Source organism: Enterobacter sp. LM3, assembly GCF_046622475.1.
Classification (GTDB): Bacteria; Pseudomonadota; Gammaproteobacteria; order Enterobacterales; family Enterobacteriaceae; genus Enterobacter; species Enterobacter cloacae_P.
Genome location: NZ_JBJURN010000005.1, coordinates 159,534 through 217,204, shown reverse-complemented (window position 1 = coordinate 217,204; position 57,671 = coordinate 159,534). Strand labels below are relative to the sequence as shown.

At 55.0% G+C, this 57,671-nt stretch carries 49 protein-coding genes and 1 pseudogene (1 of these 50 only partly in view); 28 read left to right on the top strand and 22 right to left on the bottom strand.

Features of this window, described 5'->3' with window-relative positions:
* The 4 genes from thrA to ACJ9N4_RS08675 form a co-directional block, all read left to right on the top strand.
* On the top strand, positions 1-918 hold the final stretch of the coding sequence (gene thrA / locus ACJ9N4_RS08690; protein WP_182919380.1) for a bifunctional aspartate kinase/homoserine dehydrogenase I. 1,545 nt of this gene lie to the left of the window's left edge; only the last 918 of its 2,463 coding nucleotides appear in the window; the start codon falls outside the window, past its left edge; it ends in the stop codon at positions 916-918.
* A gap of 1 nt (position 919) precedes the next feature.
* Positions 920-1,849, top strand: coding sequence for a homoserine kinase (thrB, locus tag ACJ9N4_RS08685; RefSeq protein ID WP_182919381.1), 930 nt, complete (start codon positions 920-922; stop codon positions 1,847-1,849).
* Positions 1,850-1,852: 3 nt separating this feature from the next.
* The gene (thrC, locus tag ACJ9N4_RS08680; RefSeq protein WP_182273680.1) at positions 1,853-3,139 is read left to right on the top strand and encodes a threonine synthase; all 1,287 of its coding nucleotides are present in this window, start codon (positions 1,853-1,855) and stop codon (positions 3,137-3,139) included.
* 210 nt (positions 3,140-3,349) lie between these two features.
* Positions 3,350-3,643, top strand: a complete 294-nt coding sequence (locus tag ACJ9N4_RS08675) for a DUF2502 domain-containing protein (RefSeq protein WP_269475512.1) — start codon at positions 3,350-3,352, stop codon at positions 3,641-3,643.
* Between the two features lie 31 nt (positions 3,644-3,674).
* Here ACJ9N4_RS08675 and yaaA read toward each other — a convergent pair whose 3' ends face one another.
* Entirely contained in the window at positions 3,675-4,448 is a 774-nt protein-coding gene (gene yaaA, locus ACJ9N4_RS08670) for a peroxide stress protein YaaA (protein ID WP_182273682.1), read from the bottom strand.
* A 66-nt stretch (positions 4,449-4,514) separates the two neighbouring features.
* Positions 4,515-5,945 (bottom strand): alanine/glycine:cation symporter family protein, encoded by a 1,431-nt coding sequence (locus ACJ9N4_RS08665; protein WP_196390795.1) that lies wholly within the window; start codon positions 5,943-5,945, stop codon positions 4,515-4,517.
* A 262-nt stretch (positions 5,946-6,207) separates the two neighbouring features.
* Between ACJ9N4_RS08665 and tal the strand changes: the two genes are divergently transcribed.
* From tal to ACJ9N4_RS08650, 3 genes are all read left to right on the top strand, one after another.
* A complete protein-coding gene (gene tal, locus ACJ9N4_RS08660) occupies positions 6,208-7,161 on the top strand; it encodes a transaldolase (protein ID WP_182273684.1) in 954 nt (317 codons plus the stop codon).
* 109 nt (positions 7,162-7,270) lie between these two features.
* Positions 7,271-7,858 carry a molybdopterin adenylyltransferase gene (gene mog, locus ACJ9N4_RS08655; RefSeq protein ID WP_182273685.1) on the top strand — a complete coding sequence of 196 codons (588 nt, stop codon included), beginning with the start codon at positions 7,271-7,273 and terminating at the stop codon, positions 7,856-7,858.
* Between the two features lie 116 nt (positions 7,859-7,974).
* Entirely contained in the window at positions 7,975-9,276 is a 1,302-nt protein-coding gene (locus ACJ9N4_RS08650) for an MFS transporter (RefSeq protein ID WP_182273686.1), read from the top strand.
* A gap of 38 nt (positions 9,277-9,314) precedes the next feature.
* On the opposite strand, the gene satP is transcribed toward ACJ9N4_RS08650, so the two are convergent.
* Positions 9,315-9,881: an acetate uptake transporter gene (gene satP / locus ACJ9N4_RS08645; RefSeq protein ID WP_182273687.1), complete on the bottom strand. Its 567-nt coding sequence runs from the start codon at positions 9,879-9,881 to the stop codon at positions 9,315-9,317.
* A 296-nt stretch (positions 9,882-10,177) separates the two neighbouring features.
* On the opposite strand from satP, the gene dnaK reads away from it, so the two are divergent.
* The 4 genes from dnaK (at position 10,178) to nhaR (ending at position 15,630) form a co-directional block, all read left to right on the top strand.
* Positions 10,178-12,091 carry a molecular chaperone DnaK gene (dnaK, locus tag ACJ9N4_RS08640; protein ID WP_182919383.1) on the top strand — a complete coding sequence of 638 codons (1,914 nt, stop codon included), beginning with the start codon at positions 10,178-10,180 and terminating at the stop codon, positions 12,089-12,091.
* Between the two features lie 85 nt (positions 12,092-12,176).
* Positions 12,177-13,322, top strand: coding sequence for a molecular chaperone DnaJ (dnaJ, locus tag ACJ9N4_RS08635; RefSeq protein WP_182273689.1), 1,146 nt, complete (start codon positions 12,177-12,179; stop codon positions 13,320-13,322).
* Positions 13,323-13,496: 174 nt separating this feature from the next.
* A complete protein-coding gene (nhaA, locus tag ACJ9N4_RS08630; protein ID WP_182919384.1) occupies positions 13,497-14,672 on the top strand; it encodes a Na+/H+ antiporter NhaA in 1,176 nt (391 codons plus the stop codon).
* A gap of 58 nt (positions 14,673-14,730) precedes the next feature.
* A complete protein-coding gene (nhaR, locus tag ACJ9N4_RS08625) occupies positions 14,731-15,630 on the top strand; it encodes a transcriptional activator NhaR (protein WP_182273691.1) in 900 nt (299 codons plus the stop codon).
* Positions 15,631-15,689: 59 nt separating this feature from the next.
* Here the strand turns inward: nhaR and rpsT are convergent, their stop codons facing one another.
* A complete protein-coding gene (rpsT, locus tag ACJ9N4_RS08620) occupies positions 15,690-15,953 on the bottom strand; it encodes a 30S ribosomal protein S20 (RefSeq protein ID WP_008502037.1) in 264 nt (87 codons plus the stop codon).
* Between the two features lie 115 nt (positions 15,954-16,068).
* Between rpsT and ACJ9N4_RS08615 the strand changes: the two are divergent.
* The 6 genes and pseudogenes from ACJ9N4_RS08615 to ispH all read left to right on the top strand — a co-directional run.
* A pseudogene (locus ACJ9N4_RS08615) lies at positions 16,069-16,275 on the top strand (DUF2575 domain-containing protein); the annotation flags it as partial.
* A 7-nt stretch (positions 16,276-16,282) separates the two neighbouring features.
* Positions 16,283-17,221 (top strand): bifunctional riboflavin kinase/FAD synthetase, encoded by a 939-nt coding sequence (ribF, locus tag ACJ9N4_RS08610; protein ID WP_182919385.1) that lies wholly within the window; start codon positions 16,283-16,285, stop codon positions 17,219-17,221.
* 34 nt (positions 17,222-17,255) lie between these two features.
* Positions 17,256-20,072, top strand: a complete 2,817-nt coding sequence (ileS, locus tag ACJ9N4_RS08605) for an isoleucine--tRNA ligase (protein WP_182273693.1) — start codon at positions 17,256-17,258, stop codon at positions 20,070-20,072.
* Positions 20,072-20,572, top strand: coding sequence for a signal peptidase II (lspA, locus tag ACJ9N4_RS08600; protein ID WP_182059533.1), 501 nt, complete (start codon positions 20,072-20,074; stop codon positions 20,570-20,572). The genes ileS and lspA overlap by 1 nt, the downstream gene beginning before the upstream one ends.
* Positions 20,573-20,665: 93 nt before the next feature.
* A complete protein-coding gene (gene fkpB / locus ACJ9N4_RS08595) occupies positions 20,666-21,115 on the top strand; it encodes an FKBP-type peptidyl-prolyl cis-trans isomerase (RefSeq protein ID WP_182273694.1) in 450 nt (149 codons plus the stop codon).
* Between the two features lies 1 nt (position 21,116).
* Positions 21,117-22,067 carry a 4-hydroxy-3-methylbut-2-enyl diphosphate reductase gene (gene ispH / locus ACJ9N4_RS08590; protein WP_182273695.1) on the top strand — a complete coding sequence of 317 codons (951 nt, stop codon included), beginning with the start codon at positions 21,117-21,119 and terminating at the stop codon, positions 22,065-22,067.
* Positions 22,068-22,083: 16 nt separating this feature from the next.
* On the opposite strand, the gene ACJ9N4_RS08585 is transcribed toward ispH, so the two are convergent.
* Complete coding sequence (locus ACJ9N4_RS08585; RefSeq protein ID WP_182919386.1) at positions 22,084-22,989, bottom strand: LysR family transcriptional regulator; 906 nt, start codon at positions 22,987-22,989, stop codon at positions 22,084-22,086.
* Between the two features lie 92 nt (positions 22,990-23,081).
* Here ACJ9N4_RS08585 and ACJ9N4_RS08580 point away from each other — a divergent pair, with 92 nt between their 5' ends.
* The 3 genes from ACJ9N4_RS08580 to ACJ9N4_RS08570 all read left to right on the top strand — a co-directional run bounded on the left by ACJ9N4_RS08580 (position 23,082) and on the right by ACJ9N4_RS08570 (position 25,150).
* The gene (locus ACJ9N4_RS08580) at positions 23,082-23,723 is read left to right on the top strand and encodes an alanyl-tRNA editing protein (RefSeq protein ID WP_182273697.1); all 642 of its coding nucleotides are present in this window, start codon (positions 23,082-23,084) and stop codon (positions 23,721-23,723) included.
* Between the two features lie 100 nt (positions 23,724-23,823).
* Positions 23,824-24,387, top strand: a complete 564-nt coding sequence (locus ACJ9N4_RS08575; protein WP_196390802.1) for a glucose-6-phosphate isomerase family protein — start codon at positions 23,824-23,826, stop codon at positions 24,385-24,387.
* Entirely contained in the window at positions 24,380-25,150 is a 771-nt protein-coding gene (locus tag ACJ9N4_RS08570; protein ID WP_182919387.1) for a glucose-6-phosphate isomerase family protein, read from the top strand. Before ACJ9N4_RS08575 ends, ACJ9N4_RS08570 begins: the two co-directional genes overlap by 8 nt.
* A 27-nt stretch (positions 25,151-25,177) precedes the next feature.
* On the opposite strand, the gene ACJ9N4_RS08565 is transcribed toward ACJ9N4_RS08570, so the two are convergent.
* The 5 genes from ACJ9N4_RS08565 to ACJ9N4_RS08545 are packed head-to-tail and all read right to left on the bottom strand — an operon-like array spanning position 25,178 to position 29,482.
* Positions 25,178-25,996 carry a PTS system mannose/fructose/sorbose family transporter subunit IID gene (locus ACJ9N4_RS08565; RefSeq protein ID WP_182273700.1) on the bottom strand — a complete coding sequence of 273 codons (819 nt, stop codon included), beginning with the start codon at positions 25,994-25,996 and terminating at the stop codon, positions 25,178-25,180.
* On the bottom strand, positions 25,996-26,793 hold the full coding sequence (locus ACJ9N4_RS08560; RefSeq protein ID WP_182273701.1) for a PTS mannose/fructose/sorbose/N-acetylgalactosamine transporter subunit IIC: 798 nt from the start codon (positions 26,791-26,793) through the stop codon (positions 25,996-25,998). Before ACJ9N4_RS08560 ends, ACJ9N4_RS08565 begins: the two co-directional genes overlap by 1 nt.
* Before the next feature lie 10 nt (positions 26,794-26,803).
* Positions 26,804-27,298, bottom strand: a complete 495-nt coding sequence (locus ACJ9N4_RS08555) for a PTS system mannose/fructose/N-acetylgalactosamine-transporter subunit IIB (RefSeq protein WP_411500400.1) — start codon at positions 27,296-27,298, stop codon at positions 26,804-26,806.
* 10 nt (positions 27,299-27,308) lie between these two features.
* Complete coding sequence (locus tag ACJ9N4_RS08550) at positions 27,309-27,737, bottom strand: PTS sugar transporter subunit IIA (protein WP_182919388.1); 429 nt, start codon at positions 27,735-27,737, stop codon at positions 27,309-27,311.
* Between the two features lie 2 nt (positions 27,738-27,739).
* On the bottom strand, positions 27,740-29,482 hold the full coding sequence (locus ACJ9N4_RS08545; protein WP_411500399.1) for a class I mannose-6-phosphate isomerase: 1,743 nt from the start codon (positions 29,480-29,482) through the stop codon (positions 27,740-27,742).
* 187 nt (positions 29,483-29,669) lie between these two features.
* On the opposite strand from ACJ9N4_RS08545, the gene ACJ9N4_RS08540 reads away from it, so the two are divergent.
* The 7 genes from ACJ9N4_RS08540 (at position 29,670) to folA (ending at position 39,704) form a co-directional block, all read left to right on the top strand.
* Positions 29,670-30,677 (top strand): LacI family DNA-binding transcriptional regulator, encoded by a 1,008-nt coding sequence (locus ACJ9N4_RS08540; protein ID WP_196390806.1) that lies wholly within the window; start codon positions 29,670-29,672, stop codon positions 30,675-30,677.
* A 133-nt stretch (positions 30,678-30,810) separates the two neighbouring features.
* Positions 30,811-31,632 (top strand): 4-hydroxy-tetrahydrodipicolinate reductase, encoded by an 822-nt coding sequence (gene dapB, locus ACJ9N4_RS08535; protein ID WP_411500398.1) that lies wholly within the window; start codon positions 30,811-30,813, stop codon positions 31,630-31,632.
* A 454-nt stretch (positions 31,633-32,086) separates the two neighbouring features.
* On the top strand, positions 32,087-33,235 hold the full coding sequence (carA, locus tag ACJ9N4_RS08530) for a glutamine-hydrolyzing carbamoyl-phosphate synthase small subunit (RefSeq protein WP_411500397.1): 1,149 nt from the start codon (positions 32,087-32,089) through the stop codon (positions 33,233-33,235).
* Between the two features lie 18 nt (positions 33,236-33,253).
* A complete protein-coding gene (carB, locus tag ACJ9N4_RS08525) occupies positions 33,254-36,478 on the top strand; it encodes a carbamoyl-phosphate synthase large subunit (protein WP_182273708.1) in 3,225 nt (1,074 codons plus the stop codon).
* Positions 36,479-36,721: 243 nt separating this feature from the next.
* Positions 36,722-37,252 (top strand): glutathione-regulated potassium-efflux system oxidoreductase KefF, encoded by a 531-nt coding sequence (gene kefF, locus ACJ9N4_RS08520; protein WP_182273709.1) that lies wholly within the window; start codon positions 36,722-36,724, stop codon positions 37,250-37,252.
* Positions 37,245-39,110, top strand: coding sequence for a glutathione-regulated potassium-efflux system protein KefC (gene kefC / locus ACJ9N4_RS08515; RefSeq protein ID WP_182273710.1), 1,866 nt, complete (start codon positions 37,245-37,247; stop codon positions 39,108-39,110). Before kefF ends, kefC begins: the two co-directional genes overlap by 8 nt.
* A 114-nt stretch (positions 39,111-39,224) precedes the next feature.
* Positions 39,225-39,704 (top strand): type 3 dihydrofolate reductase, encoded by a 480-nt coding sequence (folA, locus tag ACJ9N4_RS08510; RefSeq protein ID WP_008502023.1) that lies wholly within the window; start codon positions 39,225-39,227, stop codon positions 39,702-39,704.
* A gap of 39 nt (positions 39,705-39,743) precedes the next feature.
* Here folA and apaH read toward each other — a convergent pair whose 3' ends face one another.
* The 6 genes from apaH to lptD are packed head-to-tail and all read right to left on the bottom strand — an operon-like array spanning position 39,744 to position 46,473.
* The gene (gene apaH / locus ACJ9N4_RS08505; protein WP_182273711.1) at positions 39,744-40,592 is read right to left on the bottom strand and encodes a bis(5'-nucleosyl)-tetraphosphatase (symmetrical) ApaH; all 849 of its coding nucleotides are present in this window, start codon (positions 40,590-40,592) and stop codon (positions 39,744-39,746) included.
* A gap of 4 nt (positions 40,593-40,596) precedes the next feature.
* Positions 40,597-40,974, bottom strand: coding sequence for a Co2+/Mg2+ efflux protein ApaG (apaG, locus tag ACJ9N4_RS08500; protein ID WP_182273712.1), 378 nt, complete (start codon positions 40,972-40,974; stop codon positions 40,597-40,599).
* Positions 40,975-40,977: 3 nt separating this feature from the next.
* Entirely contained in the window at positions 40,978-41,799 is an 822-nt protein-coding gene (gene rsmA / locus ACJ9N4_RS08495; protein WP_182273713.1) for a 16S rRNA (adenine(1518)-N(6)/adenine(1519)-N(6))-dimethyltransferase RsmA, read from the bottom strand.
* Positions 41,796-42,782, bottom strand: coding sequence for a 4-hydroxythreonine-4-phosphate dehydrogenase PdxA (gene pdxA / locus ACJ9N4_RS08490; protein WP_411500396.1), 987 nt, complete (start codon positions 42,780-42,782; stop codon positions 41,796-41,798). Before pdxA ends, rsmA begins: the two co-directional genes overlap by 4 nt.
* A complete protein-coding gene (gene surA, locus ACJ9N4_RS08485) occupies positions 42,782-44,068 on the bottom strand; it encodes a peptidylprolyl isomerase SurA (protein WP_182273715.1) in 1,287 nt (428 codons plus the stop codon). Before surA ends, pdxA begins: the two co-directional genes overlap by 1 nt.
* Before the next feature lie 53 nt (positions 44,069-44,121).
* The gene (gene lptD / locus ACJ9N4_RS08480; RefSeq protein ID WP_411500395.1) at positions 44,122-46,473 is read right to left on the bottom strand and encodes an LPS assembly protein LptD; all 2,352 of its coding nucleotides are present in this window, start codon (positions 46,471-46,473) and stop codon (positions 44,122-44,124) included.
* Between the two features lie 239 nt (positions 46,474-46,712).
* Here lptD and djlA point away from each other — a divergent pair, with 239 nt between their 5' ends.
* Positions 46,713-47,531 (top strand): co-chaperone DjlA, encoded by an 819-nt coding sequence (gene djlA, locus ACJ9N4_RS08475; RefSeq protein WP_182273717.1) that lies wholly within the window; start codon positions 46,713-46,715, stop codon positions 47,529-47,531.
* Between the two features lie 30 nt (positions 47,532-47,561).
* Here djlA and rluA read toward each other — a convergent pair whose 3' ends face one another.
* The 6 genes from rluA to araB all read right to left on the bottom strand — a co-directional run bounded on the left by rluA (position 47,562) and on the right by araB (position 57,664).
* The gene (gene rluA / locus ACJ9N4_RS08470) at positions 47,562-48,221 is read right to left on the bottom strand and encodes a bifunctional tRNA pseudouridine(32) synthase/23S rRNA pseudouridine(746) synthase RluA (protein ID WP_182273718.1); all 660 of its coding nucleotides are present in this window, start codon (positions 48,219-48,221) and stop codon (positions 47,562-47,564) included.
* Positions 48,222-48,233: 12 nt separating this feature from the next.
* Positions 48,234-51,140, bottom strand: a complete 2,907-nt coding sequence (rapA, locus tag ACJ9N4_RS08465; protein WP_182273719.1) for an RNA polymerase-associated protein RapA — start codon at positions 51,138-51,140, stop codon at positions 48,234-48,236.
* A gap of 128 nt (positions 51,141-51,268) precedes the next feature.
* Entirely contained in the window at positions 51,269-53,620 is a 2,352-nt protein-coding gene (gene polB, locus ACJ9N4_RS08460; protein ID WP_411500407.1) for a DNA polymerase II, read from the bottom strand.
* Between the two features lie 74 nt (positions 53,621-53,694).
* Complete coding sequence (araD, locus tag ACJ9N4_RS08455) at positions 53,695-54,390, bottom strand: L-ribulose-5-phosphate 4-epimerase (RefSeq protein ID WP_182919391.1); 696 nt, start codon at positions 54,388-54,390, stop codon at positions 53,695-53,697.
* Between the two features lie 51 nt (positions 54,391-54,441).
* Positions 54,442-55,944: an L-arabinose isomerase gene (gene araA, locus ACJ9N4_RS08450; protein ID WP_182273721.1), complete on the bottom strand. Its 1,503-nt coding sequence runs from the start codon at positions 55,942-55,944 to the stop codon at positions 54,442-54,444.
* 10 nt (positions 55,945-55,954) lie between these two features.
* Complete coding sequence (gene araB / locus ACJ9N4_RS08445) at positions 55,955-57,664, bottom strand: ribulokinase (protein ID WP_182919393.1); 1,710 nt, start codon at positions 57,662-57,664, stop codon at positions 55,955-55,957.
* Between the last annotated feature and the right edge of the window lie 7 nt (positions 57,665-57,671).

The following is a 57,671-nucleotide window of genomic DNA, read 5'->3' as shown; positions in this document are numbered from 1 at the left end:
CTGAATCTGGAAAACTGGCAGGCGGAGCTGGACGATGCGAAAGAGCCGTTCAATCTGGGTCGACTGATCCGTCTGGTGAAAGAGTATCACCTGCTTAACCCAGTGATTGTTGACTGTACTTCGAACCAGGCGGTTGCCGATCAGTACGCAGACTTCCTGCGTGAAGGGTTCCACGTGGTCACGCCAAACAAGAAGGCCAACACCTCGTCAATGGCGTACTATCACCAGCTGCGCCTGGCGGCGAGTAAGTCGCGCCGTAAGTTCCTGTATGACACCAACGTGGGGGCGGGCCTGCCGGTTATCGAAAACCTGCAAAACCTGCTGAACGCGGGGGATGAGTTGCAACGTTTCTCCGGTATCCTTTCTGGCTCGCTGTCGTTTATCTTTGGCAAGCTGGATGAGGGAATGAGCCTGTCAGAAGCGACCCGTGCCGCGCGTGAACTGGGCTACACCGAGCCAGACCCGCGTGACGATCTCTCCGGTATGGACGTGGCGCGTAAGCTGTTGATTCTGGCGCGTGAAACCGGTCGTGAGCTGGAGCTCTCGGATATTGTGATTGAGCCGGTACTGCCGGCAGAATTTGATGACAGCGGTGATGTCAGCACCTTTATGGCGAATTTAGGAAAGCTTGACGACCTCTTTGCCGCTCGCGTTGCGAAAGCCCGTGATGAAGGTAAGGTATTGCGCTATGTTGGCAATATTGAAGAAGATGGCGTGTGCCGCGTGAAGATTGCCGAAGTGGATGGCAACGATCCGCTGTTCAAAGTCAAAAACGGCGAAAACGCCCTCGCGTTTTACAGCCACTATTATCAGCCATTGCCGCTGGTGCTTCGCGGTTATGGTGCAGGGAACGATGTTACGGCGGCGGGTGTCTTTGCCGATCTGCTGCGTACCCTGTCATGGAAGTTAGGAGTTTAACATGGTCAAAGTTTATGCCCCGGCTTCCAGCGCCAATATGAGCGTCGGATTCGATGTGCTGGGTGCGGCGGTTACGCCGGTTGATGGTTCACTGCTGGGCGATACGGTAACGGTTGAGGCGGCGGAGAGCTTCAGCCTGAATAATGTGGGCCGTTTTGCCAGCAAACTGCCATCCGACCCACGCGAGAATATCGTATATCAGTGCTGGGAACGCTTCTGTCAGGAGATTGGCAAAAAGGTGCCGGTCACCATGACGCTGGAAAAAAGTATGCCGATTGGCTCTGGTCTGGGTTCCAGCGCCTGCTCCGTGGTCGCCGCACTGGTGGCGATGAACGAACACTGCGGCAAACCACTGAATAATAACCGCCTGCTGGGCTTAATGGGTGAGCTGGAAGGCCGTATCTCCGGCAGCATTCATTACGACAACGTGGCACCGTGCTTCCTCGGCGGCATGCAGTTGATGATTGAAGAAAATGGCATCATTAGCCAGCAGGTGCCAGGGTTTGATGAGTGGCTGTGGGTGCTGGCCTATCCGGGCATTAAAGTGTCCACTGCTGAAGCGCGCGCGATCCTGCCTGCGCAGTATCGTCGTCAGGACTGTATTGCCCACGGGCGTCATCTGGCGGGCTTTATTCATGCCTGCTACACCCGTCAGCCGCAGCTGGCAGCTAAATTGATGAAGGATGTGATTGCCGAACCGTATCGCACTAAGCTGCTGCCAGGCTTTAATGAGGCGCGACAGGCATCAATGGATATCGGTGCGCAGGCGTGCGGCATCTCCGGCTCCGGCCCGACGCTGTTCGCCCTGTGCGACAAACCAGACACTGCGCAGCGCGTGGCGGACTGGCTCTCTAAACACTACCTGCAAAATCAGGAAGGCTTTGTTCATATTTGCCGTCTGGACACGGCAGGCGCACGAGTACTGGGATAACGCATGAAACTCTATAACCTTAAAGATCATAACGAGCAGGTCAGCTTCGCGCAGGCGGTGACTCAGGGGCTGGGCAAAAATCAGGGGCTGTTTTTCCCCCATGACCTGCCGGAATTTCAACTGACGGATATTGATGAACTGCTGAAGCAGGATTTTGTTACCCGCAGCACCAAAATTTTGTCCGCGTTTATCGGCGACGAAATCCCGCAGGAACTGCTGGAAGAGCGCGTACGTGCGGCGTTTGCCTTCCCGGCTCCCGTCAGCCAGGTTGAGCAGGACGTCGGTTGCCTGGAGCTGTTCCACGGCCCAACGCTGGCGTTTAAAGACTTCGGTGGTCGCTTTATGGCGCAGATGCTGACTCACATCAGTGGCGACAAACCGGTAACCATTCTGACGGCTACCTCTGGCGACACCGGTGCAGCCGTTGCCCATGCGTTCTACGGCCTGAAAAATGTCCGCGTGGTGATCCTCTACCCGAAAGGCAAAATCAGCCCGCTGCAGGAAAAACTGTTCTGTACCCTCGGTGGTAACATTGAAACCGTGGCGATCGACGGCGATTTCGACGCCTGCCAGGCGCTGGTCAAGCAGGCCTTCGATGATGAAGAGTTGAAAGTCGCGCTGGGTCTGAATTCTGCGAACTCCATTAACATCAGCCGTCTGCTGGCGCAGATCTGTTACTACTTCGAAGCAGTTGCGCAGTTGCCGCAGGAAGCCCGTAATCAGCTGGTTGTCTCTGTGCCAAGCGGTAACTTTGGTGACCTGACGGCTGGCCTGCTGGCGAAATCTCTGGGTCTGCCGGTGAAACGCTTTATCGCCGCCACCAACGCCAACGACACCGTGCCGCGCTTCCTGAAAGACGGTAAATGGGCACCGAATGCGACGCAGGCGACGCTCTCCAATGCAATGGATGTGAGCCAGCCAAACAACTGGCCGCGTGTGGAAGAGCTGTTCCGCCGTAAGGTCTGGCGTCTGGGCGATCTGGGTTATGCGGCAGTCTCGGATGAAACCACCAAAGACACCATGCGTGAACTGAAAGCGGTGGGGTATACCTCTGAGCCGCATGCGGCAATTGCCTATCGTGCGCTGCGCGATCAGCTCAATCCGGGAGAGTATGGCCTGTTCCTGGGGACTGCCCATCCGGCTAAGTTTAAAGAGAGCGTAGAGGCGATCCTCGGTGAAACGCTGCCGCTGCCAAAAGAACTGGCAGACCGTGCTGATCTGCCGCTGCTGTCTCACGAACTGCCAGCGGATTTTGCTGCATTACGTAAGTTGATGATGACCCGCGGGTAATGTCGACGAATACTGTAAGCCGGGTCAGGCGCAGCCGCCACCCGGCTTTTTTTATGGAGAAATTAAGGAGAAAAAAAGCAGGGAAAATGCAGAAATTCCCAATAAATGCGGTCACTTAGAGATTAGGATTGCAGAGAATAACATCCCCCGTTCCCCTCACGTAATCTCCTGACATCGGCCCACGTTGGGCAAGATTAAAAGGAGTCACCTGTGTCTAAACTGAAACCTGCTCTGCTGGCTCTTTCGCTGATGCTGCTCGCTCCCCTGGCGGTACAGGCTGCTGAGATTACCCTCGTTCCTGCGGTAAAACTGCAGATTGGCGATCAGGATAATCGTGGCCACTACTGGGATGGCGACCACTGGCGCGACCATGACTGGTGGAGGGCGCATTATGAATGGCGCGATAACCGCTGGCATCCACATGATGAATATCGCGATCATGACGAACGTCATGACGACCACCGCGACGACCACCGTCCGGGGCCTGAATGGAAGCATCACTAATGCAAACCCCGCCAGTGGGCGGGGTTTTGTTTTACTGCTCGTGGCGCTTAAACACCAGCTCACCTTTCCCCGACGCTTCTTCGTCAAAGAAATAACCTTCACTGTTAAATCCGGTGAGTTGCTCCGGCTTCGTCAGGCGGTTCTGAATAATGAAGCGGCTCATCAGGCCACGCGCTTTTTTGGCATAGAAGCTGATGACCTTAAACTTACCGTTTTTCTCATCGAGGAAGACGGGCTTGATGATTTCCGCATCCAGCTTTTTCGGCTTCACGGATTTGTAGTATTCGTCGGACGCCAGGTTGATCACCACGTTATCGCCCTGCGCGTGCAGCGCTGCATTTAACGTGTCGGTGATGATATCGCCCCAGAAATGGTACAGATCTTTGCCTTTGGCGTTTTCCAGGCGGATACCCATTTCCAGACGGTAGGGCTGCATCAGATCCAGCGGACGCAGGACACCATACAAACCCGACAGCATACGCAGATGCTGCTGGGCAAAATCAAAGTCGGCTTCGCTGAACTCTTCTGCCTGCAGGCCGGTATAGACATCGCCTTTAAAGGCCAGAATGGCCTGGCGTGCGTTGGTCGGCGTGAAGTCCGGGTGCCACTCATGGAAGCGGGTCGCGTTAAGATCGGCGAGTTTATCGCTGATGCTCATCAGTGAAGCAATTTGTGGTGCGGAGAGTTTGCGCGCTTCATGGATCAGCTGTTGCGAATAGTCCAGCAATTCGGGCTGGGTATAGCGCCCGGTGGCGAGCGGGCTCTGGTAGTCGAGCGTTTTTGCAGGTGAAATAAGAATCAGCATATCCAGTCCTTGCAGGAAATTTAGAGCGACTTTAGCAAAAAATCGCCCTGAATTGATCGATAGCTGTTATTGCCGCGGCAAATCATCCCATGCGTCGGGCGCGATTTGCGATGCAATATCCGGATAACGTGAGACGTTAAACACCGGTTTAACGCCAAGCTTGCGCTGGCGAAGATAATCCCGGGCAATAAGGGTCACAACCGGAGAAAGCAGCAAAATCGCCGTCAGGTTAGTGATCGCCATCAGCGCCATAATGACATCCGCCAGTTGCCAGACCAGCGGCATGCTGAGCAGGGAACCGGCCATCACCATCAGTATCACCCCCAGGCGCAGTAGCCTGAGCATATTCCGGGAGTCTAGCTTCAGGAAGATGAGGTTGTTTTCGGCATAAACGTAGTTCACCACAATCGAGCTAAAGGCGAACAGACTGACGATAAGCGAGACAAAACCGGCTCCCCAGCTACCGGTAAGATTGACCAGCGCCTCCTGAACCAGCTGTATTCCGGCCGTTCCGGATGAATGAGAAAGAGGGCCAGCCAGCAGCACAATCATGGCGCTGGCGGAACAGATCATCATGGTATCCGTAAACACGCCAATCATCTGCACAATACCTTGTGCGGCAGGGTGGGGAGGCCACGATGCGGCGGTGGCTGCGGCATTGGGTGTTGAGCCCATTCCCGCTTCGTTCGAGAACATTCCCCGCTGAAAACCAGCCGTAAGCGCCTGGCTGACGGTGTAACCCAGCGCACCAGAGGCTGCTTCTCGCCAGCCAAAGGCGCTCCTGAAGATGGTGGCGATGACATCCGGCAACAGGTTGATGTTCATGAAGGTGACGAAGAGACTGGTGCTCACCCACAGTAACGCCATGACGGGTACCAGCCACTGCATCAGGCGCGCAATGCCTTTAAGCCCCGTGGAGATAGCCAGCAGGGCGAAAGCGGCTAACGTGGCACCGGTTATCCACTCCGGGCACTGAAACGCATAGCGCATCGCATGGGCAACGGAGTTTGCCTGAACGGTATTGAAAATAAGGCCGTAAGCGATGAGTAAAAAGAGTGAGAACAGGACGCCCATCCAGCGCATCCCCAGTCCCCTGGCCATATACCAGGCTGGGCCACCGCGGAACTGACCGTTCTTGTCCTTTTCTTTGTAGAGCTGTGCGAGTGAACATTCGGCAAACGATGTGGCCATGCCGATGATTGCCGAAATCCACATCCAGAAGATGGCTCCCGGGCCACCGGCGCTGATGGCAAGCGCAACGCCCGCCAGGTTACCGCTGCCGACGCGCGCCGCAAGGCTGGTACAGAGTGCCTGAAATGACGTTAATCCGCCGGGTTGCGGAGAGAGGCTGTTTTTCAGACTTTTGCCAAACTTGCGAATATAACGAAACTGGATAAAACCACTGCGTAGCGTGAACCATATACCTGCCCCAAGCAGCAGATATATCATTATCGAACCCCAGAGGATTTCATTGATAAACGAGAAAAAATCAGGCATTAACGTCCCTCTTGTTGATGCCAGGGTGAATATGTAAGCGTTACCACTGATTGCGCATGCTGTTACTTAGCGGCCTGTTAATATTGTGAGTTTATCATACTATGGCTAAGCGCACTGTCTGCGGTTGCGCTACCCCTCCGTCGTGTTATCATCAGGGCAGACCGGTTACACCCCCCTAACAAGTAAACCTGTCATTTTTCCGCTGCAGGCTTACTGTCGGTAGCGTGAATTATCCAGGGCACGTTAAAAGAGAAATACTATCATGACGGATAAATTGACCTCCCTTCGTCAGTTCACCACTGTCGTAGCTGACACCGGAGATATCGCGGCAATGAAGTTGTACCAGCCGCAGGATGCCACAACTAACCCTTCTCTGATCCTTAACGCCGCACAGATCCCTGAGTATCGCAAACTGATCGACGACGCTGTGACCTGGGCGAAAGCGCAGAGTAACGATCGTGCGCAGCAGGTTGTGGATGCAACTGACAAACTGGCAGTGAATATCGGTCTGGAAATCCTGAAACTGGTTCCTGGCCGTATCTCTACCGAAGTTGATGCGCGTCTGTCCTACGACACCGAAGCGTCTATTGCTAAAGCAAAACGTCTGATCAAAATGTACAACGATGCGGGTATCAGCAATGACCGTATCCTGATCAAACTGGCTTCTACCTGGCAGGGCATCCGCGCTGCAGAACAGCTGGAAAAAGACGGTATCAACTGTAACCTGACCCTGCTGTTCTCCTTCGCGCAGGCGCGTGCATGCGCAGAAGCAGGCGTATACCTGATTTCTCCGTTCGTGGGCCGTATTCTGGACTGGTACAAAGCCAACACCGACAAGAAAGAGTACGCACCTGCAGAAGATCCAGGCGTGGTTTCTGTTACTGAAATCTACGAATACTACAAACAGCACGGCTATGAGACTGTTGTTATGGGCGCAAGCTTCCGTAACGTTGGTGAAATCATCGAGCTGGCTGGCTGTGACCGCCTGACCATCGCACCTGCACTGCTGAAAGAGCTGTCTGAAAGCGCAGGCGCAATCGAGCGTAAACTGTCCTACACCGGTGAAGTGAAAGCACGCCCAGAGCGCATCACTGAATCTGAGTTCCTGTGGCAGCACAACCAGGATCCAATGGCGGTAGACAAACTGGCGGACGGTATCCGTAAGTTTGCTGTTGACCAGGGCAAACTGGAAAAAATGATCGGCGACCTGCTGTAATCATTCTGCGTGACCGGGTTCCCGGTCACGCTACTTCTTTCGTACTCTGTCTGTCTTTCCCCTCTGCGTGTATCATTCCCTTTAACTGCATTATTTGAATGGAATGGATATGAATACCTTACGCATCGGCTTAGTGTCGATTTCTGACCGCGCCTCCAGCGGTGTTTATCAGGATAAAGGCCTCCCTGCTCTGGAAGAGTGGCTGGGCAGTGCGCTGACCACCCCGTTTGAAATTCAGACCCGCTTGATCCCGGACGAGCAGCCGATCATCGAGCAGACGCTGTGTGAGCTGGTGGACGAAATGAGCTGCCACCTGGTGCTGACCACCGGGGGAACCGGGCCTGCACGCCGCGACGTGACGCCGGATGCCACGCTGGCGATTGCCGATCGCGAAATGCCGGGCTTTGGCGAGCAGATGCGCCAGATCAGTCTACACTTTGTTCCGACCGCCATCCTCTCCCGCCAGGTCGGTGTGATCCGCAAACAGGCGTTGATCCTGAACCTGCCAGGTCAGCCGAAGTCGATCAAAGAGACGCTGGAAGGGCTTAAAGCCGCCGATGGCAGCGTGATCGTGCACGGGATTTTCGCAAGTGTACCGTATTGTATACAGTTGCTGGATGGCCCGTATGTGGAAACCGACGACAAAGTGGTAGCAGCATTTCGCCCTAAAAGCGCACGGCGCGAGACAATATCCTGAAATTAATTGATATGTGACATTCGTCGTATCAGCCATAGCGTGCGTAACATTTTACGGTATAGTAATTTTTTCTTTACGATTGCTGTAAAAATATAAAAACGCCTGAAAGGTACGCTATGTCACATTCTCCCCGCCCTCTGAATCGACAGGACTACAAAACGCTTACGCTCGCGGCCTTAGGCGGCGCGCTGGAGTTTTACGATTTCATCATTTTCGTCTTCTTCGCCGCCGTGGTGGGCGCGCTTTTCTTCCCGGCGGATATCCCGGAGTGGCTGCGCCAGGTGCAGACCTTCGGCATTTTTGCTGCCGGGTATCTGGCTCGTCCACTGGGTGGCATTGTAATGGCGCATTTTGGCGACATGGTCGGGCGTAAGAAGATGTTTACCCTCAGTATTCTGCTGATGGCCGTGCCGACGCTGGCTATTGGTCTGCTGCCAACCTATGCCACGGCAGGCATCTTTGCCCCGTTACTGCTGTTGCTGATGCGCATTCTTCAGGGGGCGGCAATTGGCGGTGAAGTGCCGGGGGCCTGGGTGTTTGTGTCTGAACATGTTCCGGTGCGCCGCATGGGTATTGCCTGTGGAACCTTAACCGCGGGGCTGACCGTCGGGATCTTGCTGGGTTCAGTGGTGGCAACCATCGTGAATACCAGCATGACGCAACAGGCCGTGCATGAGTGGGGCTGGCGTATTCCGTTCCTGCTGGGCGGGGCGTTTGGCCTGGTGGCGATGTATTTGCGCCGCTGGTTGCAGGAGACGCCCGTTTTCCTCGAAATGCAGCAACGCAAGGCGCTGGCGCAGGAACTACCGGTAAAAGCGGTTGTGCTGCGCCACAAGAAAGCGGTGGTGGTGTCGATGCTCCTCACCTGGCTGCTGTCGGCAGGCATCGTGGTTGTTATTTTGATGTCCCCTGTCTGGCTGCAAAAACAGTATGGCTTCGCGCCAGCGGTGACGTTACAGGCAAACAGCATTGCGACCATTATGCTCTGTTTCGGTTGTCTGGCCGCCGGGCTGGCAATTGACCGTATTGGAGCCAGCCTGACCTTTATTATTGGAAGCCTGCTGCTGGCAGCATCAAGCTGGGCGTTCTACCACCTTGCGGGCAGCCATCCTGAACAGCTATTCCTGCTGTACGGTGTGGTGGGGTTGTGCGTGGGGGTTGTCGGCGCAGTACCGTACGTGATGGTACGCGCATTCCCGCCGGAGGTCCGTTTCACCGGTATTTCTTTCTCGTATAACGTCTCGTATGCCATTTTTGGTGGACTGACGCCGATTGTCGTCACCGTGTTGATGGGGGTCTCACCGATGGCTCCTGCCTGGTATGTGCTGGCGCTTTCGCTGATGGGGCTGGCATTAGGAATATGGTTCTATCGCCCTTCGGCGCAACAGTTGCATGGGGCAGAAAAGCAGGGGATATGACAGAAATGACGTGCCTGCGCAGGCAGGCACGTTAAAGATTAGTGTTTTTCACCAATCGGCAGAATGGTGCAGCCGAACTGTTCGTTCAGCACTTCGCCCATTGCCAGGTAGATCGCGCTTGCGCCACACACCAGACCAATCCAGCCTGCCACGTGAACAATGCCTTCGTTATCCACCAGATGGCCAACAGCCAGCAGGGCGAACAGCACGGTCAGGCTCAGGAAGACGAACTGCAGTGCTCGGTTCGCTTTCAGAGTACCGAAGAACATGAACAGGGTGAAGACACCCCACAGGCCCAGGTAGACGCCCAGGAAGTGCGCGTTTGCGGCTTCTGCCAGACCCATTTTAGGCATCAGCAGAATGGCAACCAGGGTCAGCCAGAAAGAACCGTAAGAGGTAAAGGCAGTTAAACCGAAGGTGTTGCCTTTCTTATATTCCAGCAGGCCCGCGAAGATTTGTGCGATACCGCCGTAAAAAATGCCCATCGCCAGGATAATGCCGTCCATCGGGAACATCCCGATGTTGTGCAGGTTCAGCAGGATAGTGGTCATGCCAAAACCCATCAGGCCCAGCGGAGCCGGATTAGCCAACTTAGTGTTGCCCATAAGTCCTCAGAAAAATCATCATTAATATGGTGAAATGGTGAATCCCGCGTCAATTCTCCCTGACGGGGCGCGGCATCATAATGGGCGCAATCGATGCCGTCTATGATCTCATCGGGGTGAAATTAAAAAATTTTTTATCCCTCCCCCTTGATGGATGCCGTTGCGACCCCATCTTGTAAGCAACCGCAGTGTGTGGACCTGAAAAAAATCAAATCTGGGCAGTTGAAAAAGCACGTTCTGCCCTTATTACAGGTACACAACCACATGTTGACTGAATTTTTAGTGGAGACGTTTAGATGGGTAAAATTATTGGTATCGACCTGGGTACTACCAACTCTTGTGTAGCGATTATGGATGGCACTACTGCACGCGTGCTGGAGAACGCCGAGGGCGATCGCACCACGCCTTCTATCATTGCTTATACCCAGGATGGTGAAACTCTGGTTGGTCAGCCGGCTAAACGTCAGGCAGTGACAAACCCGCAAAATACCCTGTTTGCGATTAAACGCCTGATTGGCCGCCGCTTCCAGGACGAAGAAGTTCAGCGTGACGTTTCTATCATGCCTTACAAAATCATTGCTGCAGATAACGGCGATGCATGGCTTGATGTGAAAGGCACCAAAACTGCACCACCGCAGATCTCTGCAGAAGTGCTGAAAAAAATGAAGAAAACGGCTGAAGATTATCTGGGTGAGCCAGTAACTGAAGCGGTTATCACCGTTCCTGCATACTTCAACGATGCTCAGCGTCAGGCAACTAAAGATGCCGGCCGTATCGCAGGTCTGGAAGTAAAACGTATCATCAACGAACCAACCGCTGCTGCACTGGCTTACGGTCTGGATAAAGAAGTTGGTAACCGTACTATCGCGGTTTACGACCTGGGTGGTGGTACCTTCGATATCTCTGTTATCGAAATCGACGAAGTTGACGGTGAAAAAACCTTCGAAGTTCTGGCAACCAACGGTGATACCCACCTGGGCGGTGAAGACTTCGATACCCGTCTGATCAACTACCTCGTTGACGAGTTCAAGAAAGATCAGGGCATTGACCTGCGTAACGACCCGCTGGCCATGCAGCGCCTGAAAGAAGCCGCTGAGAAAGCGAAGATCGAACTGTCTTCTGCTCAGCAGACCGACGTGAATCTGCCGTACATCACTGCAGACGCGACCGGTCCAAAACACATGAACATCAAAGTGACCCGTGCAAAACTGGAAAGCCTGGTAGAAGACCTGGTGAACCGTTCTATCGAGCCACTGAAAGTTGCACTGCAGGACGCTGGTCTGTCCGTATCTGACATCCAGGACGTTATCCTGGTAGGTGGTCAGACCCGTATGCCAATGGTTCAGAAGAAAGTGGCTGAGTTCTTTGGTAAAGAGCCACGTAAAGACGTTAACCCGGACGAAGCGGTAGCAATTGGTGCTGCGGTTCAGGGTGGCGTGCTGACCGGTGAAGTGAAAGACGTATTGCTGCTGGACGTTACCCCGCTGTCTCTGGGTATCGAAACCATGGGCGGTGTGATGACTGCGCTCATCAACAAAAACACCACCATCCCAACGAAACACAGCCAGGTGTTCTCTACCGCTGAAGACAACCAGTCTGCGGTAACCATCCATGTGATTCAGGGTGAGCGTAAACGTGCGTCTGATAACAAGTCTCTGGGTCAGTTCAACCTGGACGGTATCAACCCGGCACCACGCGGCATGCCGCAGATCGAAGTGACCTTCGATATCGATGCTGACGGTATCCTGCACGTGTCTGCAAAAGACAAAAACAGCGGTAAAGAGCAGAAGATCACCATCAAGGCATCTTCTGGCCTGAACGAAGCTGAAATCGAAAAAATGGTTCGTGATGCCGAAGCTAACGCGGAATCCGACCGTAAGTTCGAAGAGCTGGTTCAGACCCGTAACCAGGGTGACCATCTGCTGCACAGCACCCGTAAGCAGGTTGAAGAAGCAGGCGATAAACTGCCGGCGGAAGACAAAACGGCTATCGAAGCTGCACTGAGCGCGCTGGAAACGTCTCTGAAAGGCGAAGACAAAGCGGACATCGAAGCGAAGATGCAGGCGCTGGCACAGGCTTCCCAGAAGCTGATGGAAATCGCTCAGCAGCAGCATGCTCAACAGCAGGCAGGCGCTGACGCATCTGCGAACAACGCGAAAGACGACGATGTTGTCGACGCTGAGTTCGAAGAAGTGAAAGACAAAAAATAATCGCCCTTTGAACGGGTAATTACTGGCACGGGCGAAGAGGTTTCCTCTCCGCCCGTGCACGCATGTTAGGGGCAGATAAAATAAGATGGCGAAGCTTGATTATTACGAGATTTTAGGCGTTTCCAAAACAGCGGAAGAGCGTGAAATCAAAAAGGCGTATAAGCGCCTGGCCATGAAATATCACCCGGATCGCAATCAGGGTGATAAAGAGGCTGAAGCTAAATTCAAAGAGATCAAAGAAGCCTACGAAATCCTGACCGATGCACAAAAACGTGCGGCTTATGATCAGTACGGTCACGCAGCCTTTGAACAGGGCGGCATGGGCGGCGGTGGATTCGGTGGCGGCGGCTTTGGCGGCGGTGCTGATTTCAGCGATATCTTTGGCGATGTGTTCGGCGACATCTTCGGCGGTGGCCGTGGTCGTCAACGCGCCGCGCGCGGTGCAGACCTGCGCTACAACATGGATCTGACTCTGGAAGAGGCCGTTCGCGGCGTCACCAAAGAGATCCGTATCCCGACGCTGGAAGAGTGTGACGTTTGCCACGGCAGCGGCGCGAAAGCAGGGACGCAGCCACAAACCTGTCCAACCTGTCACGGTTCCGGCCAGGTGCAGATGCGTCAGGGTTTCTTTGCGGTACAGCAGGCCTGTCCACACTGTCATGGTCGCGGTACGCTGATTAAAGATCCGTGCACCAAATGCCACGGTCACGGTCGCGTTGAGAAAACCAAAACCCTGTCCGTTAAAATTCCGGCGGGTGTTGATACGGGCGACCGTATTCGTCTGGCTGGCGAAGGCGAAGCGGGTGAGCACGGCGCACCGGCGGGCGATCTGTACGTCCAGGTTCAGGTGAAACAGCACGCGATCTTTGAGCGTGAAGGTAACAACCTGTACTGCGAAGTGCCAATCAACTTCGCCATGGCGGCTCTCGGCGGCGAAATCGAAGTGCCAACGCTGGATGGTCGCGTAAACCTGAAAGTGCCTGGTGAAACCCAGACGGGCAAGCTGTTCCGCATGCGCGGTAAAGGCGTGAAATCCGTTCGCGGTGGTGCGCAGGGCGACCTGTTGTGCCGCGTCGTGGTGGAAACCCCGGTTGGCCTGAACGACAAGCAGAAGCAACTGCTGAAAGAGCTGCAGGAGAGCTTCGGCGGTCCGACGGGTGAGAAAAATAGCCCGCGTTCCAAAAGCTTCTTCGATGGTGTTAAAAAATTCTTCGATGATTTGACTCGCTAATCCGTTAGCCGGTTTTCATCCCCAAAAAGCCCGGAAGCGATTCCGGGCTTTTTCTGTTTATGGGTATTGCTCGGTAAAACTGATTATATACTCAATATTAATCTGTTTTTGCCGAGCTATCTGGCTTGGTACTATGGTTTTATCGAGGTATTGTTGTAAAAAGAGAGAACTAAAGTGAAATTACTACACCGTTTCTTTAGCAGTGAAGCGTCCGGCGGGGTCATCCTGATTATCGCCGCTGCGGCCGCGATGGTGCTGGCTAACTTAGGCGTCACGCGCGATTTCTATCATGCGTTTCTGGAAACCCCCGTCGAGCTGAAAGTTGGCGCGCTGGAAATTCACAAGAACATGCTGCTGTGGATCAATGATGCACTGATGGCAGTGTTCTTCCTGCTGGTAGGGCTTGAGGTTAAACGTGAGCTGGTGCTGGGGTCGCTTGCCAGCCGTCAGCGTGCGGCGTTTCCGGTCATTGCCGCCATTGGCGGGATGGTGGTTCCGGCGTTGCTCTTCCTGGCGTTTACCTGGCAGGATCCGGTGGCTCGCGACGGCTGGGCGATCCCGGCAGCAACGGATATCGCGTTTGCACTCGGGGTGCTGGCCTTACTGGGAAGCCGCGTGCCGGTAGCCCTGAAAATCTTCCTGATGGCGCTGGCGATCATTGATGACCTGGGCGCTATTGTGATTATTGCGCTGTTCTATACCAGTGAGCTGTCAATTCTGTCGCTGAGCGTGGCGGCAGGTGCCATTGCAGTGCTGGCACTGCTGAATATTTTCAACGTCCGCCGTATTGGTATCTACGTACTGGTGGGTATGGTGCTGTGGACGGCGGTGCTGAAATCCGGTGTGCATGCCACGCTGGCAGGCGTGATCGTCGGTTTCTTCGTGCCGCTTAAGCCGCAGGATGGCAAATCACCCGCCAAACAGCTGGAGCATGTGCTTCACCCGTGGGTGGCCTTTATGATCCTGCCGCTGTTTGCTTTTGCCAACGCGGGTGTATCTCTGGAAGGGGTGACGCTGGAAGGGCTGACGTCGATGCTGCCACTGGGCATCATTGCCGGGCTGTTTATCGGTAAACCACTGGGGATTAGCCTGTTCTGCTGGCTGGCGCTGAAACTGAAGATGGCGTCATTGCCGCACGGCACCACGTTTAAGCAGATTATGGCGGTGGGTGTGCTATGCGGAATTGGATTTACCATGTCGATCTTTATCTCGACGCTGGCGTTTGGTGCGCATGCCCCTGAACTGATTGTCTGGGCGAAACTGGGCATCTTAATCGGGTCATTACTGGCCGCGGTAATAGGGTATACGTTATTGAAGGTAAAATTGTCCGGACAGGTTGTCCAGGCATAACAGGATACCGGGAGAAGGGGAGCCTTCTCCCGATACACTCTCAGGGAGCGAAGACGCAATGTCTCATTTGAACTACAACCATCTTTACTACTTCTGGCACGTCTACAGACAAGGCTCGGTCGTGGGGGCTGCAGAGGCGCTCTATCTGACGCCGCAAACCATCACCGGGCAAATCAAAGCGCTGGAAGAACGTCTGCAGGGAAAGCTGTTCAAACGCAAGGGCCGTGGGATCGAGCCAAGCGAACTGGGCGAGCTGGTTTTTCGCTACGCGGACAAGATGTTCACCCTGAGCCAGGAGATGCTGGATATCGTCAACTATCGCAAAGAATCGAACCTGCTCTTTGATGTAGGCGTGGCAGATGCGCTGTCAAAACGGCTGGTGAGCGGCGTTCTGGATGCCGCTGTGGTTGAAGATGAGCAAATCCACCTGCGCTGTTTTGAGTCCACTCATGAGATGCTGCTGGAGCAACTGAGCCAGCACAAGCTGGATATGATTATCTCGGATTGTCCAATCGACTCCACGCAGCAGGAAGGGTTGTTCTCGGTGAAAATTGGCGAGTGTGGTGTGAGTTTCTGGTGCATTAACCCACCGCCAGAAAAACCCTTCCCGGCCTGTCTGGAAGAGCGCCGTTTGCTGGTACCAGGAAGACGCTCCATGCTTGGGCGTAAGCTGCAGAACTGGTTTAACTCTCAGGGGCTGAAGGTGGAGATCCTCGGGGAATTCGATGATGCCGCGCTGATGAAAGCCTTTGGTGAAGCGCATAACGCCATCTTCGTTGCGCCGACGCTTTACGCGCACGATCTCTATTCAGATGACAAAGTTACGGAGATTGGCAGGGTAGATAACGTGATGGAAGAGTATCACGCGATATTCGCAGAAAGGATGATTCAGCACCCTGCGGTACAGCGTATCTGTAACCGCGACTACTCGGCGCTGTTTACGTCACCGGCAATCTGAAGATATAAAAAAACCCGCATTAAGCGGGTTCTTTTAAAACAAGCAACAACAAGTGACGATTAAGCCAGTTTGTTGATCTGCGCGGTCAGGTTAGCCTTATGACGCGCTGCTTTGTTTTTGTGGATCAGACCTTTAGCAGCCTGACGATCCACGATTGGTTGCATTTCGTTAAATGCGTTCTGCGCAGCAGCTTTGTCGCCAGCTTCGATAGCTGCGTATACTTTCTTGATGAAAGTACGCATCATAGAGCGACGGCTTGCATTGTGCTTACGAGCCTTTTCAGACTGGATAGCACGTTTCTTAGCTGATTTGATATTAGCCAAGGTCCAACTCCCAAATATGATCTATGTGGACAATTCAAAGGCCGAGGAATATGCCCTCTATACCTTCTTTTGTCAATGGATTTGTGCAAATAAGCGCCGTTAATGTGGCGACGCTACGTTACGTAGTGATGGCGCAGGATTCTACCAGCTTGTCTCCCGCGAATACAGCTTTTCGGCATAAAAATCGCAGTTCGCGGGCAGATTTTTTCGCTGTGAAAGGTCAGCATGATGAAATCATTACGGCTTTCTGTTTTGTGTGAACAATCGCCGGTTAACCTTAATCGCTGTACAAGGTATACTTTGGCGATTTTCACTGTTTTGAGCCAGTCATGAAGCTGATACGCGGCATACATAATCTCAGTAAAGCCCCGCACGGGTGCGTGCTGACCATTGGTAATTTCGACGGCGTGCATCGTGGTCATCAGGCGCTGTTGCAGGGATTGCGTAAAGAAGGGAAGGCCCGTGGCCTGCCCGTGGTAGTGATGATTTTTGAGCCACAGCCGCTGGAACTGTTTGCAGGCGATAAATCACCCGCCCGCCTTACGCGTTTGCGTGAGAAATTACGCTATCTGGCGGAGTCTGACGTGGATTACGTGCTGTGTGTACGTTTCGATCGTCGCTTTGCCGCGCTGACAGCACAAAGTTTTGTCAGCGACCTGTTGGTCAAGCGTCTTGGCGTGCAGTTTCTCGCAGTGGGTGATGATTTCCGCTTTGGCGCTGGTCGTCAGGGCGATTTCTTGTTATTACAGAAGGCTGGCCTGGAGTACGGTTTTGACGTCACCAGTGCAATGACCTTCTGCGAAGGCGGTGCACGCGTCAGCAGTACCGCAGTGCGCCAGGCGCTGGCCAATGATGAACTGGACACGGCAGAAACCCTGCTGGGGCATCCGTTCACGATTTCAGGCCGCGTGGTGCATGGTGATGCCCTGGGGCGCACCATCGGTTTCCCGACGGCGAATATACCGCTGCGTCGTCAGGTCTCCCCGGTTAAAGGGGTGTATGCGGTAGAAGTAACCGGACTGGGTGATAAGCCCTATTTCGGGGTGGCAAACATTGGCACGCGTCCAACCGTCGCGGGTGTGCGGCAGCAGCTTGAAGTGCATCTGCTGGACGTTGTAATGGACCTCTATGGTCGCCATATAGATGTAATACTGCGTAAAAAAATACGCAACGAGCAGCGATTTGCTTCGCTGGACGAACTAAAGGCGCAAATTGCGCGAGATGAATTGACGGCCCGCGAGTTTTTTGGGCTACAGAACCCGGCTTAAATGCCTACGTGATAAATACGGAACCGAGAATCTGATGAGTGACTATAAATCAACCCTGAATTTGCCGGAAACAGGGTTCCCGATGCGCGGCGATCTCGCCAAGCGCGAACCGGGAATGCTGGCGCGTTGGACTGATGATGACCTGTACGGCATCATTCGTGCAGCCAAAAAAGGCAAAAAAACCTTCATTCTGCATGATGGCCCTCCATATGCGAATGGCAGCATTCATATTGGTCACTCTGTAAACAAGATTCTGAAAGACATTATCGTGAAGTCTAAAGGACTCACGGGATATGACTCGCCTTACGTTCCGGGCTGGGACTGCCACGGTCTGCCAATCGAGCTGAAAGTGGAGCAAGAGTTTGGCAAGCCAGGTGAGAAATTCACCGCTGCAGAGTTCCGTGCAAAATGCCGCGAATATGCTGCCACCCAGGTTGACGGTCAGCGTGCTGACTTTATCCGTCTGGGCGTGCTGGGCGACTGGTCGCACCCGTACCTGACGATGGACTTCAAAACTGAAGCCAACATCATCCGTGCGCTGGGTAAAATCATCGGTAACGGCCACCTGCATAAAGGCGCGAAGCCGGTGCACTGGTGCGTGGACTGCCGTTCTGCGCTGGCAGAAGCGGAAGTTGAGTATTATGACAAAACCTCTCCGTCTATCGACGTGGCGTTCCACGCGGTGGATCAGGATGCGGTGAAAGCCAAATTTGGCGTGTCGTCTGTCAACGGCCCGATCTCTCTGGTTATCTGGACGACCACCCCGTGGACGCTGCCAGCAAACCGCGCGATCTCCCTGTCTGGCGAATTCGAATACGCTCTGGTGCAGGTTGACGGTCAGGCGGTTATCCTGGCGAAAGATCTCCTTGAAAGCGTGCTGAAACGCGCGAACATCACTGACTACACCGTGCTGGGCACCGTGAAAGGTGACGCGCTGGAACTGATGCGCTTCAAACACCCGTTCCTGGACTTCGACGTTCCGGCCATTCTGGGCGAGCACGTTACGCTGGAAGCAGGTACCGGTGCGGTGCATACCGCCGGCGGCCACGGCCCAGACGACTACAACATCAGCCTGAAATACGGTCTGGAAATCGCTAACCCGGTTGGCCCGGACGGTTCTTACCTGCCAGGCACGTATCCGGCGCTGGACGGTATCAACGTCTTTAAAGCGAATGACATCATCGTTGACATGCTGCGCACCAGCGGCGCGCTGCTGCATGTCGAAAAAATGCAGCACAGCTACCCATGCTGCTGGCGTCACAAGTCGCCGATCATCTTCCGTGCGACCCCGCAGTGGTTCGTCAGCATGGATCAGAAAGGCCTGCGCGAGCAGTCCCTGAAAGAGATCAAAGGCGTGCAGTGGATCCCGGACTGGGGCCAGGCGCGTATCGAGTCTATGGTGGCTAACCGTCCTGACTGGTGTATCTCCCGTCAGCGTACCTGGGGCGTGCCGATGTCTCTGTTCGTCCATAAAGAGACGCAGGAACTGCATCCAGATACCCTGAAACTGATGGAAGAAGTGGCTAAACGTGTAGAAGTGGACGGTATTCAGGCATGGTGGGATCTCGACTCCCGTGACATCCTGGGCGCTGACGCAGACAACTACGAGAAAGTGCCAGATACCCTGGACGTGTGGTTCGACTCCGGTTCTACGCACTCTTCCGTGGTTGACGTACGTCCTGAGTTTACCGGTCACGCTGCCGATATGTATCTGGAAGGGTCTGACCAACACCGTGGCTGGTTCATGTCATCGCTGATGATCTCCACCGCCATGAAAGGTAAAGCACCTTACCGTCAGGTACTGACCCACGGTTTTACCGTAGATGGTCAGGGCCGTAAGATGTCCAAGTCTATCGGTAACACCGTGTCTCCACAGGATGTGATGAACAAACTGGGCGCGGACATTCTGCGTCTGTGGGTGGCATCTACCGACTACACTGGCGAAATGGCCGTATCTGACGAGATCCTGAAACGTGCTGCTGACAGCTATCGTCGTATCCGTAACACCGCGCGCTTCCTGCTGGCGAACCTGAACGGTTTCGATCCGGTTAAAGACATGGTGAAACCGGAAGAGATGGTGGTACTGGATCGCTGGGCAGTAGGCTGCGCGAAAGCGGCACAGGAAGATATCCTGAAAGCCTATGAATCTTACGACTTCCACGAAGTGGTGCAGCGCCTGATGCGCTTCTGCTCCATCGAGATGGGCTCGTTCTACCTCGATATCATCAAAGACCGCCAGTACACCGCGAAAGCGGACAGCGTGGCGCGTCGCAGCTGCCAGACTGCGCTGTTCCACATTGCAGAAGCACTGGTTCGCTGGATGGCTCCGATCATGTCCTTCACCGCAGATGAAATCTGGGGTTACCTGCCAGGCGACCGCGAGAAGTATGTCTTCACCGGCGAGTGGTACGAAGGTCTGTTCGATCTCTCCAGCACTGAAGCGATGAACGATGCCTTCTGGGACGAACTGCTGAAAGTACGTGGTGAAGTGAACAAGGTTATTGAACAGGCGCGTGCTGACAAGAAAGTCGGTGGCTCTCTGGAAGCGGCTGTAACCCTGTACGCAGAACCTGAGCTGGCGGCGAAGCTGACCGCGCTCGGCGACGAATTACGATTTGTCCTGTTGACCTCCGGTGCAAAAGTTGCGGATTATGCCGACGCTTCTGCTGATGCCCAGCAGAGCGAACTGCTCAAAGGACTGAAAGTCGCGCTGAGCAAAGCCGAAGGTGATAAGTGCCCGCGTTGCTGGCATTACACCACCGATGTCGGCCAGGTGGCGGAACACGCAGATATCTGCGGACGCTGTGTAAGCAACGTCGCCGGTGACGGCGAACAACGTAAGTTTGCCTGATGAGTAAATCTCTCTGTTCAACAGGACTGCGCTGGCTGTGGCTGGTTGTGGTGGTGCTGATTATTGATCTGGGCAGCAAATTCCTGATCCTCCAGAACTTCGCTCTGGGGGATACGGTGTCGCTGTTCCCGTCGCTTAACCTGCACTATGCGCGCAACTACGGTGCGGCGTTCAGTTTCCTCGCTGACAGCGGTGGCTGGCAGCGCTGGTTCTTTGCGGGTATCGCTATCGGTATCTGTGTGATTCTGGCGGTGCTGATGTACCGTTCGAAGGCAACGCAAAAGCTGAATAACATCGCCTACGCGCTGATCATTGGCGGCGCATTAGGCAACCTGTTTGATCGACTGTGGCACGGCTTTGTGGTCGATATGATCGACTTCTACGTCGGCGACTGGCACTTTGCGACCTTTAACCTGGCCGATAGCGCAATCTGCATCGGTGCGGCGTTAATTGTGCTGGAAGGCTTCTTGCCGAACGCTGCCGCGAAGAAACAGGCGTAAACCCACCGGGCGGCGCTTCGCGTATACGGGCCTACAGTTAATGTAGGCCCGGTAAGCGCAGCGTCACCGGGCAAAAACAAGCGAGCAATTTGCATGTCTAAATCCGTACAGAGCAACAGCGCGATCCTCGTTCACTTCACGCTGAAACTGGATGATGGCTCCACCGCTGAATCCACCCGCAACAATGGCAAGCCTGCCCTGTTTCGTCTTGGCGACACCTCCCTCTCTGAAGGTCTTGAGCAGCAGCTTCTGGGTCTGAAAGAGGGTGAGAAGAAGGCGTTTGCGCTGGAGCCGGATGCGGCATTTGGCGTGCCAAGCCCGGATCTGATCCAGTACTTCTCGCGCCGTGAGTTTATGGATGCGGGCGAGCCTGAAATCGGGGCGATCATGCTCTTTACCGCTATGGATGGCAGCGAAATGCCTGGCGTGATCCGCGAGATCAACGGTGACTCTATCACTGTCGACTTCAACCATCCGCTTGCCGGGCATACCGTCCATTTTGATATTGAAGTGCTGGAGATCGATCCGGCACTGGAGGCCTGAAATGCAGATCCTGTTGGCTAACCCGCGCGGCTTCTGCGCCGGTGTAGACCGCGCTATCAGCATTGTTGAAAATGCGCTGGAGCTTTACGGCGCACCGATCTACGTGCGCCACGAAGTGGTGCATAACCGTTACGTCGTTGACAGCCTGCGTGAGCGCGGCGCGATCTTCATTGAGCAAATCAGCGAAGTGCCGGATGGCGCAATCCTGATCTTCTCCGCACACGGTGTTTCCCAGGCCGTACGTAACGAAGCGAAAAGCCGTGATCTGACCGTTTTCGATGCGACCTGTCCGCTGGTGACCAAAGTGCATATGGAAGTGGCGCGCGCCAGCCGTCGTGGTGAAGAGTCTATTCTGATTGGCCACGCCGGTCACCCGGAAGTGGAAGGAACCATGGGGCAGTACAGCAACCCGGAAGGGGGCATGTACCTGGTGGAATCGCCGGAAGATGTGTTTACGCTGAACGTGAAAAACGAAGATCGTCTGTCGTTTATGACCCAGACAACGCTCTCCGTGGATGATACCTCTGATGTTATCGACGCGTTGCGCCAGCGCTTCCCGAAAATTGTCGGGCCGCGTAAAGATGACATTTGCTATGCTACCACCAACCGTCAGGAAGCGGTGCGTGCGCTGGCTGAACAGGCGGATGTGGTGCTGGTGGTCGGCTCCAAAAACTCGTCTAACTCCAACCGTCTGGCTGAACTGGCGCAGCGAATGGGGAAAGCGGCGTTTCTGATTGATGATGCGACGGATATCCAGGAAGCCTGGGTTAAAACAGCATCCTGTGTCGGTGTCACCGCCGGGGCATCCGCGCCGGATATTCTGGTTCAGAACGTGATTACCCGTCTGCAGGAACTGGGCGGTGGCGAAGCGGTTCCGCTGGAAGGACGCGAAGAAAACATTGTTTTCGAAGTGCCAAAAGAACTGCGTATCGACGCTCGCGAAGTAGAATAATGCGTATCAATGCCAGTCACTTGTTGACTGGCATTTTTTCAGTCAGATAGTTGATCATTGCCCGCATTCTGGCGGGCATATGTTTGTTACGCGTCCAAAGCAGCCAGAGTTCACCCGTATAGCTGCTGATAAACTCCCACTGTGGCAGCACCTGCACAATTTCCCCCTTTTCCAGAGCCTCACGTGCCGTAAACAGCGGTAAACTCCCAATGCCGACATGACGTTTGACCGCATCCAGCCGCACGCCCGTGTGGTTAGCCGCGTAACGTCCGTGCGTCTGTACGATCTCCGTTTTTCCCTGCAACGTAAATTTCCAGCGTGAATCGGCCGGGGTTTCACCGAGCGAAATACAGCTATATGACCGGAGGTCGTGCGGATGTTGTGGCGTGCCTGCGCGACGAAGATATTCTGGCGTGGCGCAAATAACATGGGTTACTGGCATCAGCGGTTTTCCGTACAGGCCAGGAGAGGGAGTATTGGTGATCCGTAATGCCAGATCGACACCATCATCGATCAGATCCATGTAACGATCTTCCAGACGCAGGCAGACGTCAATTTGTGGATAGCGCTCCAGGAACGCCGGGATCAGCGGATGGATCACAAACCGTCCCACGGCTTTCGGTACGCTCACCGTGAGCTTTCCCTGTGCAACGGTTTGCAGACTGCTACCGGAATCCATTGCCTGTTGTGCTGCTTCCAGCATATCCAAAGCATGTTCATAAACCGATTTTCCGGTTTCGGTAAGTGCCAGCTTGCGCGTGGTGCGGTGCAGTAACTTAGATCCCATCTCCTTCTCGAGGCGTGAAACACAACGACTGATCGCTGAGGGCGTTGCTCCCGTCATACGGGCTGCAGTTGAAAAATTGCCGTGTTCTACGATGGTCACGAAGGTGGCAAGATCGGGAAGCAGTGCAGGTTTCATTTGTGCATACCAGGCAATAGTGCATTGTTTGAAAGGCGGATTATCGATGCTTAAGTGATGAATATACTGTCAGGGTACAGAGGAGAACAACCATGACAGAACGACTTTATTACACAAGTGAAGCGACAGAAGGCCGCGCGAAGGTGATCCGTTGCACTGAAGAGCCTGATGGTCGCTATGCCGTTGAGCTGGATCAGACCCTTTTCCATCCGCAGGGTGGCGGACAGCCAGCGGACCGGGGGTTGATCGCGGGGATCGCGGTGGAGGGGGTGAGCCTGCGCGGGGAGCAAGTCATTCATATTCTGGCTCGACCGCTTGTGCCAGGCGAGGTGGAAATGCAGGTCGATAAAAGCGCGCGAGTGCGTCATTCCCGCTGGCACAGCGCAGGCCATTTGATTGGTTGTGCCGGTGAGCAATTTGGCTGGGAGCCGGTGAAAGCTCATCACTGGCCAGGTGAAGGACGGATTACCTTTGTGCCACGAGAGCCGCAGGCGTCACTGCCTGATGCAAACAGGCTGAGCGCGATGATTGACGGCTGGAAAGCGGACAACCTGCTTCGTCAGACCGAAATTGAAGCGGGCAGACGCAGGGTTCGCTTTGGCGATCTCCCGGCCTATCCGTGTGGCGGAACGCATGTAAGACAGCTGGCGGAAATAGGGGAGATGCAGCTCATCGGGCTGAAAATGAAAAAAGGACAGCTGGTGGTCACTTATACCCTCCACGAGCAGGAGTAACAGGAGTGTGATTAACCCGACAGAGCGGGGGGCTGAGCAGGAGGTTAACCGGTTAATCTGGTAAGCTTGTCATGTTGTTCTCCTCGGGCCGGAGATAAACATGAACTCTGACGTTATCCTGCCACCCCAGGTGGCGTGGGCCAGCGGTGTATTCGCTAACGGTCCACTTATCCGCAAGACGACACACATCGCCGATCTGCCTGGCGTTTTCATTGATGACGATGCCTGGCGTGGCTGCGAACCGCAGCAGCGCGTCTATGACGTTGAAATGCTCGACTCCCCGTCGGACGAAGGGTCGCTGTACGTTGGCGTGACCCATCTTTACGCGGGCAAAATCGGTGATGAGTTCTTTATGACGCGCGGTCATTTTCACCAGCGCCGCGAACAGGGCGAGGTCTATTTTGGCCTGCGTGGATGCGGCTTGCTGCTGCTTCAGACGCCATCCGGTGAGGCACGCCTTGAACGCGTGAAGGCCGGTTCCGTGCACATCATTCCCTCTTTCAGCGCGCACCGTCTGATTAACACGGGTGAAGACACCCTTTCTGCGCTGGCGGTCTGGCCCAGCGTGGCCGGACACGACTATGCGGCATTGGCCGGTGGTTTTTCGCTTCGTGTATTTGCCTCTGAACATCACCCGCAGGGATGGGAGGTCGGAAATGGTTAACGTTGGGCTGGATATAGCCATCACACACTGTCCATTGGGTTTTAGCTATGGAGAGGATGTGACCGGACCGATGCCGGAGATCCGCACGCTGGATCAGATCCGCCCATCGCTGCGCAACCCGGATTGCGAAGGACCAGAGCAGGTGTACGCTATCGCGATGGACGTGGCACGCCTGGCGGACAGGCAAGAACTCGAAAAACGGATGCTGCTTTTTGGCGTGGTCACCTACGCCGCAGGTACGCTCGGCGATGAACCGGTCCGCAGTCAGGGGCATATCCATCGCATTAGCCAACACAGCGGATGGTCGCCGCCTGAGCTGTATGAAATCTGGCAGGGTAAAGCGATTATCTACATGCAGGAGTATGTTGACGACGATCCGGGCCGCTGTTTTGCGGTGCTCGCGGGGCCTGGTGAAAAAGTGCTGGTCCCTCCCGGATGGGGACATGCAACCATTTCGGCCTCTCCCGAAGAGCCGCTGACGTTTGGTGCGTGGTGTGACCGGGAATATGGTTTTGAGTATGATGCCGTTCGCGCGCGAAAAGGTCTGGCCTGGTATCCCTTAGTTCAGGGAAATCATATTGTCTGGCAGCACAATAGCCACTACAGACCGGGGCGATTACAGGTGATTACGCCGCGTAGTTATTCTGAGTTCGGTATTACTGATGCGCCTGTTTATCAGCAGTTTATTGACGATCCGGCGCGGTTCCAGTTTATTTCGCGCCCGGATAAAACGGCAGCACTGTGGGATAACTTCCATCCATAGAAGGACCGGGGCATTGCCCCGGTTCTCTTATCCTGCAAACAAACCGGACGCCACCCCCAGCGCCGCGAGTATAAGCAGCAATATCATGGCTTTTACCGGTGACACGCCGCGTTTGGCCATCAGATACCAGGTTCCCAGCACCACGGCCAGCGGAAGCAACTGCGGGAAAATACCGTCCAGCATCTGCTGCACGTGAATGTTAACCCCGTCCCGCGTGATGAACTCCAGCCCGGTGCCGAGCTTCACATAGCTGGCCGCCACACCGCCCATGACGAATACGCCCAGCAATGAGAGCGCTTCCCGTAGTCGGGTGGATTTGCTGCTGACCAGCATCTCTACGGAGCCTGAACCCATCTGGTAGCCTTTAAGAAACAGGAACCAGGAGCCCGGGATAATAATGGCCAGCCAGGCGACGGTATAAAACAGCGGGCCAAGGATATTTCCACCTGCCGCCAGCGCCATCCCGATGCTGAGAAGGATCGGAATAAGCATCCCGGGGATCATTGAATCACCGATCCCGGCGATCGGCCCCATCAGGCCCACCTTCAGGGTGTTAATGGTTTCGCCGTCAATTGGCTCACCGTTGGCTTTCTTCTCTTCCAGCCCCAGCGCCATACCGTTAACAATTGCGCCAATTTGTGGCTCAGTGTTGTAGAACGACGCGTGACGGCGCAGCATCTCGGTGCGTTGAGCCGCATCGGGATAGAGTTTTTTTGCCACCGGCAGCATGCTCAGGCAGAAGCCGAAGGATTCCAGGCGTTCAAAGCTCATTGAGGAGAGGTTGTGCATCATCCACGCCCGCCAGCAGCGGCGCAGATCCTTGCGGGTGAGTTTACGTTCTTCCATCAGAATTCATCCTCGTCGTCAGGGACCGGTGCTGAAGTCACGGTCTGCGGTGTTTCGGGTTTGTAGTTGTAATGGATCAATGCCAGCAGGGCACCCACGATCACCAGCGCGACCATATTGAGTTTCAGGAAAACGATGCAGACGAAGCCCACCAGGAAGTAGATGAGCATGGTGTAGCTTTTGATGATCTGCTTAAGCAGGATGGCAATACCGACAGCGGGTAAAATGCCGCCCAGCACGTTCATGGTGGAGAGGACGATGTGCGGCAGGCTGTCCATAAAACCGCTAATGTACTGCGCGCCAAAAAAGACGGCGATAAAGGTGGGCACAAAGCGCAGCACAAAATTCATCGCCTGCGGCCAGATGGCGCTGTTGAGGTAGATGCCGCGTTCATCGCCGTGTTCCAGCGCTACATCCGCCCGATGATTCCAGAACGAGTTCAGCACCATCATCGCATTAAAGAGAATGGTTCCGGCGATACCGATAGTCGCTGCCAGCGCGACGGCAACCTCGGGTCCTTTGCCGGAAAGTATCCCCAGCGCAATGGCCGGATAAGCCACAAAGTTTAAATCTGCTGGCATCGAGCCGCCGGGGGTCACCATCGCGATATACACCGCCTGCACCGCTACGCCAATCATAATCCCGGTTTTGATATCGCCCAGGATCAGGCCAACCAGCATCCCGGAAATGAGCGGTCGGGAGATGAGATACCAGCCGCCGGTCAGCCCTAAAAGCCACGGGCTACTGAGTGCCCCCAGATAACACAGCAGGCCAATTAAAGACGCTTCAATAATCATGATCTGCTCCTTATTTCAGCTTTTGTCTGGCATCCTGCCAGCTATAAAAACTGGCATCGGGAACCAGGCGGAATTCAATCACGTGTCCCTGGACGGTCAGCCATTCGAACGCCGCTGCTTCATCTTTCGTTACCGATTGATTCGGACCGATGGTGATCGTATTCGCGCGAGCGCTCATCGGCCCTACGTTGATTTTACCGTTGCTGTTTTTCAGGCTAATACCTGCCTGTTCAATGCGCTGCAGCGTGAGCGGTGATTTGCCAATAACGAAATAGCGCTTCTCGCTGGCAATCACTTTTGGCAGTTTTTCGATCGCGGTTGCCGTATCGAACAGCCACACTTTGGTATCGGAGACCGCCCCTTTCATGACCGACGATAACAGCGGATCGGCCGCGACGGCATCGTCAATGGCAACGATGCCGTCGCAGGGCAGCTCCCTGGCCCAGCGTGTAATGAGCTGCCCGTGGATCACGCGGTCGTCAATGCGTACAAAAGAAATACTCATATGCGGCTCCTTAAAAATCGTCTGTCTGTGCTGTATCTACCCGTTTCGCCTGTACCAGCGTTGGCAGCGCGAGTTCGATAATGTGTGCGGCAGCATGATGAACATCGCATGCCATCATCACCTCGTCGGTTTGCAGTAGCATCGGGAAGTTGACCCCCGCCACCACGGCGACCGGTGGCCGCGCGTGCGGACTAAACGCGGCCTCACAGGCCACGTTCCACGGTGTGCCGCTTTGCATATCGCACAACACCAGCACGCCGTCAGCGTTGACGCTTGCCGCTTCCAGCGTGGTGCTGAAATCACGGCGAAAGCCCTCTATCCCCGCCTGTTCAGTCAGACAAACGGCGTGTACGCAGGGAAGGTCGCCATAAACCATCCGGCTGCTCTCCAGCAGCGCGGCGGCAAGTGGACCGTGGGTCGCGACAATAAAATGAATCATCGTTAGCTCCTTACCCAGGCTTTGATGGTCGCCAGTGGCCGCCCGGAGGTATTGGCTGATGGTGAAATGCGGTATTCCCCCACGCTGGCCGGAATGATGAAGGTTTCGGCGTAATGGACGGTAAATGGCTCAAATGCACCGGTCGGGCTGTCGACAATTGCTTCGCCGCCCTCTACCAGATTCAGCACATTCACGCCGCCGCTGGTGTGATGCACAACGGGTTCACTAAACCAGTGGCGGCGGGTTTCGATAAATTCACGCTCGTGCAGGCCGGTGCGTTCTTCGCGCCAGCGGTTTCCTTCGGCAATGGGTTCAAACTGATTCACCAGATGTTGGTGGACCCACTGCGTGTCGCGCTGCCAGTCGATCACCTTTTCGCCATGTTCCAGATGTACCGGACGCGGCAGACCGTCCAGACCCAGACGGCCCCAGTCCCACAGTTTGAAGGTGAAGATATACGGCGTGGCGCTGATCTCCAGTACCATTGTTCCCGCGCCGGAGCAGTGCACCGTACCTGCAGGGATCAGGAAATGGTCATGTTTTTTCGCCGGGATCTGATTAACGAACCGGGCGTCATCAAACGTTTTTTCACCACGGCCCGCACGTCTGAGGTCGTCCATCATCGCCTGCGGATCGGTACCGGTTTTGGTGCCCAGATAGACCACAGCCCCCGGCCTGGCTTCCAGAATGTAATAGCTCTCATCCTGGGTGTAGTGCATCCCGAACTGCTGCTGGATGTACTCGGTAATGGGGTGGACCTGGAAGCTCAGATTCTGGCCGCCAATGGTATCGAGGAAGTCAAAACGGATCGGGAACTCCGCACCGAAACGCGCGTGAACTTTCTCGCCCAGCAGAGCACGAGGCTCGAGCAAGACCAGATCCTGAGAGGGGATCTCGATCCGCACTGCACCAAAACGCAGTAACAGGCTGTTCTCCTCGGGCACGCAGTCAAAACACCATGCGTAATTGGCGGCAGAGGGATCGAGATCGAATTGCTGTTTCATCCACTGGCCGCCCCAGACGCCAGGATCGAAAAATGGCACCACGCGGAAAGGCTGAGTGGTGGTCTGCTCAAGCCCGGCTCGCAGGGCCTCACCGCTGACCATCGCGGGCTGGTTTTTCCGGGTCGTATCCAGTAAAAAATCGGCGCGCCTGAGCAGCGGTGTTTTGTGGCGATCGAAGACGCGCCATTCGACAAAAAAAGCGCGTTTGTAGCGACGCAGCATATCTTCATGCTGATTCGCTGCTCCCCAGTTCCCCATCTCACCGCTGCGCATACGCTGCTGGATCTCCCAGCGCGGAAGATCGGCATACACCAGAACATCACCCGGATGGATAAGCGCCGCACCGGGGCCGTAAATCACAATCAGCCCCCCGGAACACTGGTTCACCTGATTCTGCAGTGTATCCAGACGAGCGGGATCAAAAAACTCACCAAGCTGGTGGCAGGAGAGTACGCCAAAGACGCGATCGTCGGTGAGGTTGCGTGCAAGCATCTCATGGATGGCAAACTCATCCTGTCGCGCCTGTTCGGCATTAATCGTTAGCGTTGGACGTAACCGCGGCAGCACGTTGTCTTCAAGTTCGGTCAGGCGAACGCCCGGATAGCAATCTATCACCAGGACGGTGCGGCTGTGCTGTTGGGTTTTTGCATCAAGGATGCGGGTAATCGCCTCCCATCCTTGCCAGGCGCTGTCGTCATAACCCTGAATCATCACCGTGGGGAATTTGTCGTAGGTTGTCATCTTATCCTCCGTAATCACTATTTAAGGTTATTCGATTAACCGCATTTGAGAAGAGTGGTTAACGCGATTAACCCGCCATATACACGAATGAAATCCGGATCGGCGGCGGTAATGTGAAGAGACTCACACGGAAAAATGCAAAAAATAGGTTATTCGATTAATCTGTAGTGATGTTTAAGGAGACAACATGACGGGAATTACACTGGTTGATGTCGCGAAACGCGCCGGCGTGTCAACGGCGACGGTCTCTATGGTGCTCTGCAACAAAGGTCGCATTTCGCAAAGTACCCGCGAACGCGTGCTTAAGGCGCTGGACGAGTCCGGTTATGTCTATAACCAGACGGCGGCCAATTTGCGTAACCGCAGCAGTAATCAGGTCGGGCTGCTATTGCACGATATCACCAACCCTTTTTACGGAGAGATGACGGCAGGGCTAAGTCATGAAATGGAGCGCCATGAACTGCTGCTTTTTCTGGCTAATAGCGAGGAATCCGCAGAGCGACAGCAAAAATTTGTTGATTCGCTGATGCGCAATAACGTCGGCGGTATGGTGCTGTGTGCCGCCCGCGAAACGCCACAGGCCTTTTTTGATGGACTGAAGCGGCGCAACATTCCGGCTATCATGGTTGTGCGCCCGCTGAACGATCCGGATTTTGATTTTGTCGGCACGGACAATTTCTTAGGCACGCAGATGGCGACAGAACATCTGCTCAGAATGGGCCATCGGCATATTGCGTTTATTGGGGGGAGCCAGAACTCGGGCTCACGGGCGCAGCGTATCGGTGGCTTTACCAGCAAGCTGCTGGAATACGGCGTGACACCGAATCCTGCCTGGATCAGGACGTCGCAGGCCAGCCAAAGTGACGGCGCGCGCGTGGCGGAGGCGTTACTGCTTGAGCATCCAAACATCAGCGCTGCGATTTGCTATCAGGATATTGTGGCGCTGGGGGTGATGCAAAGTTTACGCAAGCTGGGCCGTGAACCGGGGCGTGATTTTGCGCTGGTCGGTTTTGATGACATTACCGAAGCGGCTCTGGTGCAGCCTGCATTGACCACCGTATCAGTGGCGGCAAAAGAGATTGGCCGTAAGGCGGGGGAATTACTGTACAGCCGCATACAGGGTAATGACGAACCCGCCAAACGGATCATCCTGCCGCCAGCGCTGGTGGTGCGGGAATCATGTGGTTTCCGCTGACGATCATGTCTTTTACTGATATTTGAGTCGGTTTCACGTTAAATTCTAATTATCGGTGTTTTCAGTTGGCGGCCTCTGCGAAGGCTGGGTAATCTGAAAACGGTTTACATCATTTTAACGTAAGAGAATAACTATGCATGATGCACAGATCCGTGTCGCTATTGCGGGCGCGGGTGGACGTATGGGCCGTCAGCTGATTCAGGCGGCACTACAGATGGATGGCGTGGCACTTGGTGCGGCGCTGGAGCGTGAAGGCTCATCGCTTCTTGGTACTGACGCAGGTGAGCTGGCGGGGGCGGGTAAGACAGGCGTCACCGTACAGTCCAGCCTGGATGCGGTAAAAGATGACTTTGATGTGTTCATCGATTTTACGCGCCCGGAAGGGACGTTGAACCATCTGGCGTTTTGCCGTCAGCACGGTAAAGGAATGGTGATTGGCACTACCGGTTTTGATGATGCCGGTAAACAAGCCATTCAGGATGCGTCAGGTGAGATTGCAATTGTCTTCGCCGCAAACTTTAGCGTCGGCGTTAACGTCATGCTGAAGCTGCTGGAGAAGGCGGCGAAGGTGATGGGCAACTATACCGACATTGAGATTGTTGAAGCGCACCACCGCTACAAAGTTGACGCACCATCAGGAACGGCGCTGGCGATGGGTGAAGCGATTGCTCATGCACTGGATAAAGATTTGAAAGACTGCGCGGTCTACTCGCGCGAAGGCTATACCGGCGAACGTGTTCCAGGGACCATTGGCTTTGCCACCGTCCGTGCAGGTGACATCGTCGGCGAACATACGGCGATGTTCGCCGATATTGGCGAACGTGTGGAAATCACGCATAAAGCATCAAGCCGTATGACATTTGCGAATGGTGCCGTACGATCCGCATTGTGGCTAAAAGGCAAAGAAAATGGTCTTTTTGATATGCGAGATGTACTCGATCTCAACAATTTGTAAGATTTATTACCCATCGTGATGTGGTTATTGCAGTCGTAATTGATTGATTGCATAGGGCAATATTTTATTGCCCTTTTATTTTATCTTCTTTAATGTCATTTGATTCATTAATTGTCAAAAACAACGGTTTTCGTCAGATTTTATGTTGCTGGACTGTAAATTTTGACCATCTGGTCTACTTTTTGTTGTTGCGACGTCTTAATTTCTATTAAACTTACTGCGCAAGCGTTTTCTGATGTGATTTACCTGATCTTTTTGTCGCTTAAGTCGCTTTCAGGCCGCCAGTCCCGCAAAAGAATAAACAAAATATCCGTTTTAAGTTGACTTTTACCCTCTGAATATCCAGAATGCCGCCGTTTGCCAAAAATCCGCTGGCAACAAATTTGCATTGCTTCGTAACGTAGTTGTGAATTAATATGCAAATAAAGTGAGTGAATATTCTCTGGAGGGTGTTTTGATTAAGTCAGCGCTATTGGTTCTGGAAGACGGAACCCAGTTTATCGGTCGGGCCATAGGGGCAACAGGTTCGGCGGTTGGGGAAGTCGTTTTCAATACTTCAATGACCGGTTATCAAGAAATCCTCACTGATCCTTCCTATTCTCGCCAAATCGTTACTCTTACTTATCCTCATATCGGCAATGTCGGCACCAATGCGGCTGACGAAGAATCCTCTCAGGTACATGCGCAAGGTCTGGTCATTCGCGACCTGCCGCTGATCGCCAGCAACTTCCGCAATACTGAAGACCTTTCTTCTTACCTGAAGCGCCATAACATCGTGGCGATTGCCGATATTGATACCCGCAAGCTGACGCGTCTGCTGCGCGAGAAGGGTGCACAAAACGGCTGCATCATCGCAGGGGATAACCTGGATGCAGCGCTGGCGCTGGAAAAAGCGAAAGCCTTCCCGGGCCTGAACGGCATGGACCTGGCGAAAGAAGTGACTACCGCAGAAGCCTACAGCTGGACACAGGGGAGCTGGACGCTGGAAGGTGACCTGCCGGAAGCGAAACCAGAGAGCGAGCTGCCGTTCCACGTTGTGGCTTACGATTTTGGTGCCAAGCGCAATATCCTGCGTATGCTGGTTGACCGCGGTTGCCGCCTGACGGTGGTTCCGGCGAAAACCTCTGCTGAAGACGTGCTGAAGATGAACCCGGACGGCATCTTCCTTTCCAACGGTCCTGGCGACCCGGCACCGTGTGATTACGCTATCGACGCCATCAAATCCTTCCTGGAAACAAATATCCCGGTATTCGGTATCTGCCTCGGCCATCAGCTGCTGGCGCTGGCGAGCGGTGCGAACACCGTGAAGATGAAGTTTGGTCACCACGGCGGTAACCACCCGGTGAAAGACATCGACAACAACACGGTGATGATTACCGCACAGAACCACGGTTTTGCAGTGGATGAGGCATCCATGCCGTCTAATCTGCGCGTGACGCACAAATCACTGTTTGATGGCACCCTGCAGGGCATCCATCGCACCGATAAGCCAGCGTTCAGCTTCCAGGGTCACCCTGAAGCCAGCCCGGGCCCACACGATGCCGCACCGCTGTTCGATCACTTCATCGAACTTATCGGGCAATACCGTAAGACTGCTAAATAATCAGGAGCTGAGAAGACAATGCCAAAACGTACAGACATAAAAAGCATCCTGATCCTCGGCGCTGGCCCGATTGTTATCGGCCAGGCCTGTGAATTCGACTACTCCGGTGCGCAGGCGTGTAAAGCCCTGCGTGAAGAGGGTTACCGCGTCATCCTCGTGAACTCTAACCCGGCCACCATCATGACCGACCCGGAAATGGCTGATGCGACCTACATCGAGCCAATTCACTGGGAAGTGGTACGCAAAATTATCGAAAAAGAGCGTCCGGACGCGGTTCTGCCGACAATGGGCGGCCAGACGGCGCTGAACTGTGCGCTGGAGCTGGAGCGTCAGGGCGTGCTGGCAGAGTTTGGCGTGACCATGATTGGTGCGACTGCCGACGCGATTGATAAAGCAGAAGACCGCCGCCGCTTCGACGTGGCGATGAAAAAAATCGGCCTCGACACTGCGCGTTCTGGTATCGCACACAACATGGAAGAAGCGCTGGCCGTGGCGGCTGACGTGGGCTATCCGTGCATTATTCGTCCATCCTTTACGATGGGCGGTACCGGTGGCGGCATCGCCTACAACCGCGAAGAGTTCGAAGAGATTTGCGAACGCGGTCTGGATCTCTCCCCAACCAAAGAGCTGCTGATTGATGAATCGCTGATTGGCTGGAAAGAGTACGAGATGGAAGTGGTGCGTGATAAAAACGACAACTGCATCATCGTTTGCTCTATCGAGAACTTCGATGCGATGGGTATTCACACCGGTGACTCCATCACCGTTGCGCCTGCTCAGACGCTGACCGACAAAGAATACCAAATCATGCGTAACGCCTCGATGGCGGTACTGCGTGAAATCGGCGTGGAAACCGGCGGTTCAAACGTTCAGTTCTCGGTGAACCCGAAAACAGGCCGTCTGATTGTTATCGAAATGAACCCGCGAGTGTCCCGTTCTTCCGCGCTGGCCTCGAAAGCCACCGGTTTCCCGATTGCCAAAGTGGCGGCGAAACTGGCGGTGGGTTACACCCTCGATGAACTGATGAACGACATCACCGGTGGCCGCACTCCTGCGTCCTTCGAACCGTCCATCGACTACGTTGTGACGAAAATTCCACGCTTCAACTTCGAAAAATTTGCCGGTGCGAACGACCGTCTGACGACCCAGATGAAATCTGTGGGCGAAGTGATGGCGATTGGCCGCACCCAGCAGGAATCCCTGCAGAAAGCCCTTCGCGGCCTGGAAGTGGGCGCGACTGGCTTTGACCCGAAAGTGAGCCTGGACGACCCGGAAGCGCTGACTAAAATCCGCCGCGAGCTGAAAGACGCCGGTGCAGAGCGTATCTGGTACATCGCTGATGCCTTCCGTGCTGGCCTGTCCGTCGATGGCGTGTTCAACCTGACCAACATCGACCGCTGGTTCCTGGTACAGATTGAAGAGCTGGTGCGTCTGGAAGAACAGGTCGCAGAGCAGGGTATTAATGGCCTGGACGCAGACTTCCTGCGCGTGCTGAAGCGTAAAGGCTTCGCCGATGCGCGTCTGGCAAAACTGGCGGGCGTGCGCGAAGCGGAAATCCGCAAGCTGCGTGACCAGTATAATCTGCACCCGGTCTACAAACGTGTGGATACCTGTGCGGCAGAATTCGCGACCGACACCGCGTACATGTACTCCACCTATGAAGACGAGTGCGAAGCGAACCCATCCGTCGACCGCGACAAAATTATGGTACTGGGCGGTGGGCCAAACCGTATCGGCCAGGGTATTGAGTTCGACTACTGCTGCGTACACGCCTCTCTGGCGCTGCGCGAAGACGGTTACGAAACCATCATGGTCAACTGTAACCCGGAAACCGTATCTACCGACTACGACACCTCCGACCGCCTCTACTTCGAGCCGGTAACGCTGGAAGATGTGCTGGAAATCGTGCGTATTGAGAAGCCGAAAGGCGTGATCGTGCAGTACGGTGGTCAGACGCCGCTGAAGCTGGCGCGCGCGCTGGAAGCCGCTGGTGTGCCGGTTATCGGTACCAGCCCGGATGCCATTGACCGTGCAGAAGACCGTGAGCGTTTCCAGCAGGCGGTTGACCGTCTGAAGCTGAAACAGCCGGCAAACGCCACCGTGACCGCGATTGAGATGGCTGTAGAGAAAGCCAAAGAGATTGGTTACCCGCTGGTGGTGCGTCCTTCCTACGTCCTGGGCGGCCGTGCGATGGAAATCGTTTACGACGAAGCCGACCTGCGTCGTTACTTCCAGACTGCGGTCAGCGTCTCCAACGATGCGCCAGTCCTGCTCGACCGCTTCCTGGACGATGCGGTAGAAGTTGACGTCGACGCCATCTGCGACGGCGAAATGGTGCTGATTGGCGGCATCATGGAGCACATCGAGCAGGCGGGCGTACACTCCGGTGACTCTGCCTGTTCTCTGCCTGCGTACACCCTGAGCCAGGAAATTCAGGATGTGATGCGCCAGCAGGTACAGAAACTGGCCTTCGAGCTGCAGGTTCGTGGTCTGATGAACGTCCAGTTCGCGGTAAAAGACAACGAAGTCTACCTGATTGAAGTGAACCCGCGTGCGGCGCGTACCGTACCGTTCGTCTCCAAAGCCACCGGTGTTCCACTGGCGAAAGTGGCGGCGCGCGTGATGGCAGGCCAGACGCTGGCTCAGCAGGGCGTGACCAAAGAAATTATCCCGCCGTACTACTCAGTGAAAGAAGTGGTGCTGCCGTTCAACAAATTCCCGGGCGTTGACCCGCTGTTAGGGCCAGAAATGCGTTCTACCGGGGAAGTGATGGGCGTGGGTCGCACCTTCGCAGAAGCCTTCGCGAAGGCGCAGCTGGGCAGTAACTCCACCATGAAGAAAACGGGCCGTGCGCTGCTTTCCGTTCGCGAAGGCGATAAAGAGCGCGTGGTTGACCTGGCCGCCAAGCTGCTGAAACAGGGCTTCGAGCTGGATGCAACCCACGGTACGGCAATTGTGCTGGGTGAAGCGGGCATTAACCCGCGTCTGGTGAACAAGGTGCATGAAGGTCGTCCGCACATTCAGGATCGTATCAAGAATGGCGAATACACCTACATCATCAACACCACCGCAGGCCGCCAGGCGATTGAAGACTCCAAGCTGATTCGCCGCAGCGCGCTGCAGTACAAAGTGCATTACGACACCACCCTGAACGGCGGTTTCGCAACAGCGATGGCGCTGAATGCGGATGCCACCGAGAAGGTAATTTCGGTGCAGGAAATGCACGCGCAAATTAGCAAGTAAATAAAAAATGCCCGGCGACACACGGTTGCCGGGCATGATCTCCCCTTCAGAACCTTCTGCTTTTCCATTTCTGCTCAGCCAGTTAGCTTTTGATCGATAACGACATTTTTCTGATAATAGGGCGAACTGAATCACTTGTTCAGATTTCTGGCGTTAACCCGTCAATAATCTTCACTATTAGCCTTGTGGATTACTGACTACACTCTTTTGAGAAAAGAAAGCAGTAAAACAACAGGCTAATGAATGATTCTGATAATTTATGCGCATCCTTATCCGCAGCACTCGCACGCGAATAAGCGAATGCTTGAGCAAGTACGGACGCTTGAAAACGTAGAGATACGTTCCCTCTATCAACTGTATCCCGATTTTAATATCGATATCGCCGCTGAACAGGAAGCGCTCGCTCGTGCCGATCTGATTATCTGGCAACACCCAATGCAGTGGTACAGCACCCCTCCGCTTCTTAAGCTGTGGATCGACAAAGTCTTCTCGCATGGCTGGGCGTATGGCCACAACGGCAATGCGCTGAAGGGCAAAAGCCTGATGTGGGCCGTCACCACTGGCGGCGGTGAAAGCCACTTCGATATCGGTGCTTTCCCGGGTTTTGAGGTGCTGGCACAGCCACTCCAGGCGACCGCGCTGTACTGCGGCCTTACCTGGCTGCCTCCTTTCGCGATGCACTGCACTTTTGTCTGTGACGATGAAACGTTACAGGCGCAGGCTCGCCACTACAAACAACGCTTACTGGAGTGGCAGGAGGTGCACAATGGATAGCCATACGCTGATACAGGCGCTGATTTACCTCGGTGCGGCGGCCCTGATTGTGCCCGTAGCGGTTCGTCTGGGGCTGGGGTCTGTGCTGGGTTATCTGATTGCCGGGTGCATCATTGGGCCGTGGGGTTTCCGCCTGGTCACGGATGCTGAGGCGATTCTGCATTTTGCGGAAATTGGCGTTGTGCTGATGTTGTTTGTCATTGGCCTGGAGCTGGATCCGCAGCGTTTATGGAAACTGCGTGCCTCGGTGTTTGGCGGTGGTGCATTGCAGATGCTGGCCTGTGGCCTGCTGCTGGGTGGGTTCTGTATCCTGCTGGGGATGGAGTGGAAAGTCGCGGAGCTTATCGGCATGACGCTGGCACTCTCCTCCACGGCGATTGCCATGCAGGCGATGAACGAGCGTAACCTGACGGTTTCTCAGATGGGGCGCAGTGCGTTTTCCGTGCTGTTATTCCAGGATATTGCCGCCATTCCGCTGGTGGCGATGATCCCGCTGCTGGCCGCCAGTGGAGCATCCACAACGCTCGGTGCATTTGCGCTGTCGGCGCTGAAGGTTATCGGGGCGCTGGCGCTGGTTATTCTGTTAGGTCGGTACGTTACCCGTCCATTATTGCGCTTTGTTGCCCGTTCGGGTCTGCGCGAAGTGTTCAGTGCCGTCGCCCTGTTCCTGGTGTTTGGCTTTGGTCTGCTGCTGGAAGAAGCCGGGCTGTCGATGGCAATGGGTGCGTTCCTGGCAGGGGTTCTGCTGGCAAGTTCTGAATACCGTCACGCACTGGAAAGCGATATTGAGCCGTTCAAAGGACTGCTGCTGGGGCTGTTCTTCATCGGCGTAGGGATGTCTATCGACTTTGGCACGCTGATGACGCATCCGCTGCGGATCATCATCCTGCTGGTCGGTTTCCTGGTAATCAAAATGGCGATGCTGTGGTTGATTGCCCGTCCGCTGAAGGTACCCAATAAACAGCGCCGCTGGTTCGCCGTGTTGCTTGGGCAGGGGAGTGAATTTGCGTTCGTGGTCTTTGGTGCGGCGCAGATGGCTAATGTACTTGATCCTGAGTGGGCGAAAGCGTTAACGCTTGCCGTGGCGCTATCGATGGCGGCAACCCCGATCCTGCTGGTATTGCTGACGCGTCTGGAAGCATCGGGTAGCGAGCAGGAGCGCGAAGCTGATGAGATTGACGAAGAGCAGCCTCGGGTGATCATCGCTGGTTTTGGCCGCTTCGGGCAGATCACCGGTCGTTTATTGCTGTCGAGTGGGGTGAAAATGGTGATCCTCGACCACGATCCTGACCATGTGGATACCCTGCGTAAATTCGACATGAAGGTCTTTTACGGTGACGCGACCCGCGTCGATCTGCTGGAGTCGGCTGGAGCAGCGAAGGCCGAGGTGCTGATTAACGCCATCGACGATCCGCAGACCAGCATACAGCTGGTGGAACTGGTGAAAGAGCATTTCCCGAATCTGACCATTATCTCGCGTGCGCGCGATGTGGATCATTACATCCAGCTGCGGCAGGCCGGGGTGGACGCGCCAGAGCGTGAAACGTTCGAAGGTGCGCTCAAATCTGGCCGAATGGCGCTGGAAAGTCTGGGGTTGGGGGCGTATGAAGCGCGTGAACGTGCTGACCTGTTCCGCCGTTTTAATACCGATATGGTAGAGGAGATGGCGGCGATGGCTGGCAGCACCGCATCAGAACGTGCCGCCGTGTTTAAACGCACCAGCGCGATGCTGACAGAAATCATTAATGAGGATCGTAATCACCTGTCGCTGATCCAGCGTCATGGCTGGCAGGGCACGGAAGAGGGCAAGCATACCGGTAACCCGGAGGACGAACCGGAGAGTAAACCTTCCGTGTGAAGTGGAGTTGCCAGCAATATTAAAAAATTTCTGTTTCTTTACCCTGCCGCCAGTCGACGAAAGATTAAGCTTTCCGTATAGTGGCGGCAATTTTTTGCATCCGGGAAATTTTCAATGATCAGTCTGATTGCCGCGCTGGCGGTAGACCGCGTTATCGGCATGGAAAATGCCATGCCGTGGAACCTGCCTGCCGATCTCGCATGGTTTAAACGTACAACGTTAAACAAGCCGGTAGTGATGGGCCGCCTGACCTGGGAGTCGATTGGTCGCCCACTGCCAGGACGTAAGAACATCGTGATCAGTAGCCAGCCAGGCACTGACGATCGCGTCGAATGGGTAAAATCCGTCGACGAGGCCATTGCTGCATGTGGTAATGCCGAAGAGATCATGGTGATCGGTGGCGGTCGTGTGTACGAACAATTTCTGCCAAAAGCGCAGAAGCTGTATCTGACTCACATTGATGCGGAAGTGGAAGGGGATACTCATTTCCCGGATTACGATCCAGATGAGTGGGAATCTGTGTTCAGCGAATTCCACGACGCGGATGCGCAGAACTCACACAGCTACTGCTTCGAGATTCTGGAACGTCGCTAAGTCTCTCTAACCCTCTCCCCATAGGGGAGAGGGGATCCTTCAGGAGGCGACCGCCTCACTTTCTCCTAAGTCCAGCTGCCGGTTGGACGGCTGAACAAAGTAAGCTTTATCTTCCCAGCGTAAGCAGGTCAAATCCCCGCCCCAGCAGCATCCGGTATCAAGACCGTAGATCCCCTCCGGGGTGCCTTTACCTTCAAGCGCCGCCCAGTGACCAAACACCACGCTGTACTCGTTTGTGACGGGCCCTGGGATAGCAAACCACGGTTTGAGCGGCGCAGGTGCGCTGTCTGGCGTGTCTTTGCAGTACATATCCAGCTGCCCGTTCGGGAAGCAAAAACGCATGCGCGTGAAGGCGTTAGTGATAAAACGCAGACGTGCCAGACCGCTGAGATCTTCGCTCCAGTGGTTCGGCATATCACCGTACATGGCATCGAGGAAGAAAGGATAAGAGTCGCTTGCCAGGACCGCCTCAACGTCACGCGCGCAGATTTTTGCCGTTTCGAGATCCCACTGAGGGGTGATCCCGGCATGTGCCATGATCAGTTTTTTCTCTTCATCGATCTGCAGTAGCGGCTGGCGGCGTAGCCAGTTGAGCAGGTCATCGGCATCTGGTGCATCCAGCAGCGTAGAGAGCCTGTCTTTAGGCTTGTTACGGCTGATCCCGGCGAAAACCGCCAGCAGATGCAGATCGTGATTGCCCAGCACCATACGTACGCTGTCGCCCAGTGATTTTACGAAGCGCAAAACATCAAGGGAGCCTGGGCCGCGCGCAACTAAATCGCCCGTCAGCCAGAGCATATCTTGTCCTGGCGTGAAGTCGACCTGTTTTAATAATGCGATCAGTTCATCGTAGCAACCGTGAACGTCGCCAATCAGATATGTAGACATTGGATTAGTGAATGAGTGTTGTAACGGCGAGACGGAATACAGGAATAGCAATGCGGAACGGATTGCCATCGATGTCGACCATCTCATAATGGCCCTGCATAGTACCCAGCGGCGTTTCAATCACCGCGCCGCTGGTGTACTGATACTCTTCGCCAGGGGCGATATGGGGTTGTTCACCGACCACACCCTCGCCCTGAACTTCAATTTCGCGGCCATTGCCGTTGGTGATAAGCCAGTAACGCCCAAGCAGTTGCACAGGCATCCGCCCCAGATTGCGAATGGTCACGGTGTAAGCAAAGACAAAACGTTCATCATCCGGTGAAGACTGGGACTCAACATAGACGCTTTGTACATGGACACATACGCGGGGCGAATCAATCATGGCTTAACTCTCCTTCGGAGGCGCATTTTCACTGATGTAATTAGCCAGCTTGCAGTACTGTTCTACGGAAATATTTTCTGCACGCATTGCCGGGTCGATACCCAACTCAGTTAACACTTCAACGGTAAACAGATTGCCCAGGCTGTTACGGATCGTTTTACGGCGCTGGTTAAAGGCTTCTGTGGTAATGCGGCTCAGTACGCGCAGGTCTTTGACCGGGTACGGCATCGTTTTATGCGGTACAAGACGCACAACCGCAGAGTCCACTTTCGGTGGTGGTGTGAAGGCTGATGGCGGTACTTCGAGCACCGGGATCACATTGCAGAAATATTGTGCCATCACGCTTAAACGACCATACGCTTTACTGTTCGGCCCTGCAACCAGACGGTTAACAACCTCTTTTTGCAACATGAAGTGCATGTCGGCAATGGCATCAGTATAGCTAAACAGGTGGAACATCAGCGGAGTGGAGATGTTGTAGGGCAGGTTACCAAACACGCGCAACGGCTGGCCCATTTTTGCTGACAGTTCGCCGAAGTTCATGGTCATGGCATCCTGCTGATAAATAGTCAGCTTCGGCCCCAGGAACGGGTGCGTTTGCAGGCGAGCAGCGAGATCCCGGTCGAGTTCGATAACGGTCAGTTCGTCCAGACGTTCACCAACGGGTTCGGTCAGTGCGGCAAGACCTGGGCCGATTTCGACCATTGCCTGGCCTTTCTGCGGATTAATGGCAGACACGATACTGTCGATCACGAACTGATCGTTGAGGAAGTTTTGCCCGAAGCGTTTACGGGCTAAGTGGCCCTGATGGACTCGATTAGTCATTGAGTATTAACAATCATTTTGATGGCGAGATTAAGCGCCGTAATAAAACTGCCGACATCCGCTTTTCCCAGACCTGCCAGATCCAGCGCAGTACCGTGGTCAACGGACGTTCGAATAAAAGGTAAACCGAGGGTGATATTCACGCCACGGCCAAAGCCCTGGTATTTTAGCACGGGCAGGCCCTGATCGTGGTACATCGCGAGCACAGCATCGGCATTATCCAGGTATTTAGGCTGGAAAAGGGTGTCTGCAGGCAGTGGCCCACTTAAGTTCATCCCTTTCGCCCGCATTTCGTCGAGCACCGGAATAATGGTATCGATCTCTTCCGTCCCCATGTGCCCGCCTTCACCGGCATGCGGATTCAGGCCGCAGACCAGCACGTGCGGCTGCTTAATGCCAAATTTGGTCTGCAGATCATGATGCAAGATCCCGATGATCTCACGCAGGAGTTCAGGGGTGATGGCATCAGGAATGGCTTTGATGGGCAGATGGGTCGTTACCAGCGCAACGCGCATCGCTTCCGTTGCCAGCATCATCACCACTTTCGGGCTGTGCGAGCGCTCTTCAAAGAACTCGGTGTGTCCGGTAAACGGTATGCCAGCTTCGTTGATGACGCCTTTGTGCACGGGGCCAGTCACCAGCGCGGCAAATTCGCCCTTCAGGCAACCGTCACAGGCGCGTGCCAGCGTGTCGACAACGTAGTGACTGTTTTCCGTGCTGAGCTGACCGGGTACGACGGGAGTTCGAAGCGGGACTGAAAGCAGCGTGAGCGTGCCTGCCTGTTGCGGAGTGGGCTGTTGACCTTCAACGTACGGGATGAGCGTCAAAGGCAGACCGAGCAGTTTTGCCCGGTCTTGTAACAGTGTTGCATCTGCACAGACGACCAGTTCTACCGGCCAGCTGCGCTGGGCGAGCTGGACAACGAGGTCAGGCCCAATCCCGGCGGGTTCGCCGGGAGTGATAACAACACGATGCTGTTTCATTAGTTGCTCAGTATTTTCACGTAAGCGCTGGCGCGTTGTTCCTGCATCCAGGTTGCCACTTCTTCAGAGAACTTACGGTTAAACAGCATACGGTAGGCTCTGTCTTTCTGGGCCGCGTCCGTTTTATCGACGTTGCGGGCGTCCATCAGCTCGATCAGATGCCAGCCAAAGGAGGAATGTACCGGCGCGCTCATCTGGCCTTTATTCAGCTTCATCAACGCATCGCGGAACGCAGGATCGTAGATATCTGCTGCTGCCCAGCCCAGATCGCCGCCCTGGTTAGCAGAGCCGGGATCCTGAGAGAACTCTTTTGCTGCATTCGCAAAGGAGGTTTTACCACTCTTGATGTCGGCTGCAATCTGTTCCAGCTTCGCACGTGCCTGGTCGTCCGTCATAATTGGTGACGGCTTCATAAGGATGTGGCGAGCATGCACTTCCGTGACGGAAATGCTCTGGCTCTGACCGCGCAGATCGTTCACTTTCAGGATGTGGAAGCCCACACCAGAGCGAATTGGACCGACAATGTCGCCTTTCTTCGCCGTGCTCAGCGCCTGAGCAAAGATGGATGGCAGCTCCTGAATACGTCCCCAGCCCATCTGGCCGCCTTTCAGCGCCTGCTGGTCTGCAGAGTAGGTGATGGCCAGTTTGCCGAAGTCACCACCCTTACGTGCCTGATCAACGATAGAACGCGCCTGGCTTTCTGCTTCAGCGGCCTGATCGGACGTTGGGTTCTCTGGCAGTGGGATCAGGATGTGGCTCAGGTTCAGTTCTGTGCTGGCATCATTCTGGTTACCCACCTGTTTTGCCAGAGCATCCACTTCCTGAGGCAGAATAGTGACGCGGCGGCGTACTTCATTGTTACGCACTTCCGAAATCAGCATCTCTTTGCGGATCTGATTACGGTAGGTGGCATAGCTGATGCCATCATGGGCCAGACGACTGCGCATCTGATCCATGCTCATGTTGTTCTGCTTCGCGATGTTAGCGATCGCCTGATCGAGCTGCGCGTCACTGACTTTCACCCCCATTTTCTGACCCATTTGCAGGATAATCTGATCCATGATCAGACGTTCCAGGATCTGGTGGCGCAGCGTTGCGTCATCCGGAAGTTGCTGCCCTGCTTCGCCCGAGTTGAGCTTTACAGATTTCATCAAGCCGTCAACGTCACTTTCAAGTACGACGCCGTTGTTAACCACTGCGGCGACTTTATCAACAACCTGGGGGGCCGCGAAGCTGGTATTCGCAACTAAAGCGACACCAAGCAGCAGCGTTTTCCAGTTCTTCATACTTTTTCCATTTCAATTAACCGCAGAGCGGATTACGTTGCAAATCAAGCACATTACAAAGAAGTACGGTACGGCAGAATGTTCGAGCGTAGCATCTTCTGAGTGCCCAGACCGTAGTTGGAACTCAGGCCGCGTAACTCGACGTTAAAGCCAATCACGTTATCGTATTTGCTCTGATTGTTTGTAGTATCCCAGCCGTTAAGCTTACGTTCGTAGCCGAAACGAATCGCGTAACAGCAGGAGTTATATTGCAGACCCAACATCTGGTCAGCTGATTTATTGGCATTTGTGTCAAAGTAGTAGGCACCGACGATTGACCAGCGATCCGCGATTGGCCAACTTGCTGCTCCACCGACCTGTGAAATCCCGTTTTTATACTGCTCTGCGGTGGAATAGTTCGGCAGAGTTGCCTGGATATATTCCGGGCTGGCATAACGATACGTTAACTGCACCATGCGGTCTTCATCACGACGATATTCGATCGCCGCGCTGCTTGTCGCAATATTGTCAAGACGCGTATCGTACTGCACACCGCCGCGTAAACCCCAACGGTCGGTCATGCGCCAGTAGGTGTCGCCAGCCCAAACCAGTGAACCCGTTTTGTTGTCTTTCTCCCAGTTAATGTTGTCATCACCAGTGCGAGACTCGGTGAAATAGTAGATTTGACCAACAGAAACGTTAAAACGTTCAACGGCGGATTCATCATAAACGCGCGTTGTGACCCCTGTCGTTAACTGGTTCGCTGATGCGATACGGTCAAGACCGCCGTAGGTACGGTCGCGGAACAGACCGCTGTAGTCTGACTGCAGTAACGAAGAGTCATAGTTATTGATGTTACTTTGGTCGCGATAAGGGACGTACAGGTACTGCATACGTGGTTCAAGCGTCTGGGTATACCCTTCGGCCAGCATTGCCATATCGCGTTCGAAAATCAGTTTACCATCCATCTTGAACTGCGGCAGCGTACGGTTTACCGACTCTTCAAGATGCGCATTATTGGTGGTGTTGTAATCATCAACATTCTTTTGCTGATAGTGGGTTGCCATCAGCTTGGCTTCGGTGTTCAGGCTCGCCCAGTCGTTAGACCACGGTAAACTAATGACTGGCTCCAGGTGTACACGCGTGGCTTCTGGCATGTTGGAATTGGTGTTAACAAAATGCACTGCCTGGCCGTAAATACGGGTGTCGAACGGCCCGACGTCATTCTGGTACCAGTTCACGTCCAGTTGCGGTTCAGCACCGTAGGTGCTCGAGGTCTGGGTGTTAAAGACCTGGAACTGTTTGGTCGACACGGTCGCGTTAAAATTCTGGATGGCATAGCCAGCACTGAATATCTGCGTGGCATAGCCGTCAGTACTGGAACCGTATTTAGAGTCAAAGTCGTTGAAATAATACGGATCGCTGACCTTGGTGTAGTCAACGTTAAAACGCCAGACCTGGTCCATTACCCCGGCATGACGCCAGTAGTACATCCAGCGGTGTTTATCGCCTTCGGTCGGATGTTCATCCTGGAAGACTTTATCTGATGGCAGGTAATCCAGTTCCATCAGACCTGTACCCGCCTGAGTCAGGTAACGGAATTCGTTTTCCCACATGATATTGCCGCGCTTGTGGATATAGTGCGGCGTAATCGTGGCGTCCATGTTGGGCGCGATGTTCCAGTAATACGGCAGGTAGAACTCAAAGTAGTTCGTGGTGCTGTATTTGGCATTGGGGATCAGGAAACCTGAGCGACGTTTGTCGCCTACCGGAAGCTGCATGTAAGGGCTATAGAAAACAGGTACCGGACCGAGTTTAAAACGGGCGTTCCAGATCTCTGCAACCTGTTCTTCGCGGTCGTGGATAACTTCGCTGCCCACGACGCTCCAGGTGTTGGAACCCGGCAGACATGAGGTAAAGGTGCCGTTTTCCAGGATTGTATAGCGGTTTTCGCCGCGCTGTTTCATCAGGTCTGCTTTACCACGCCCCTGACGACCCACCATCTGGTAATCACCTTCCCAGACGTTGGTATCTTTGGTGTTCAGGTTGGACCAGGCTTTCGGACCTTTCAGAATGACCTGATTGTCGTCATAGTGCACATTACCCAGCGCATCGACGGTACGAACAGGTTCAACAGCGCCTTCCGGCTGCTTCTGGTGCAGCTGCACTTCGTCGGCCTGCAGACGGCTATTGCCCTGGTTAATATCGACATTGCCCGTAAAGGTCGCATTGTCAGGATAAGTACCTTTTGAGCTGTCGGCTGTAATGGTTACCGGCAAGTTATTTGTATCGCCTTGCACCAGTGGGCGATTATAACTTGGGATGCCAAGCATACACTGCGAGGCGAGATCGGCAGCCAGCCCCTGATGGCTATACAGGGCGGAGCCAATCATAGTGGCCAGGAGGGTGGGGATACGTTTTTTCATACGTTATATTTTATTGTTCCGTCATCAGTGGCTACGGCTTACAAACGCTCAGAGACTATCTTACTCATCAGCGCAGTACCAGCGTTAATCCTGCCCGTTTGCGCGCCAGAGTGTTAGGCTCGCTATCGAATGACGAGTATGATAAAGCAAATTATAGGCGATGTCCTTCAATTGACCGCGGCTTGACCACGGTGATGATGGCGTTGCGTCGACCAGGAACATGACTATCCGGGGAGTATATGCAGTATTGGGGTAAAATAATCGGCGTTGCGTTCGCAATAATGATGGGTGCCGGGTTCTGGGGGATCGTACTGGGCCTCATTATCGGTCATATGTTTGATAAGGCACGCAGTCGCAAAATGGCCTGGTTTGCCAACCAGCGCGAGCGTCAGGCGCTGTTTTTCTCCACCACTTTTGAGGTGATGGGGCACTTAACCAAGTCAAAAGGACGTGTGACCGAGGCGGATATCCAGATCGCCAGCGTTTTTATGGATCGTATGAATCTGCACGGCGAGTCACGTCTGGCGGCGCAAAATGCGTTTCGTATCGGTAAATCTGATAACTATCCACTGCGCGAAAAAATGCGTCAGTTCCGCAGCATTTGTTTTGGCCGTTTTGATTTAATTCGGATGTTTCTGGAGATCCAAATTCAGGCGGCGTTCGCGGACGGTTCCCTTCATCCCAATGAACGTGATGTGTTATATGTCATTGCCGAAGAGCTGGGGATCTCCCGCATGCAGTTCGACCAGTTCCTGCGCATGATGCAGGGTGGCGCACAGTTTGGCGGTGGCTATCAGCAACAGCAGTCGTCTGGCGGCGGCTGGCAGCAGGCACAGCGTGGCCCGACGCTGGAAGATGCCTGTAACGTGCTCGGCGTGAAGCCAACGGATGATGCCACCACCATCAAGCGCGCCTATCGTAAGCTGATGAGTGAACATCACCCGGACAAACTGGTGGCGAAAGGTTTACCGCCAGAGATGATGGAGATGGCGAAGCAAAAAGCGCAGGAAATCCAGAAAGCGTATGAGCTGATTAAAGAGCAGAAAGGTTTTAAATAAAAAATGGCCCGACAGCGTCGGGCCATTTTTTTAGAAGTCCACCGGGGCTTTAAACGTCATGGCGTTACCAAAAACCGGATGGGTAATGGTGAGCGTTTGCGCATGCAGCTGCAAACGGCTCGCCATCGCCAGCGCTTCTGGCGGGGCGTAGAAACGGTCTCCCAGAATCGGGTGACCCAGCGCGAGCATATGCACGCGCAGCTGGTGTGAGCGTCCGGTGATCGGCTTCAGCAAGACGCGCGCGGTGTTATCCGGCGCGTACTCCAGCACTTCATATTCGGTTTGGGCAGCCTTGCCGGTTTCATAACAGACTTTCTGCTTCGGGCGGTTAGGCCAGTCACAAATCAGCGGTAAATCCACCAGTCCTTCCGCTTGTGCCGGGTGGCCCCAGACACGCGCGACATACTGCTTTTTCGGCTCGCGCTCGCGGAACTGACGCTTCAGCTCGCGTTCCGCCTCTTTGTTCAGAGCCACCACAATCACGCCGCTGGTGGCCATGTCCAGTCGGTGAACGGACTCAGCCTGAGGATAATCACGCTGAATACGCGTCATCACGCTGTCTTTGTGCTCATCCAGTCGCCCCGGCACGGACAACAGGCCGCTCGGCTTGTTGACCACCATGATGTGTTCATCCTGATACAGAATGACCAGCCAGGGATCCATCGGTGGATTGTAGGGCTCCATTACCATCTTGCGCTCCGTTTACTGATGCGTCACAACGATAAGACGCAGGGCATCCAGACGCCAGCTTGCCTGATTCAGGCTTTCCAGCACCTGCTGACGGTTACTTTCGATTGCAGCCAGTTCATCGTCACGGATGTTTGGGTTCACCGCCTTCAACGCTTCCAGACGTGACAGCTCCGCAGAGAGTTTCTCGTCGGCTTCGGTGCGTGCGGCATCAATCAGCGCTCTGGCCGCTTTTTCTACCTGGGTTTCGCCCAGTTGCAGAATGGCGTGTACGTCCTGCTGTACCGCGTTGACCAGCTTGCTGCCCGTATGGCGGTTTACCGCGCTCAGCTGACGGTTAAAGCTTTCGAACTCGACCTGGGCTGCCAGGTTGGTGCCGTTTTTATCCAGCAGCAGACGCACTGGCGTTGGCGGCAGGAAGCGGGTGAGCTGCAGCTGTTTTGGTGCCTGCGCTTCCACAACGTAGATCAGCTCCACCAGCAGAGTACCCACTGGCAGCGCTTTGTTCTTCAGCAGCGAAATGGTACTGCTGCCGGTGTCGCCAGAGAGGATCAGATCCAGTCCATTGCGGATCAGCGGGTGCTCCCAGGTAATAAACTGGGCATCTTCGCGGGACAGCGCCACATCACGTTCAAAGGTGATGGTGCAGCCATCTTCCGGCAGGCCAGGGAAATCCGGTACCAGCATATGATCGGACGGGGTCAGAACGATCATGTTCTCGCCACGATCGTCCTGGTTAATGCCGACGATGTCGAACAGGTTCATGGAGAAGCTGATCAGGCTGGTGTCATCATCCTGCTCTTCAATGCTTTCAGCCAGTGCCTGCGCTTTTTCGCCGCCGTTGGAGTGGATCTCCAGCAGGCGGTCGCGCCCCTGTTCCAGCTGTGCTTTCAGCGCATCGTGCTTCTCGCGGCAGGATTTGATCAGCTCATCGAATCCGTCGCTGCTTTCCGGTGCAGCCAGGTACGCGATCAGATCGGAATGCACCTGATCGTAAATTGTGCGGCCGGTTGGGCAAGTGTGTTCAAACGCATCCAGACCTTCGTGGAACCAGCGTACCAGAACGGACTGGGCGGTTTTTTCCAGATACGGGACGTGGATCTGAATATCGTGCGCCTGACCGATACGATCCAGACGGCCGATACGCTGTTCCAGCAGATCCGGGTTAAACGGCAGATCGAACATCACCAGGTTGCTGGCAAACTGGAAGTTACGGCCTTCAGAACCGATTTCAGAACACAGCAGAACCTGTGCGCCGCTGTCTTCTTCACCGAACCAGGCTGCCGCACGGTCACGCTCGACAATCGACATCCCTTCGTGGAACACGGCGGCGCGAATACCTTCGCGTTCGCGCAGAACCTGCTCCAGCTGCAGCGCGGTGGCTGCTTTAGCGCAGATCACCAGCACTTTCTGGGAGCGGTGAGCGGTCAAATAACCCATCAGCCACTCAACGCGCGGGTCGAAGTTCCACCAGGTTCCGGTATCACCTTCAAATTCCTGGTAGATCTGCTCCGGGTAGAGCATGTCGCGTGCGCGCTCTTCCTGCGTTTTGCGTGCCCCCATAATGCCGGACACTTTAATGGCCGTCTGATACTGGGTCGGCAGCGGCAGCTTGATGGTGTGCAGTTCGCGTTTCGGGAAGCCTTTCACGCCGTTACGGGTGTTACGGAACAGCACGCGGCTGGTGCCGTGCCTGTCCATCAGCATATCGACAAGCTCTTTGCGTGCAGATTCGGCGTTGTCACCGTCACTGTTGGCCGCCTGCAGCAACGGTTCGATATCCTGCTCGCCAATCAGATCGCTCAGGGTATTCAGTTCGTCATTAGAAAGGCGGTTACCTGCCAGCAACAACGCAACGGCATCAGCGACCGGACGGTAGTTTTTCTGCTCTTCAACAAACTGCTCAAAATCGTGGAAACGGTTTGGGTCAAGCAGGCGCAGACGCGCAAAGTGGCTCTCCAGACCCAGCTGCTCTGGCGTTGCCGTCAGCAGCAGGACGCCAGGTACGCGCTCGGCAAGTTGTTCAATCGCCATGTATTCGCGGCTTGGGGCCTCTTCGCTCCAGACCAGGTGGTGCGCTTCATCGACCACCATCAAATCCCATTCCGCATCACACAGGTGCTCAAGGCGCTGCTTGCTGCGGCGGACGAAGTCCAGGGAGCAAATCACCAGCTGTTCTGTTTCAAACGGGTTGTCAGCGTCGTGCTGTGCTTCGGCATAACGCTCGTCGTCAAACAGCGAGAAGCGCAGGTTAAAGCGGCGCAGCATTTCCACCAGCCACTGGTGCTGCAGGGTTTCCGGTACCACAATCAGCACGCGTTCGGCCGCGCCGGAAAGCAGCTGTTGATGCAGGATCATGCCTGCTTCAATGGTTTTACCCAGGCCGACCTCGTCTGCCAGTAACACGCGAGGCGCATGGCGACGGCCCACGTCATGGGCAATATTCAGCTGGTGTGGGATCAGGCTGGTGCGTTGACCACGCAGGCCGCTCCACGGCATGCGGTACTGTTCACTCTGGAACTTACGTGCGCGATAGCGCAGGGAGAAGCGGTCCATGCGGTCGATTTGCCCGGCAAACAGGCGATCCTGCGGCTTACTGAAGACCAGTTTGCTGTCGAGCAGCACTTCGCGCAGGATGACATCGGCCTCGTCGGTATCCAGACGAGTGCCGATGTAGGCGAGCAGTCCATTCTCTTCTTTTACGTCTTCAACCTTCAGCTGCCAGCCATCATGGCTGGTCACGGTGTCGCCCGGGTTGAACATCACACGGGTAACAGGGGAGTCATTGCGAGCGTACAGGCGGTTTTCACCAGTGGCAGGGAAAAGGAGGGTGACCATGCGCGCATCGACTGCAACCACAGTTCCCAGTCCAAGTTCGCTTTCTGTATCGCTGATCCAGCGTTGACCAAGTGTAAAAGGCATATATGTTCGGCTCTAATCTTTAATTGCAGGCAATAGTTCGACCACCGTCAAAAAAGACGGTCATCAAAAAATGGGTCCGGGAATGGAAAGGGCGCTATGGTACTGGATGGCAACGATTTCGTCACGCGTCAAAATAGGCCAAGTTGCCCTGTCACTAGTGTAGCAAAATCGTCGTCGATAAAGGGCAAAATTCCATCCGCAACCGGCTGAAGCTGGCGCGTCAGGTAGTGCTCGTAATCCAGAGGTGATTGCTGATAATCAACAGGTTCCGGGCCGCTGGTGGTCCAGACATACCTGATGGTGCCCCGGTTTTGATACTGCGGCGCGCGGCCCCGGCGCACGTTTTCTTCGTCCGCCAGACGGGCTGCACGTACGTGTGGCGGGACATTACGCTGGTATTCAGTCAGCGGACGGCGCAGGCGTTTGCGGTACACCAACTGGCCATCCAGCTCACCCGCCATCAGGCTGGCTATCGTCTCGCGTACGTAGTCCTGGTAGGGTTCATTGCGAAACACCCGCAGATACAGCGTTTGCTGGAACTGCTGTGCCAGCGGCGTCCAGTCGGTACGCACCGTCTCCAGTCCTTTAAACACCATCCGCTGCTTGTCACCTTCCTGAATCAACCCGGCATAGCGCTTTTTGCTGCCCTGATCGGTGCCACGAATCGTGGGCATCAAAAAACGGCTGAAATGGGTTTCAAATTCCAGCTCTAATGCACTGGTTAAGCGCTCTTTTTGCAAATGTTCACGCCACCAGTCGTTCACGAAAGCGACCAGCTGTTTGCCGATGAGTGCGGCATCGTCTTCTGAGTGTGTCTCTTTCAGCCACACAAAGGTGGAATCCGTGTCGCCGTAGATGACGTCATAACCCCGGGACTCAATCAGCGCTTTGGTCTGGCGCATGATGTCGTGCCCGCGCATGGTGATTGATGACGCCAGACGCGGATCAAAGAAGCGACAGGCGCTGGTGCCCAGCACGCCGTAAAAGGCATTCATGATGATTTTCAGCGCCTGGGAAAGGGGTTTGTTGCTGTGCCGTTTGGCTTCGTCACGACCGTACCAGATTTGCCCCACTATTTCTGGCAGGCAGTGCTTCTCGCGCGAGAAACGCGCGCCGAGAAAGCCTTCAGTGCTGTGGGCATCGTCTGGCTGAGCCATGCCCTCAACCAGCCCTACCGGGTCGATCAGGAAGGTACGGATAATTGACGGGTAGAGGCTTTTGTAGTCCAGCACCAGCACCGAGTCATACAGTCCCGGGCGGGAATCCATCACATAACCGCCGGGGCTGGCCTGCGGCGGCACATCTCCGAGGTTGGGCGCGACATATCCTGCCCGGTGCATACGGGGAAAATAGAGGTGGCTAAACGCCGCCACGGAGCCGCCGTGTCTGTCGGCGGCGAGGCCGTTGACCGTCGCACGCTCCAGCAGGAAGGGCATGATCTCGGTTTTGTGAAAAATCTGCGTCACCAGCTCGCAATCTTTCAGGTTATAGGTGGCAAGTGCCGGCTTGTCTTCGTTAAAGCGCCGGTCTATCTCGTCCATTCTGTCCCACGGGTTGTCGATGGATTTACCCTCGCCGAGCAGCTCCTGCGCGACGGTTTCCAGGGAGAAAGAGGAGAAATTCCAGAAGGCGGATTTCAGCGCTTCAATACCGTCGATAATCAGACGGCCATTGGCCTGCGCGAAGAATACGTCGTTTTTAAAGCCATGTTCACGCCACTCCAGTTCGGTATTACCGCGCCCCAGCATCAGCGGAATACGGTACCGCTCGGCATGTTTTTGCAGGACGCGCAGGTCGAACTGCACGACGTTCCAGCCGATCAATACATCGGGATCGTGATCGGCAAACCACTGGTTTAGTTTCTCCAGCAGTTGCGGTCGGCTATTGACATACTCAAGCTGAAAATTGAGGTCAGTGGCATCGCCATTTGGTGGCCCGAGCATATAGACAACCCGCTGTCCGCAGCCTTCAAGGCCGATGCAGTACAGCTCACCGTGACGGGTCGTTTCAATATCCAGCGAGACCCACTTCAGCGGCGGGCGATAATTCGGGTTGGGTTTCAGACGTGCGTTGATAAGCCTGCCGTTTTGCGTGGTGCCATCCACCCAAACAGGGGCGGTGATAAACCGCTCCATCAGGAAACGTTCCGGCGGGCGGATGTCGGCTTCGTAAAGCGTAATGCCCGCTTCGCGCAGCAGTTTTTCATAGCGCATCAACTGACGGTGGGCGCGACAGTACAGGCCATACACCGGCTGGCGGTGGAAATCTTTTAGCGCAAGTGGGGTGATACGCCAGCCGTTTTCACCGCGCAGCAACTGTTTCACTTTCTCAACGTGAGCTTCAGGAATAAAAGCCACGGACTCCTGCGGCGGCAGCGTCACCTGCAGCGGGCCGTTATCCGTCGCCAGCCAGAATTCGACTTCTGTCCCGGAAGGCGTATCCCGCCAGTGTCGGGTCAGTAAAAAACCTGCTTGCGCCACGCCGTCACCCCATAAAACAAAACCAGGCATGATTATAGCCTGGTTGAATATTTTATGCTGGGTATATATACAGCTTATTGCCCGTAATACGCCTTCGCACCGTGTTTACGCAGGTAATGTTTATCCAGCAGGGTTTGCTGCATATCCGGAAGTTGCGGTGCCAGTTGGCGGCAGAAGATCCCCATATAGGCAATTTCTTCGAGCACGATGGCATTATGCACGGCATCTTCGGCATTTTTGCCCCACGCAAACGGGCCGTGAGAGTGCACCAGCACGCCAGGCATCTGCGCCGCATCGATACCCTGTTTTTCAAAGGTTTCAACGATAACGTTACCGGTTTCCCACTCATACTCGCCATTGATCTCCGCATCGGTCATTAAGCGCGTGCAGGGAATGGTGCCGTAAAAGTAGTCCGCGTGCGTGGTGCCGGTGGCCGGAATGGACTGACCGGCCTGCGCCCAGATGGTGGCATGGCGTGAATGGGTATGAACGATGCCTCCAATCGTCGGGAATGACTGATACAGCAGGCGATGGGTTGGCGTATCGGAAGAGGGCTTTTTCTTGCCTTCCACCACTTCGCCAGTCGCAATACTGACCACCACCATATCCTCGGCGGTCATTACCGTGTAATCGACGCCGGAAGGCTTGATAACGAGCACGCCCTTTTCGCGGTCAACGGCGCTGACGTTGCCCCAGGTCAGCGTCACCAGGTTATGTTTCGGCAGCGCCAGGTTGGCTTCAAGTACCTGACGTTTGAGATCTTCTAACATGCAATCCTCCAGGAAAAGTGGCCCGCCTGCGGCAGGCCAAAAATCCCCCTGTTAACGTTTTGAACCGTAATACACTTCGTTCCAGCGCAAGGTGTCTTTGAAGGCTGGCAGGCGGGTATCGTTATCAATTACGGTCAATTCGATATCGTGTAGCTCGGCGAACTGACGCATGTCGTTGAGATCCAGCGCGTGGCTGAAGACGGTGTGGTGCGCACCACCGGCCACGATCCAGGCCTCGGAGGCGGTTGGCAGGTCAGGTTGTGCTTTCCACAGGGCGTTCGCGACCGGCAGTTTTGGCAGTGAATGTGGTGTTTCCACGGCATCCACACAGTTCACCAGCAGGCGGAAACGATCGCCCAGGTCGATCAGGCTGGCGTTGATGGCAGGGCCGGTACGGGTGTTGAAGATCAGACGTGCCGGATCCGCTTTTCCGCCAATGCCGAGGTACTGCACGTCGAGGATCGGTTTCTCTTCGACGGCGATCGAAGGGCACACTTCCAGCATGTGCGAACCGAGCACCAGGTCGTTGCCATTTTCGAAATGGTAGGTGTAGTCCTCCATAAAGGAGGTGCCGCCCTGCAGACCGGTTGACATCACTTTCATGATGCGAAGCAGAGCGGCAGTTTTCCAGTCGCCTTCGCCGGCAAAGCCGTAGCCTTGCTGCATCAGACGTTGTACGGCCAGACCTGGCAGCTGTTTCAGGCCGTGGAGGTCTTCAAAGGTGGTGGTGAAGGCGTGGAAGCCGCCCTGTTCCAGGAAGCGTTTCATCCCCAGCTCAATGCGCGCCGCATCCAGCACGTTCTGACGTTTGTCACCGTGGATCTGTGCGGCAGCGGTCAGGCGGTAGCTGCTTTCGTATTCATCAACCAGCGCGCTTACGTCGCCATCGCTGATTTCGTTCACCACCTGCACCAGGTCGCCCACGGCCCAGGTGTTCACGGAGAAGCCAAACTTGATCTGTGCGGCAACTTTATCGCCGTCAGTCACTGCCACTTCACGCATGTTGTCGCCAAAACGCACCACTTTCAGGTGGCGGGTATCCTGTTTAGACACCGCCTGGCGCATCCAGGAACCGATACGTTTTTGTGCGTGCTGATCCTGCCAGTGGCCGGTTACGACCGCATGCTGCTGACGCATACGCGCGCCGATAAAGCCAAACTCACGGCCGCCGTGCGCGGTCTGGTTCAGGTTCATAAAGTCCATGTCGATGCTGTCCCACGGCAGGGAGGCGTTGAACTGGGTGTGGAACTGCAGCAAAGGTTTATTGAGGATGGACAGGCCGTTGATCCACATCTTGGCAGGTGAGAAGGTGTGCAACCACACCACCATCCCGGCGCATTTGTCGTCGTAGTTCGCGTCGCGGCAGATGTGGGTGATCTCGTCCGGTGTCGTCCCCAGAGGTTTCAGTACCAGTTTGCACGGCAGTTTTGCTTCCGCATTCAGCGCGTTGACCACATGTTCTGCATGCTGAGTCACCTGACGCAGCGCTTCCGGCCCGTACAGATGCTGGCTGCCAATCACAAACCACACTTCATAATTATTAAAAATGGTCATTATCGTGTCCTTAATGGGTCAGGGTTGCCGTAGTGTCCGCGCTGTGTTTTGACGGGGCGGCGACAGGGAGATAGTGAAGTTCGGCGCTTTTTGCCCATTGCTGGTAGCGCTGATAAAGCTGTTCAAAACGTTGCGCCTGCTGGGCACGCGGCTGGAGGGTATTTTCTACGGCGCTCGCCATATGCTGTTGTGCGGTCGGGATATCGACATGAACACCTGCAGCGACGGCAGCAAAAATCGCCGCGCCCAGCGCACAGCACTGATCGGAAGCCACAATCTGCAGCGGACGGTTCAGCACGTCGCAGCAGGCCTGCATGATCACCGGGTTTTTACGGGCGATGCCGCCCAGCGCCATCACGTTATTCACGTCGATGCCCTGTTCGATGAAGCATTCCATAATGGCGCGTGCGCCAAAGGCGGTGGCCGCAATCAGACCGCCAAAGAGCGCCGGTGCGTCGGTCGCCAGGTTGAGGTCGGTAATTACCCCTTTCAGGCGCTGGTTAGCGAACGGTGTACGGCGACCATTGAACCAGTCGAGTACCACCGGGAGATGATCAAGAGACGGGTTTTTTGCCCAGGCGTCGGTGAGTTGCGGCAGAAGCTGTTTTTTGCTCTCGGTAACCTGAGCTTTCAGTTCCGGATGCGATGCTGCCAGTTGATCCAGCGGCCAGCCCAGCACGCGGCCAAACCAGGCGTAGATATCGCCAAATGCGGACTGACCTGCTTCCAGGCCGATAACGTCCGGTACCACGCTGCCGTCAACCTGGCCGCAGATACCTTTCACCGCACGGTCGCCAACGGTGGCTTTATCCGCCGTCAGAATGTCGCAGGTTGAGGTGCCGATGACTTTCACCAGCGTGTTGGGCTGTGCGCCTGCGCCGACTGCACCCATATGGCAGTCAAATGCACCGCCGGAGATCGCCACGTTCTGCGGCAGACCGAGGCGCTTTGCCCACTCTTCACAGAGCGTGCCAACGGGAATATCGGCGGTGAAGGTGTCGGTAAACAGCGGGTATTTCAGATTTTTGTTGATGACTGGATCGAGTTCATCGAAGAACGCTGCGGGTGGCAGGCCGCCCCAGCTTTCGTGCCACAGCGATTTATGCCCGGCGCTGCAGCGGCCACGGCGAATATCCTGCGGGCGAGTGGTGCCGGAGAGCAGGGCCGGAACCCAGTCACACAATTCAATCCACGATGCTGCAGCCTGCGCCACCGAGGCGTCGGCGCGGGTGACGTGCAGAATTTTGGCCCAGAACCATTCGCTGGAGTAAATACCGCCGATGTAGCGTGAGTAATCGGTTTTGCCGGGCTGATGGCATAAACGGGTGATGGCTTCGGCTTCGTCGACGGCGGTATGGTCTTTCCACAACACGAACATGGCGTTCGGGTTGTCGGCAAACTCTGGGCGCAGCGCCAGCACACGGCCTTCGGCATCCACAGGGGCGGGGGTTGAGCCGGTGCTGTCGACGCCAATCCCGACAATCTCTGCACGCTGTGCGTCAGACAGTTCAGCCAGAACGGTTTTGATTGCCGCTTCCATTGACTCAATATAGTCACGCGGATGGTGACGGAACTGGTTGTTTGGCGCGTCGCAGTAGCGCCCCTCTTGCCAGCGCGGGTACCACTCAACGCTGGTTGCTATTTCCTGACCATGGGTACAGTCCACCGCCAGGGCGCGAACCGAGTCGCTGCCAAAATCGAGGCCAATCGCAATTGCCATTGTGTTG

Excerpts from the sequence above, each read along its gene's own strand:
- thrB (WP_182919381.1), top strand. The coding sequence starts at position 920 with ATGGTCAAAGTTTATGCCCCGGCTTCCAGCGCCAATATGAGCGTCGGA.
- thrC (WP_182273680.1), top strand. The coding sequence starts at position 1,853 with ATGAAACTCTATAACCTTAAAGATCATAACGAGCAGGTCAGCTTCGCG.
- yaaA (WP_182273682.1), bottom strand. The coding sequence starts at position 4,448 with ATGCTGATTCTTATTTCACCTGCAAAAACGCTCGACTACCAGAGCCCG.
- ACJ9N4_RS08665 (WP_196390795.1), bottom strand. The coding sequence starts at position 5,945 with ATGCCTGATTTTTTCTCGTTTATCAATGAAATCCTCTGGGGTTCGATA.
- tal (WP_182273684.1), top strand. The coding sequence starts at position 6,208 with ATGACGGATAAATTGACCTCCCTTCGTCAGTTCACCACTGTCGTAGCT.
- mog (WP_182273685.1), top strand. The coding sequence starts at position 7,271 with ATGAATACCTTACGCATCGGCTTAGTGTCGATTTCTGACCGCGCCTCC.
- ACJ9N4_RS08650 (WP_182273686.1), top strand. The coding sequence starts at position 7,975 with ATGTCACATTCTCCCCGCCCTCTGAATCGACAGGACTACAAAACGCTT.
- satP (WP_182273687.1), bottom strand. The coding sequence starts at position 9,881 with ATGGGCAACACTAAGTTGGCTAATCCGGCTCCGCTGGGCCTGATGGGT.
- dnaK (WP_182919383.1), top strand. The coding sequence starts at position 10,178 with ATGGGTAAAATTATTGGTATCGACCTGGGTACTACCAACTCTTGTGTA.
- dnaJ (WP_182273689.1), top strand. The coding sequence starts at position 12,177 with ATGGCGAAGCTTGATTATTACGAGATTTTAGGCGTTTCCAAAACAGCG.
- nhaR (WP_182273691.1), top strand. The coding sequence starts at position 14,731 with ATGTCTCATTTGAACTACAACCATCTTTACTACTTCTGGCACGTCTAC.
- ribF (WP_182919385.1), top strand. The coding sequence starts at position 16,283 with ATGAAGCTGATACGCGGCATACATAATCTCAGTAAAGCCCCGCACGGG.
- ileS (WP_182273693.1), top strand. The coding sequence starts at position 17,256 with ATGAGTGACTATAAATCAACCCTGAATTTGCCGGAAACAGGGTTCCCG.
- lspA (WP_182059533.1), top strand. The coding sequence starts at position 20,072 with ATGAGTAAATCTCTCTGTTCAACAGGACTGCGCTGGCTGTGGCTGGTT.
- fkpB (WP_182273694.1), top strand. The coding sequence starts at position 20,666 with ATGTCTAAATCCGTACAGAGCAACAGCGCGATCCTCGTTCACTTCACG.
- ispH (WP_182273695.1), top strand. The coding sequence starts at position 21,117 with ATGCAGATCCTGTTGGCTAACCCGCGCGGCTTCTGCGCCGGTGTAGAC.
- ACJ9N4_RS08585 (WP_182919386.1), bottom strand. The coding sequence starts at position 22,989 with ATGAAACCTGCACTGCTTCCCGATCTTGCCACCTTCGTGACCATCGTA.
- ACJ9N4_RS08580 (WP_182273697.1), top strand. The coding sequence starts at position 23,082 with ATGACAGAACGACTTTATTACACAAGTGAAGCGACAGAAGGCCGCGCG.
- ACJ9N4_RS08575 (WP_196390802.1), top strand. The coding sequence starts at position 23,824 with ATGAACTCTGACGTTATCCTGCCACCCCAGGTGGCGTGGGCCAGCGGT.
- ACJ9N4_RS08570 (WP_182919387.1), top strand. The coding sequence starts at position 24,380 with ATGGTTAACGTTGGGCTGGATATAGCCATCACACACTGTCCATTGGGT.
- ACJ9N4_RS08565 (WP_182273700.1), bottom strand. The coding sequence starts at position 25,996 with ATGGAAGAACGTAAACTCACCCGCAAGGATCTGCGCCGCTGCTGGCGG.
- ACJ9N4_RS08560 (WP_182273701.1), bottom strand. The coding sequence starts at position 26,793 with ATGATTATTGAAGCGTCTTTAATTGGCCTGCTGTGTTATCTGGGGGCA.
- ACJ9N4_RS08555 (WP_411500400.1), bottom strand. The coding sequence starts at position 27,298 with ATGAGTATTTCTTTTGTACGCATTGACGACCGCGTGATCCACGGGCAG.
- ACJ9N4_RS08550 (WP_182919388.1), bottom strand. The coding sequence starts at position 27,737 with ATGATTCATTTTATTGTCGCGACCCACGGTCCACTTGCCGCCGCGCTG.
- ACJ9N4_RS08545 (WP_411500399.1), bottom strand. The coding sequence starts at position 29,482 with ATGACAACCTACGACAAATTCCCCACGGTGATGATTCAGGGTTATGAC.
- ACJ9N4_RS08540 (WP_196390806.1), top strand. The coding sequence starts at position 29,670 with ATGACGGGAATTACACTGGTTGATGTCGCGAAACGCGCCGGCGTGTCA.
- dapB (WP_411500398.1), top strand. The coding sequence starts at position 30,811 with ATGCATGATGCACAGATCCGTGTCGCTATTGCGGGCGCGGGTGGACGT.
- carB (WP_182273708.1), top strand. The coding sequence starts at position 33,254 with ATGCCAAAACGTACAGACATAAAAAGCATCCTGATCCTCGGCGCTGGC.
- kefF (WP_182273709.1), top strand. The coding sequence starts at position 36,722 with ATGATTCTGATAATTTATGCGCATCCTTATCCGCAGCACTCGCACGCG.
- kefC (WP_182273710.1), top strand. The coding sequence starts at position 37,245 with ATGGATAGCCATACGCTGATACAGGCGCTGATTTACCTCGGTGCGGCG.
- folA (WP_008502023.1), top strand. The coding sequence starts at position 39,225 with ATGATCAGTCTGATTGCCGCGCTGGCGGTAGACCGCGTTATCGGCATG.
- apaH (WP_182273711.1), bottom strand. The coding sequence starts at position 40,592 with ATGTCTACATATCTGATTGGCGACGTTCACGGTTGCTACGATGAACTG.
- apaG (WP_182273712.1), bottom strand. The coding sequence starts at position 40,974 with ATGATTGATTCGCCCCGCGTATGTGTCCATGTACAAAGCGTCTATGTT.
- rsmA (WP_182273713.1), bottom strand. The coding sequence starts at position 41,799 with ATGACTAATCGAGTCCATCAGGGCCACTTAGCCCGTAAACGCTTCGGG.
- pdxA (WP_411500396.1), bottom strand. The coding sequence starts at position 42,782 with ATGAAACAGCATCGTGTTGTTATCACTCCCGGCGAACCCGCCGGGATT.
- surA (WP_182273715.1), bottom strand. The coding sequence starts at position 44,068 with ATGAAGAACTGGAAAACGCTGCTGCTTGGTGTCGCTTTAGTTGCGAAT.
- lptD (WP_411500395.1), bottom strand. The coding sequence starts at position 46,473 with ATGAAAAAACGTATCCCCACCCTCCTGGCCACTATGATTGGCTCCGCC.
- djlA (WP_182273717.1), top strand. The coding sequence starts at position 46,713 with ATGCAGTATTGGGGTAAAATAATCGGCGTTGCGTTCGCAATAATGATG.
- rluA (WP_182273718.1), bottom strand. The coding sequence starts at position 48,221 with ATGGTAATGGAGCCCTACAATCCACCGATGGATCCCTGGCTGGTCATT.
- rapA (WP_182273719.1), bottom strand. The coding sequence starts at position 51,140 with ATGCCTTTTACACTTGGTCAACGCTGGATCAGCGATACAGAAAGCGAA.
- araD (WP_182919391.1), bottom strand. The coding sequence starts at position 54,390 with ATGTTAGAAGATCTCAAACGTCAGGTACTTGAAGCCAACCTGGCGCTG.
- araA (WP_182273721.1), bottom strand. The coding sequence starts at position 55,944 with ATGACCATTTTTAATAATTATGAAGTGTGGTTTGTGATTGGCAGCCAG.
- araB (WP_182919393.1), bottom strand. The coding sequence starts at position 57,664 with ATGGCAATTGCGATTGGCCTCGATTTTGGCAGCGACTCGGTTCGCGCC.